This window comes from Collinsella sp. AF23-2 (assembly GCF_003459245.1).
Taxonomy (GTDB): domain Bacteria; phylum Actinomycetota; class Coriobacteriia; order Coriobacteriales; family Coriobacteriaceae; genus Collinsella.
This window is the reverse complement of sequence record NZ_QRVG01000001.1, coordinates 288,357-346,027: the sequence shown is the minus strand read 5'-3', so window position 1 is coordinate 346,027 and position 57,671 is coordinate 288,357. Positions and strand designations below refer to the sequence as shown.

The 57,671-nt window shown below is 60.4% G+C and carries 48 protein-coding genes, 4 tRNA genes and 1 pseudogene (1 of these 53 only partly in view); 25 read left to right on the top strand and 28 right to left on the bottom strand.

Annotated elements, in window-relative coordinates; all coding sequences use genetic code 11:
* The 4 genes from DWY03_RS01520 to DWY03_RS01505 all read right to left on the bottom strand — a co-directional run.
* Positions 1–272, bottom strand: the start of a protein-coding gene (locus DWY03_RS01520; RefSeq protein WP_117839757.1) for a glycosyltransferase family 2 protein. 796 nt of this gene lie to the left of the window's left edge; the window shows 272 of its 1,068 coding nt (coding positions 1–272); its start codon is at positions 270–272; its stop codon lies beyond the left edge, outside the window.
* Between the two features lie 12 nt (positions 273–284).
* Entirely contained in the window at positions 285–1,403 is a 1,119-nt protein-coding gene (locus tag DWY03_RS01515) for a glycosyltransferase family 2 protein (protein ID WP_158558594.1), read from the bottom strand.
* Positions 1,404–1,477: 74 nt separating this feature from the next.
* A complete protein-coding gene (locus tag DWY03_RS01510) occupies positions 1,478–2,518 on the bottom strand; it encodes a glycosyltransferase (protein WP_117839755.1) in 1,041 nt (346 codons plus the stop codon).
* A gap of 6 nt (positions 2,519–2,524) precedes the next feature.
* A complete protein-coding gene (locus DWY03_RS01505; RefSeq protein WP_117758325.1) occupies positions 2,525–3,628 on the bottom strand; it encodes a glycosyltransferase in 1,104 nt (367 codons plus the stop codon).
* A gap of 256 nt (positions 3,629–3,884) precedes the next feature.
* Here DWY03_RS01505 and DWY03_RS01500 point away from each other — a divergent pair, with 256 nt between their 5' ends.
* Positions 3,885–4,904, top strand: a complete 1,020-nt coding sequence (locus DWY03_RS01500; protein WP_117655869.1) for a glycosyltransferase — start codon at positions 3,885–3,887, stop codon at positions 4,902–4,904.
* A 20-nt stretch (positions 4,905–4,924) separates the two neighbouring features.
* On the opposite strand, the gene DWY03_RS01495 is transcribed toward DWY03_RS01500, so the two are convergent.
* From DWY03_RS01495 to DWY03_RS01485, 3 genes are all read right to left on the bottom strand, one after another.
* Entirely contained in the window at positions 4,925–6,712 is a 1,788-nt protein-coding gene (locus DWY03_RS01495) for an AAA family ATPase (protein WP_255413476.1), read from the bottom strand.
* A gap of 214 nt (positions 6,713–6,926) precedes the next feature.
* Positions 6,927–8,741 (bottom strand): hypothetical protein, encoded by a 1,815-nt coding sequence (locus DWY03_RS10030; RefSeq protein ID WP_156058412.1) that lies wholly within the window; start codon positions 8,739–8,741, stop codon positions 6,927–6,929.
* Between the two features lie 139 nt (positions 8,742–8,880).
* Positions 8,881–9,312, bottom strand: coding sequence for an Rrf2 family transcriptional regulator (locus tag DWY03_RS01485; RefSeq protein WP_022094822.1), 432 nt, complete (start codon positions 9,310–9,312; stop codon positions 8,881–8,883).
* 223 nt (positions 9,313–9,535) lie between these two features.
* Here DWY03_RS01485 and sufC point away from each other — a divergent pair, with 223 nt between their 5' ends.
* The 5 genes from sufC to sufU are packed head-to-tail and all read left to right on the top strand — an operon-like array spanning position 9,536 to position 14,781.
* Positions 9,536–10,336, top strand: coding sequence for a Fe-S cluster assembly ATPase SufC (gene sufC / locus DWY03_RS01480; RefSeq protein WP_117839753.1), 801 nt, complete (start codon positions 9,536–9,538; stop codon positions 10,334–10,336).
* 12 nt (positions 10,337–10,348) lie between these two features.
* Positions 10,349–11,761 carry a Fe-S cluster assembly protein SufB gene (sufB, locus tag DWY03_RS01475; protein ID WP_117839752.1) on the top strand — a complete coding sequence of 471 codons (1,413 nt, stop codon included), beginning with the start codon at positions 10,349–10,351 and terminating at the stop codon, positions 11,759–11,761.
* Positions 11,761–13,032 (top strand): SufD family Fe-S cluster assembly protein, encoded by a 1,272-nt coding sequence (locus DWY03_RS01470; protein ID WP_117839751.1) that lies wholly within the window; start codon positions 11,761–11,763, stop codon positions 13,030–13,032. The genes sufB and DWY03_RS01470 overlap by 1 nt, the downstream gene beginning before the upstream one ends.
* Complete coding sequence (locus tag DWY03_RS01465; protein ID WP_197032756.1) at positions 13,029–14,354, top strand: aminotransferase class V-fold PLP-dependent enzyme; 1,326 nt, start codon at positions 13,029–13,031, stop codon at positions 14,352–14,354. The genes DWY03_RS01470 and DWY03_RS01465 overlap by 4 nt, the downstream gene beginning before the upstream one ends.
* Positions 14,347–14,781: a Fe-S cluster assembly sulfur transfer protein SufU gene (sufU, locus tag DWY03_RS01460; RefSeq protein ID WP_117583738.1), complete on the top strand. Its 435-nt coding sequence runs from the start codon at positions 14,347–14,349 to the stop codon at positions 14,779–14,781. The genes DWY03_RS01465 and sufU overlap by 8 nt, the downstream gene beginning before the upstream one ends.
* A gap of 65 nt (positions 14,782–14,846) precedes the next feature.
* On the opposite strand, the gene DWY03_RS01455 is transcribed toward sufU, so the two are convergent.
* Positions 14,847–15,647: a transposase gene (locus tag DWY03_RS01455; RefSeq protein ID WP_117583739.1), complete on the bottom strand. Its 801-nt coding sequence runs from the start codon at positions 15,645–15,647 to the stop codon at positions 14,847–14,849.
* 403 nt (positions 15,648–16,050) lie between these two features.
* Here DWY03_RS01455 and DWY03_RS01450 point away from each other — a divergent pair, with 403 nt between their 5' ends.
* From DWY03_RS01450 to dinD, 4 genes are all read left to right on the top strand, one after another.
* Complete coding sequence (locus tag DWY03_RS01450) at positions 16,051–16,785, top strand: iron-sulfur cluster assembly scaffold protein (protein ID WP_006235554.1); 735 nt, start codon at positions 16,051–16,053, stop codon at positions 16,783–16,785.
* 18 nt (positions 16,786–16,803) lie between these two features.
* Positions 16,804–17,808 (top strand): GGGtGRT protein, encoded by a 1,005-nt coding sequence (locus DWY03_RS01445; protein WP_055252290.1) that lies wholly within the window; start codon positions 16,804–16,806, stop codon positions 17,806–17,808.
* A gap of 256 nt (positions 17,809–18,064) precedes the next feature.
* Complete coding sequence (locus DWY03_RS01440; RefSeq protein ID WP_117583740.1) at positions 18,065–19,591, top strand: FAD-dependent oxidoreductase; 1,527 nt, start codon at positions 18,065–18,067, stop codon at positions 19,589–19,591.
* A gap of 161 nt (positions 19,592–19,752) precedes the next feature.
* Positions 19,753–20,613: a DNA damage-inducible protein D gene (gene dinD / locus DWY03_RS01435; RefSeq protein WP_117583741.1), complete on the top strand. Its 861-nt coding sequence runs from the start codon at positions 19,753–19,755 to the stop codon at positions 20,611–20,613.
* Between the two features lie 83 nt (positions 20,614–20,696).
* On the opposite strand, the gene DWY03_RS01430 is transcribed toward dinD, so the two are convergent.
* The 3 genes from DWY03_RS01430 to DWY03_RS01420 form a co-directional block, all read right to left on the bottom strand.
* Positions 20,697–20,772 (bottom strand) — tRNA-Lys (locus tag DWY03_RS01430).
* Positions 20,773–20,815: 43 nt separating this feature from the next.
* Positions 20,816–20,891: transfer RNA gene (locus DWY03_RS01425), tRNA-Lys, on the bottom strand.
* Between the two features lie 22 nt (positions 20,892–20,913).
* A tRNA-His gene (locus DWY03_RS01420) sits at positions 20,914–20,990 on the bottom strand.
* Between the two features lie 166 nt (positions 20,991–21,156).
* On the opposite strand from DWY03_RS01420, the gene DWY03_RS01415 reads away from it, so the two are divergent.
* Together DWY03_RS01415 and DWY03_RS01410 are read left to right on the top strand one after the other, a co-directional pair.
* Complete coding sequence (locus tag DWY03_RS01415) at positions 21,157–22,338, top strand: pyridoxal phosphate-dependent aminotransferase (protein ID WP_055252293.1); 1,182 nt, start codon at positions 21,157–21,159, stop codon at positions 22,336–22,338.
* A 136-nt stretch (positions 22,339–22,474) separates the two neighbouring features.
* A complete protein-coding gene (locus tag DWY03_RS01410) occupies positions 22,475–23,365 on the top strand; it encodes an ROK family protein (protein WP_055252294.1) in 891 nt (296 codons plus the stop codon).
* 114 nt (positions 23,366–23,479) lie between these two features.
* Here the strand turns inward: DWY03_RS01410 and DWY03_RS01405 are convergent, their stop codons facing one another.
* The 4 genes from DWY03_RS01405 to argS all read right to left on the bottom strand — a co-directional run bounded on the left by DWY03_RS01405 (position 23,480) and on the right by argS (position 30,606).
* On the bottom strand, positions 23,480–23,929 hold the full coding sequence (locus DWY03_RS01405) for a VanZ family protein (RefSeq protein WP_117839750.1): 450 nt from the start codon (positions 23,927–23,929) through the stop codon (positions 23,480–23,482).
* A gap of 7 nt (positions 23,930–23,936) precedes the next feature.
* Positions 23,937–25,337 carry a hypothetical protein gene (locus DWY03_RS01400; RefSeq protein ID WP_117839749.1) on the bottom strand — a complete coding sequence of 467 codons (1,401 nt, stop codon included), beginning with the start codon at positions 25,335–25,337 and terminating at the stop codon, positions 23,937–23,939.
* A 313-nt stretch (positions 25,338–25,650) separates the two neighbouring features.
* Complete coding sequence (gene rho / locus DWY03_RS01395; protein ID WP_370446033.1) at positions 25,651–28,224, bottom strand: transcription termination factor Rho; 2,574 nt, start codon at positions 28,222–28,224, stop codon at positions 25,651–25,653.
* A 528-nt stretch (positions 28,225–28,752) separates the two neighbouring features.
* Entirely contained in the window at positions 28,753–30,606 is a 1,854-nt protein-coding gene (gene argS / locus DWY03_RS01390; RefSeq protein WP_117839747.1) for an arginine--tRNA ligase, read from the bottom strand.
* A 342-nt stretch (positions 30,607–30,948) separates the two neighbouring features.
* Between argS and DWY03_RS01385 the strand changes: the two genes are divergently transcribed.
* Positions 30,949–31,434, top strand: coding sequence for a CarD family transcriptional regulator (locus tag DWY03_RS01385; RefSeq protein WP_089572030.1), 486 nt, complete (start codon positions 30,949–30,951; stop codon positions 31,432–31,434).
* Between the two features lie 117 nt (positions 31,435–31,551).
* Entirely contained in the window at positions 31,552–32,151 is a 600-nt protein-coding gene (locus DWY03_RS01380; RefSeq protein WP_089572031.1) for an HD domain-containing protein, read from the top strand.
* A gap of 70 nt (positions 32,152–32,221) precedes the next feature.
* Here DWY03_RS01380 and DWY03_RS01375 read toward each other — a convergent pair whose 3' ends face one another.
* Positions 32,222–33,508 (bottom strand): glutamate-5-semialdehyde dehydrogenase, encoded by a 1,287-nt coding sequence (locus DWY03_RS01375; protein ID WP_117583748.1) that lies wholly within the window; start codon positions 33,506–33,508, stop codon positions 32,222–32,224.
* Between the two features lie 112 nt (positions 33,509–33,620).
* On the opposite strand from DWY03_RS01375, the gene DWY03_RS01370 reads away from it, so the two are divergent.
* Positions 33,621–35,039, top strand: coding sequence for an alpha/beta fold hydrolase (locus DWY03_RS01370; RefSeq protein WP_117583749.1), 1,419 nt, complete (start codon positions 33,621–33,623; stop codon positions 35,037–35,039).
* 101 nt (positions 35,040–35,140) lie between these two features.
* On the opposite strand, the gene proB is transcribed toward DWY03_RS01370, so the two are convergent.
* The 5 genes from proB to DWY03_RS01345 all read right to left on the bottom strand — a co-directional run bounded on the left by proB (position 35,141) and on the right by DWY03_RS01345 (position 39,663).
* Positions 35,141–36,268: a glutamate 5-kinase gene (gene proB, locus DWY03_RS01365; protein ID WP_117583750.1), complete on the bottom strand. Its 1,128-nt coding sequence runs from the start codon at positions 36,266–36,268 to the stop codon at positions 35,141–35,143.
* Between the two features lie 79 nt (positions 36,269–36,347).
* Complete coding sequence (locus DWY03_RS01360) at positions 36,348–37,853, bottom strand: nicotinate phosphoribosyltransferase (protein ID WP_117583751.1); 1,506 nt, start codon at positions 37,851–37,853, stop codon at positions 36,348–36,350.
* Between the two features lie 81 nt (positions 37,854–37,934).
* Positions 37,935–38,393: a hypothetical protein gene (locus DWY03_RS01355; RefSeq protein ID WP_055252324.1), complete on the bottom strand. Its 459-nt coding sequence runs from the start codon at positions 38,391–38,393 to the stop codon at positions 37,935–37,937.
* A 64-nt stretch (positions 38,394–38,457) separates the two neighbouring features.
* Positions 38,458–38,530: transfer RNA gene (locus DWY03_RS01350), tRNA-Ala, on the bottom strand.
* A gap of 194 nt (positions 38,531–38,724) precedes the next feature.
* Entirely contained in the window at positions 38,725–39,663 is a 939-nt protein-coding gene (locus tag DWY03_RS01345; RefSeq protein WP_117583752.1) for a radical SAM protein, read from the bottom strand.
* Between the two features lie 524 nt (positions 39,664–40,187).
* Between DWY03_RS01345 and DWY03_RS01340 the strand changes: the two genes are divergently transcribed.
* Both DWY03_RS01340 and trpS read left to right on the top strand, forming a co-directional pair.
* Complete coding sequence (locus tag DWY03_RS01340) at positions 40,188–41,387, top strand: MraY family glycosyltransferase (protein WP_117583753.1); 1,200 nt, start codon at positions 40,188–40,190, stop codon at positions 41,385–41,387.
* A 159-nt stretch (positions 41,388–41,546) separates the two neighbouring features.
* On the top strand, positions 41,547–42,596 hold the full coding sequence (gene trpS, locus DWY03_RS01335) for a tryptophan--tRNA ligase (protein ID WP_089572045.1): 1,050 nt from the start codon (positions 41,547–41,549) through the stop codon (positions 42,594–42,596).
* Positions 42,597–42,927: 331 nt separating this feature from the next.
* Here trpS and DWY03_RS01330 read toward each other — a convergent pair whose 3' ends face one another.
* From DWY03_RS01330 to pckA, 5 genes are all read right to left on the bottom strand, one after another.
* Positions 42,928–43,248, bottom strand: coding sequence for an MGMT family protein (locus DWY03_RS01330; RefSeq protein ID WP_117583754.1), 321 nt, complete (start codon positions 43,246–43,248; stop codon positions 42,928–42,930).
* Between the two features lie 79 nt (positions 43,249–43,327).
* A complete protein-coding gene (locus DWY03_RS01325) occupies positions 43,328–44,182 on the bottom strand; it encodes a DegV family protein (protein WP_117583755.1) in 855 nt (284 codons plus the stop codon).
* Between the two features lie 119 nt (positions 44,183–44,301).
* Positions 44,302–44,751, bottom strand: coding sequence for a MarR family winged helix-turn-helix transcriptional regulator (locus DWY03_RS01320; protein WP_022093866.1), 450 nt, complete (start codon positions 44,749–44,751; stop codon positions 44,302–44,304).
* A 173-nt stretch (positions 44,752–44,924) separates the two neighbouring features.
* Positions 44,925–45,644: a B3/4 domain-containing protein gene (locus DWY03_RS01315; protein ID WP_117583756.1), complete on the bottom strand. Its 720-nt coding sequence runs from the start codon at positions 45,642–45,644 to the stop codon at positions 44,925–44,927.
* A gap of 227 nt (positions 45,645–45,871) precedes the next feature.
* Complete coding sequence (gene pckA / locus DWY03_RS01310) at positions 45,872–47,542, bottom strand: phosphoenolpyruvate carboxykinase (ATP) (RefSeq protein WP_192934527.1); 1,671 nt, start codon at positions 47,540–47,542, stop codon at positions 45,872–45,874.
* A 352-nt stretch (positions 47,543–47,894) separates the two neighbouring features.
* Between pckA and DWY03_RS10180 the strand changes: the two genes are divergently transcribed.
* Both DWY03_RS10180 and DWY03_RS10175 read left to right on the top strand, forming a co-directional pair.
* Positions 47,895–48,800, top strand: coding sequence for a lipopolysaccharide biosynthesis protein (locus tag DWY03_RS10180; RefSeq protein ID WP_231500722.1), 906 nt, complete (start codon positions 47,895–47,897; stop codon positions 48,798–48,800).
* A gap of 6 nt (positions 48,801–48,806) precedes the next feature.
* The gene (locus DWY03_RS10175) at positions 48,807–49,469 is read left to right on the top strand and encodes a lipopolysaccharide biosynthesis protein (protein WP_231500723.1); all 663 of its coding nucleotides are present in this window, start codon (positions 48,807–48,809) and stop codon (positions 49,467–49,469) included.
* A 317-nt stretch (positions 49,470–49,786) separates the two neighbouring features.
* Here the strand turns inward: DWY03_RS10175 and DWY03_RS01300 are convergent, their stop codons facing one another.
* Positions 49,787–50,626: a metallophosphoesterase family protein gene (locus DWY03_RS01300; RefSeq protein ID WP_055252016.1), complete on the bottom strand. Its 840-nt coding sequence runs from the start codon at positions 50,624–50,626 to the stop codon at positions 49,787–49,789.
* Between the two features lie 253 nt (positions 50,627–50,879).
* On the opposite strand from DWY03_RS01300, the gene DWY03_RS01295 reads away from it, so the two are divergent.
* A complete protein-coding gene (locus tag DWY03_RS01295) occupies positions 50,880–52,481 on the top strand; it encodes a potassium/proton antiporter (protein ID WP_117563970.1) in 1,602 nt (533 codons plus the stop codon).
* A 21-nt stretch (positions 52,482–52,502) separates the two neighbouring features.
* Here DWY03_RS01295 and DWY03_RS01290 read toward each other — a convergent pair whose 3' ends face one another.
* Positions 52,503–52,694, bottom strand: coding sequence for a hypothetical protein (locus DWY03_RS01290; protein WP_117563971.1), 192 nt, complete (start codon positions 52,692–52,694; stop codon positions 52,503–52,505).
* A 115-nt stretch (positions 52,695–52,809) separates the two neighbouring features.
* Between DWY03_RS01290 and DWY03_RS01285 the strand changes: the two genes are divergently transcribed.
* The 5 genes and pseudogenes from DWY03_RS01285 (at position 52,810) to DWY03_RS01260 (ending at position 57,401) form a co-directional block, all read left to right on the top strand.
* On the top strand, positions 52,810–53,166 hold the full coding sequence (locus tag DWY03_RS01285) for a nucleotide pyrophosphohydrolase (protein ID WP_197032115.1): 357 nt from the start codon (positions 52,810–52,812) through the stop codon (positions 53,164–53,166).
* Positions 53,159–53,515, top strand: coding sequence for a GIY-YIG nuclease family protein (locus DWY03_RS01280; protein ID WP_117839746.1), 357 nt, complete (start codon positions 53,159–53,161; stop codon positions 53,513–53,515). The genes DWY03_RS01285 and DWY03_RS01280 overlap by 8 nt, the downstream gene beginning before the upstream one ends.
* A gap of 84 nt (positions 53,516–53,599) precedes the next feature.
* Positions 53,600–54,901: pseudogene (locus DWY03_RS10170) on the top strand (DNA/RNA helicase domain-containing protein).
* 142 nt (positions 54,902–55,043) lie between these two features.
* On the top strand, positions 55,044–56,168 hold the full coding sequence (gene serC, locus DWY03_RS01265) for a 3-phosphoserine/phosphohydroxythreonine transaminase (protein ID WP_117772992.1): 1,125 nt from the start codon (positions 55,044–55,046) through the stop codon (positions 56,166–56,168).
* 69 nt (positions 56,169–56,237) lie between these two features.
* A complete protein-coding gene (locus tag DWY03_RS01260; protein ID WP_117839744.1) occupies positions 56,238–57,401 on the top strand; it encodes a phosphoglycerate dehydrogenase in 1,164 nt (387 codons plus the stop codon).
* Positions 57,402–57,671: the final 270 nt, after the last annotated feature.

The following is a 57,671-nucleotide window of genomic DNA, read 5'->3' as shown; positions in this document are numbered from 1 at the left end:
TCCAAAAAAGCAACAATAGGCGCCGTGGACGCAGCGATACCCGCATTGCGGGCGCTCGACAGGCCGCCGTTGGGCTTATCGACCAGCGTAAAGCGCGCGTCCTTTTCGCAATAGGCAGCCGCAATATCGCGCGAACCGTCCGGCGAGCCATCGTTGACCAGCACGCCTTCCCAATCGGGCATGTCCTGCGCAAGCAGGGAGTCCAGGCACCAGGCCAGGCACTCCTCCACGTTATAGATAGGAACGACAACGGAAATCTTGGGGGTAGCCATAGTCAAGTGCTCCTACTGTGCGACCGGAACGTCATCGGGGTGCGGGTTGTCGCCGTAGGCGCGCTGATACGTCAGCACGCGCCAGACCAGCGGCAGGCCGCCGATCTTAAAGTAGTGTTTAAACGTATTGAGCTTGCCCGGCTTCTTAAAATCAAAGCGCGAATCGATATAGGCGCGGGGCGACTTGACCATCAGTCGCAAGTCGGTCTCGCCACGCGGGTCGAAGAGAGACAGGTCAAAGCGACCGGCATCCCAATCGGCCTTGAGCTCGGGAGATGCCTTCTCCCAAAACTGCTCGCGCAATTCATCGACCAGGCGCTCATCATTCCAACGGTACGTATCGACCTTCATGCGCATTAAAATGCCCTGGAGCTGAGCCTTAAGCTCGGGGCGTTCATCCAAAAAGCGCTGCATCTCGGTATATTCGTCGCACACGCAAAACACCTTGTTAGGAGAATTAACGGAGCTCTTCTCGTTATCTTGGCGATAGCACAAAATGGGGTCCGCGATAAACGCAGCACGCTCGGCGCATGCCCAGACCTTAAAGTTAAAACCCGCATCCTGATACGAAGCACCTGGCGTGGGAAGAAACCGAATCTGATTGTCGTTGAGGAACTCGCGCCGGTAGATAGCCGACCAAATGGAAGGTTTGCGGTAGAAGATGCCCGGGCGATCGACGGGGCGATACGCGGCGCCCGTCATATGCTCGTCGATGATCCCAAACAGCTCACGGCGCTCGCTGGGCGTGGACCAATACAGGTAAAAGTCGCCCTTTACCACATCGGCATGCTCAGCATCGGCCTTGGCGACCAGCTTTTGGAGCGAATCCTCAAACATAAAGTCGTCGGACTCAAGGATGCCCACGTACTCACCGCGCGCCATCTCCAGGCCGCGGTTCATCGAGTCGCCGTAGCCGCTGTTGGCTTTATCGATCATCTTCACACGGGGGTCTCGCTCCATGTACTCGCGGATGATGTCTGGCGAGCTATCGGTGGAGCCGTCGTTGATACAGATGATCTCGATATCCTTGAGCGTCTGCGCCACGGCGGAATCGAGGCACTCGCGCAGGTAGCGTTCGACATTGCAAATGGGGACAAGCAGAGAAACTTTAGGGGTATCAGAGTTCTGCAAGAGAACCTCCTGTTGGATAGCGTGTAACAGGGTTATTTTAGCAGCCGAGTTGCGGCGGGCGGCAGCGCTTGGAATTAGATAAAGCGCTCCAGGCAGGCTTTGAGACCGCGAGTCGAAAGATAGAACAGCGTGGCGTCTGCCATCGAAACGCCCGAGGTCGCCGCAACGAGCTTGTGGGCAACACGGCAAACGGCGCCCTTAGCAGGCATATCCGCCCACTCCGTTCCCAAAAACGTCGTGAGGTCCATGTTGACGCGAGCCGCCACGCGATGGAAGTCATCGGCATCCAAGCGCGCCAGGTCGAACACAATGAGGTCTAAAAACCAAGTTATCAGCTCGCCGGGGCACAGGTCCAAAAGACCGTAGGCCGCCCAGCCCTCCAAGACCTCCTCGAGCATCCTCATGTGGGCGTCAAGCTTTTTGACGCGAGCCTCGGCACTGTTGAACTCATGCGTCGCCGATTCGCTCTCCATCACGTAGTGGTAGAACTTGTCCGGCATGACAACGGCCTTGCGGGCAAGCGCATAAGCCGCAAATTGGAAGACAACGTCCTCGCCCAAAGCCAAACCGGGGGCGAAGCGAATGCCTTCGCGATTGAGCAGCTCGCGCGAAAAAGCCGCACGGCAGGCGTAGGGCTGCGCATTCGCATGGAACAGCAACTGGGGATCACGGGCGCCGAAGGTACCGGCTTTGGGGCTCATGAGTTGTTGGACGCGTTTGGGGGCAGCATCGGCTGGTTCACAGACGCCGCCAAAAACGGAGACCTCGGCATCTGCAGGCTCCATGGCATGCAGCACGCGCTCGACCGTCTGGACATCGATGTAATCGTCGGCGTCCACAAAAAAGACGGTCTCGCCCTCGGCGGCATCGATACCGGCATTTCGAGCGCACGAGACGCCCGCGTTTTCCTGGTCAATAACCAGTACGCGATCGTCGGCCAGCTCGATCTGGCGCAACACGTTCAACGAATCATCGGTCGAACCGTCGTTGACGCAGACAACCTGAATCGAGCGCTCGGACTGGGCCAACAGCGAATCGACGCATCGCTGAATGGAGCGCGCAGAGTTGTAAACGGGGACGACAATGGTAGCTTTAGGACACGAGGCCTCTCCCATGCCGACCTACCCCCTCAGCGATTCGATGAGGAAGGCGGCGACCACGCCTGGGCCTCCAACCGAGGCGTAATACTTAGCACGCCCCAAGGCACCATCCGTCGCAAAACTCGGATGCTCGTCAACCCAGCCCTCAGGATCTTTGAGGATGGCAGCGAGATTTGCGCGCTTCCACGGCTTGAGATCGTCAAGCGAAAACTCCCCCGCGTCCAAGGCCGCTTGGAACTCCTTGGCCATCTGAACCAGGAACTCCTTATAGAACTTAGGCGCTAGACGCACGTAGTTCCACATGTACGAATCGTACTTAATGAGCTGATTGAACTTGAGCATGCGCGCGACGTCATCACTTGCGTGGTCGCGGGCATAATCCTCTCGAATCCAACGCTCAATCTCGGCATACTCGGTATTGACGCAAAAGACCTTAGCCGAAGAATTGACCGAGGAATTCTCGTTGTCCTGGCGATACGACAGCACGGCATCGTGCAGGTAAACAGCCTTATCGGCGCACGCGATCACCTTAAAGGCGAATGACGTGTCCTGAAAGGATGCCCCCGGAGTCGGCAGGAACGTAATGCCGTTGCGCTCAAGAAAATCGCGACGGTACACGGCCGACCAAATCGACGGCTTTTGCTTAAAGAACTGCGTCGTATCGCTCGGGTGCACCGGCTTGCCACAGTCCTTGGCTTTAAACATCTCGTGCAGCGAACGGCGCTCCTCGGGCTTAGACCAGTAGAAATCAAAGTTCGCCTTCGCGAAGTCGGCATTATTGCTATCGGCGGCCGAGACAAGCTTTTCGAGTGCGTCGGACGCCATAAAGTCATCGGACTCCAAGATGCCCACGTACTTGCCGCGCGCCATCTCCAGACCGTGGTTCATCGAGTCGCCGTAGCCGCTGTTGGCCTTGTCGATCATCTTGACGCGCCTATCGTGCTCCATATACTCGCGAATAATCGCCGGCGAGTTGTCGGTCGACCCGTCGTTAATGCAGATGATCTCAATATCCTTGAGCGTCTGTGCCAGGGCGGAATCGAGACACTCGCGCAGGTAGCGCTGAACATTGTAAATGGGAATAAGCAGCGACAGAACAGGGCTGCCAGAGACGTTAGTAGACAAATGTGCTCCTTAGGAAATACCTGTCGTTTCATGGTATCAAAGGGTCAGCGCGCCAGCGGGCGTTTATATAATCTATGGAGCCTCTTGCGGGCAAAGTAGCCGCACGTCATGCGGCGGGCCCGTGGCAGGTTCCTGCGTTTTATTCAAAGCTTGCCGTCAAGGTGCGCCGAGCCTTTACAATAGGACAGTCCCAAGGACGTATTCGATAGCTTCCGCGCAGCGCTCGCCCGCCGCGCGTGAAAGGATATATTGCCCCATGCCTTCAACCCTTCCCGCTCCCATCGATAAGCTCGCCATCGTTGTCGTTACGTACAAGCGCCAGGAACTCCTGGCCAACCTGTTCGACTCCATGACCGAGCTCACGGCAACGCCCTGGCGCATCGTGATTGTCGATAACGAGAATTCGCGCGAGACCGAGGCCATGTGCACCGCATTCAACGAGCGCCTGGCCAGCCTGTGGGGCATCGACACCGAGCAGCCCGACGCGCAGGGCGGCACCGACCGTGTCATCTACGCCCCGCAGCTCGAAAACGGCGGCGGTGCGGGCGGCTTCTCCGCTGGCACTAAATGCGCCTACGATCTGGGGGCCCAGTGGTTCTGGGTGATGGACGACGACGTGCTCGTCATCCCCGAAGGCATCGAGCGTCTTGCCAAGTGGACCGACCGCTACGATGTCATCCAGGGTTCGCGCCTGGACTTTGACGGCGGCGCTTTCTTTTGGCAGTACCAGCTCATCCTTTCGCTCGGCATCCCTAACCCCATCGCCAAGTGGGACTTGGGGCCCGAGGGCTACCGCACCATGAACCAACTGTGCTTTGAGGGCGGCATGTTCTCGCGCCGCGTGGTCGACAAGATTGGCCTGCCCGACGCGCGCTTCTTTATCTACGGCGACGATGCCTGCTACGGCTACGTGGCCAGCCAGCACTTCCCCGCCGCCGTGGTTGCCGACGTGGTGCTCAAGCGCGCCCGCGCCGTCTCCAACTGGGATATCGCCGGCAAACGACAGCTCAACTCCACGAGCGACACCAACCGCTACTACATCATGCGCAACCGAGGCTTCCTCGCTCGCTATATGCAGATCTACGGTGACTACCACCCCATGCTGTTCCGTCTGGGCAATGCCGCGACCTTCTGCAAGGAGTTCATTCGTCTGGCAGCAGTCGACAAATGCTTTAAGACCGGCATTCCGGCGCTGCGCCGCGGCATGAAGGACGCCCGCAAGATCGTTAAGGATCCCAACTGGAAGCCCATGCCGCCCCTGAAGGACGCCGAGTAGTAAAGGGCTTTCGCCCGCCGCTACAGTCGTTGGCACACCACGGACACACGCTGACCGTCAAAGCCAAAACCCCAACGCATGCGCCCGACGGCGGGGCGCGGCACGCGGATATCATCGATGCCGTCGCGCTCTATGTCGAGCAGCGCCTGAACCGCCAACAGTTCCAGGCCCAGGGCATCGACGCCAGGGTCGTACAACATGTTGACCGTAATGAGCGGTCGCTCATCGAGCATGCCGAGCGTGTCGGCCACGTCAAACACCCGACCGGTGGGAATCACCTGGATATCCCAGCGATCCGAGACGCCACTTCGCTTGGAGCTGGGATTGCAATAGCCGGGCAGTCCAAAGCAGAGCCCCTGAAGCGCCAGATGATAGGCTGTCCGCATATCTGATTGGCCCACATCGATGCCCAGATCGCCGATAGCACAGCTCAAAGCTTGCTTTACAGTGTCCTCGTCTCCTCGACACAGCCCGTCATGGAACGAGTCGATAACTCCAACGTCCTCAACGGCGCACTCAAACCATTCCAGAATTACAAGACGGAGCGCCTGACGCACTTCGTTATTAGGCAGACGCAGGGAACGAAGGCACGCGCCGTCCTCCGAATGCCCCGTCATATCCGTCGTAAGGAATCCAGACAGATACAGCGCAGTCCAGATATCTTCGGGCTTGGCGGCATCGACCTCCTCGGCATGCATATGCACTGGCGCCTCAATAAACCCATGCGGCTCAACCAAATCGAACAATGTGGACAGGCGAATGAGATTCCAGTCGCCGACGCATGCGCCCAGACGGTCGGCGTAACAATACAGATCCGCCCGAACGGGCGCGACGCAATCGCGATGTGCGTAGTCCACCACGCGCTCCGGGCTCGAGCAATAAAAACCACCAAACAGATAGCCCTCGAGCCACTCACGCGCGTCATCCAGACAGCCGTTGCGACCGATGCAATCCAACAGCACTTGGACTTCGTCGTCCGAAAAACCGAACCATCGATCACACCAACTCGACAACGCTGTCGCCGACCGATAGGAAACCCCACGTTGGGACAACGCAAGCTCGGCAGGACCGGGGCGCTCGCCCATAAGACACGTCAATCGCAACGAGTCGCCGGCGTCGGCAATGGTGTCGAACAGCATTCGGCTGAGCGACTCTAGGGAATCCACGCTACCGTCGTCCTTAGCGTCCAAACGCTTTGGACATACCGCGTCGTAGTCGTCTATCAGAAGAACAACCTGCTCATCGAAAGCTGCCTGGAGCAGCTTGATAAGCACGCCAAGCGCCGCATCGATCTCCTTATCGCTGGCCACCCCACGCGCCGCCCTCTCGATAAGACGAACCTCACGTCTTGACAGATCAGGCGCGGCAAGCAGCGGCAGTAATCGGGCGCACTCGCGCACGACAGCCCCGCGAATTGCTGCCGCAGCACCAGCACCATGCCTCGAAGCGGCAGCTGTAAAGTCGAGCATGATGACCGGATAACTCGCGTACTCATCACGATAGCGACCGCCGCCCGCCTGCCAAATCTGGGTACCAGCGAACAGGCTTCGATCCGGCAGCCGGCGATCAGGTCGTTCCAAATAGCACTTGAGCATCGATAAATTCATGCTCTTGCCAAAACCCTTGGGCCGACAGCAAAGCGCAACAGGTGCTTCACTGTCCAATATATCGGCAATAAACATAGTCTTATCGACGAGTAAACACCGATTGATTGCATCGGAAAAGTCGCGTGCATCAACCGGTAGAGCTGCGCTATCCGCATGATTGAGCAACCGTGCACCAAACGCATGAGTAAAACCACAATTCACCTGTTCAGACACCGTAAACTCTCCTTCTAACGCAGCACGATGCCCATTGTAGCGAGCGGGTAGAGCGCAACAATATCGACATGCAAACGTTTCGGGCAGCGGTAGCAACAGACCCCCGAGGGGGCATAACAAATCGTTGCACAACAAAAAAAGGGGGGCCGATGCCGCCGCACCGGACCCCGTCCCAAACTCTTATAGAAAACGATCTGGAAGATTACTCCTCCAAGCCGTCCTCCCCAGAAGCCTTCTTCTGCTGATCGAGCTTATGCTTACCACTTACGATAGACGTAGCGCCCAGTGTGGCCAAGCTTGCACTGGCAAGGCTCGCCATCACAATCAGATCGCCCGTCTTGGGCATGTTGCCGCCCGAGGACTTGGTAGTTGTAGTCGTCGTGGTCGTGGTGGTCACCGTTTTGGAGTCATTTTGCTCTTGGACCTGGTTGTCAGCACCGCTCTTGTCGTCGTCTTCGGACTGTTTCTTTTCGCCCTCGGCCTTGCTCTTGTCCTTCTCCTCAGATTCAGACTTCTTATCCTCGTCCTTCTTCTGTTCGGACTTGTCGCTCTTCTCCTCAGAGCTAGAACCCTTATCGGATTCGGTCTTCTCGGAAGCCTTGTCCTTGGAGTCGCCCTTTGCGGCTTCGATCTTTTCCGTGGAAACCTGATCAGAGTTGCCCTTGTTCTGGGTCGAGCCGTTATTGACGCCAGCCATCAGCGAAGAGCCCAGCGTAGAACCAAGCTGCTCGGAGAAAGAAGGCTTCTTGTCCGGCGAAGCAACGGGAACGTCCGGCGCCTTATTCGAGTCATCCTTGGAAGCATCGGAACCAGGGGTTGCGTCAGAGCCGGAGCCGTTGTTAGAGCCGGTGCCAACGGACGAATCGCTCGAGCCGGTGGATGAGTTAGAGGTGCCAGCGCCGGTCGAACCAGAAGCGTCGCTGTCCGTATTGCCTGCAGAGCTTGAAGACGAATCGCCCGCAGCAGAGCCGTTCGAAACGGAGCCGTTCGAGGTAGAGCCGTTGTTGGTAGTGCCACCAGCAGAGCCATCACCGTCAGCATCGGTCGAGGGCGAATCCATCCTGTCATCGTTGGCATCGTCGCTCGAGTCGTCATTCGAATCAGGCGTCGGCGAGGGCGCCGGCGAGGGCTCGGGCTGCACGGGCGTCGCAGCGGCAGCGGCCTCGTCCTCGGCGATATAAACCAAGCAGTCCTTCAGCTCGTTGCGGTAGCGGTTCTTCCAGCCCTCATGATACTGGGGCTGGCTCGAATACTTGGTCGCCACGTTATTGACCACACTGTTGGAAAGCGCCGTCACAAACTCGCGATCAGTCATACTGTTAGAAAGGTTTGCCCAACGGAAGAAGTCCCTGCAGCCACCGGTGCCGCACATGTTGGTGATGCTCCACACCATGCCCTTAACGCAATCGGCACGGCCCGAAATATCAATGCCCAGGCCGCTCTTGAGCCACGCCTCGGTCACCGCATAGTACGAGTTGTACGCATACGCATCCTGCAGAGCCGAGAACTCAACAGGGTCGGTGTTATAAGCACCTTGGAAAGCCTCCTGCGCAATACGGCCCAACTCGGTGAGCTGGCCGTTCTCGTACATGGCATTGCTCGTGTTGGAAATCTCGCTGCCGCGATCAATCGCATCCTTGAGCATGCTGTATTTTTCGGGGTTGTAGTTGTAGGCCTGCTTCATAAACGGAATGAGCGACCATCGACGGTCGAACTGGTAATAACCCAGCGCGTTATAGCCGTCGCCATACGAAAAGCCCTGGTTATAGTTGCCATGGCTCTCGTACTTGGTAAAGTACTTCATCTCGGGGGTAACGTTAACAAACGAAACGCCCTGGACCGACCTCAGCACGCCCGAGAAGGACTGCTGGGTATAGAGACCCTTATCGATATCGGTGGCACCCGAGGCAACGCCCGGCGTGGGCTCCTCGGCAGCGGCGGGTGCCGGCGCGGAAACGGCGCCAAACGAAAGCGCCAGCGTCAGGCCCGCGACAATAGCAGAATGCTTGCGCTGCATAAGATCCTCCCTGCATTGGTGTAGTTAAAGTGCAGTTTGCAAAGATAAGAGTAAGTATTGCAGCTCGCCCGTTGTTGCACAACAACCCCTCGGTAAACGGCAACAACCCTCCGCGAAATCTTAAGGAATTGCGCTCAACCTACAGCTTAATGTCAAAGTTAATCTCGGGGACGGCGGCCAGGTCGGCCAACGTCACGCCGTCAACATAGTTCTCGATGACCTCGTCCAGGCCGCGCCAGAACTTGACGGTGGAACACAGGTCGCTGCGGGCGCAGCTGTTGTCGATGCCATCGCACGCCACCGGAGCCGTGCTGCCTTCGACGGCACGCAGGATGTCGCCGGCACGCACCTCGGCGGGGTCCTTGGCCATCATGTAGCCACCGCCCTTGCCGCGCACGCTCTTAAGCAGACCCGCCTTCATAAGCGGACGAACCAGCTGCTCCAAATACTTTTGTGAGATATGCTCGCGGTCGGCAACCTCGCGCAGGGCAATCTTGCCCTCGGCGTCACCGAGCGCCGCGATATAGATCATTAACCGGAGGGCATAGCGGCCCTTGGAAGAAATGAGCATATCTACCCTCCCGTTGTTCCTGGGACAAAATACCAGGCTTGTTTGTCCCAAATCTTATGCGCGCGGGGCAAACAATCCTGATTAATTATGTCACGCATCTAAAAAGTCGAGTGGATTAGTCGGGTTTTCCCTTGACTAACGCCGAACCCATAGTAACTTTATTCCGAGAAGATTCCTAGGGTTTAGTACACCTATGAGTACACCATATACAGAGAGGGACAGCATGAGCGCAAATCCGCTGCTTTCCATCGAAGGTCTGACCGCCTCCGTGGACGAGAAGACCATCCTCCACAACGTCAACCTCAACGTCGCCGCCGGCGAGACCCATGTGCTGATGGGACCCAACGGCGCCGGCAAATCCACCCTGGGCCACCTGGTCATGGGCGACCCCGTCTACACGGTCAACGACGGCCGTATCGTCTTTGACCGCCAGGACATCACCGAGCTCACCACCGACAAGCGTTCGCGCGCCGGCCTGTTCCTGAGCTTCCAGGCCCCGGTCGAGATTCCGGGCGTGCCGCTGTCGAGCTTTTTGCGTGCCAGCATCGCCGGCCGTCCCGGCCTGGAGATGAAGGGCAAGGAATTCCGCCGTCGCGTCAAGGAGCTCGCGGCCGAGCTCAACATGGATACCGCCTACCTCAACCGCGAGTTGGGCGTAGGCTTCTCGGGCGGCGAGAAGAAGAAGGTCGAGATGCTCCAGCTTCTGCTGCTGCAGCCCAAACTCGCCATCCTGGACGAAACCGACTCCGGCCTGGACGTCGACGCCCTGTCCACCGTCAGCCACGGCATGGACGCGTACCGCAAGAGCTGCGACGGCTCCATGCTCATCATCACGCACAACACGCGCATCCTGGAACACCTGGATGTCGACCGCGTCCACGTTATGGTCAAGGGCCACATCGTACGCGAGGACGACGCCTCGCTCATTCCCTGGATCGACAAGAACGGTTTTGAGACCTTCGAGCGCGAGGCCGCCGAGCAGCGCGCCCAGGCCGAAGCCGCCGCTGCCGAGCAGCAGGCGTAAAGGGGCGACGCAATGACCAAGAACCGCACCGAGGTCGCGGACATCGACCGCAGCCTCTACGACTTCACCTATGGCGAGAAGGGATTCGAGCGCCTCGACGCCGGCATCACGCCCGACATCGTGCGCGAGATCAGCGCCAAGAAGGACGAGCCACAGTGGATGCTCGACCTGCGCCTCAAGTCCCTCGAGATTTTCAACCGCTTCCCGGATCCGACGTGGGGCCCCTCCATCGAGGGCTTGGACATGGACAACATCGTCACCTACGTCAAGCCCAACACCGACCAAAAACACGACTGGGAGTCGGTGCCCGACGACATCAAGAACACCTTTGAGCGCCTGGGCATCCCCGAGGCCGAGCGCAGCTACCTGGCAGGCGTCGGCGCGCAGTACGACTCCGAGCTGGTCTACCACAACATGCAGGACACCGCGTCCAAGATGGGCATCGTCTACTCCGGCATCGAGGAGGCCCTGCACGACCCGCAGTGGGAACCGCTCATCCACGAGAAGTTTATGACGCTCATCCCGCCCACCGACCACAAGTTTGCGGCCCTGCACGGCGCCGTATGGTCGGGCGGCTCGTTTGTCTACGTGCCCAAGGGCACCAAGCTCGACTTCCCGCTGCAGAGCTACTTCCGTCTTAACGCCAAGGGCGCCGGCCAGTTTGAGCACACGCTCATCATCGTCGAGGACGACGCCGACCTGCACTTTATCGAGGGTTGCTCCGCGCCCAAGTACAACGTAGCCAACCTCCACGCCGGCGCCGTCGAGCTCTTTGTGGGCAAACGCGCACACCTGCGCTACTCGACCATCGAGAACTGGTCCAAGAACATGTACAACCTCAACACCAAGCGTGCGCGCGTGGACGAGGACGGCGACATCGAGTGGATCAGTGGCTCCTTCGGCAGCCACGTGGGCTACCTCTATCCCATGAGCGTGCTCAACGGCCGCCGCGCCCGTTCGAGCTTTACCGGCATCACCTTTGCCGGCGCCGGCCAGAACCTCGATACCGGCTGCAAGGTCGTACTCAACGCGCCCGAGACCTCGGCGACCGTCGAGACCAAGGGCATCTCCAAGAGCGGCGGCATCCAGACCTTCCGCAGCTCTATCGTGGCCACGCCCAAGGCCGAGGGCTCCAAGGCAACCGTGAGCTGCCAGTCGCTGATGCTCGACGACCAGAGCCGCTCCGACACTATTCCGGCCATGGACATCCGCGCCAAGAACGTCGACATCGGCCACGAGGCCACCATCGGTCGTATCGGCGACGACAAGGTGTTCTACCTGATGAGCCGCGGCATCTCGGAGGAAGAGGCCCGCACCATGATCGTCAACGGCTTTGCCAACCCGGTCTCCAAGGAGTTGCCGCTGGAGTACGCCGTCGAGATGAACAACCTGATCAAGCTCGAGATGGAAGGAGCGATCGGATAATGAAACAGGAAACCAACACCGCTGCTACCACGCTCGAGCAGGTCAACGCGATGCCCGCAGCAACCTGGGGCTGGTTGAAAATGAATCAGACCAAGCTCGAGCTCTCTGACGAGCTTGCCGCCGCTCCCGCGGAGGCCGTTGAGGTCGAAGGCTTGGGCGAGCAGTTTTCCGGCGCTGCCGACGCGTTTGGCACCGCCATGAACGCCATGGCCGAGCGCTTCCCCGAGCGCCGCGCCTCCGCCCCCGGTGATGCCGCCGACCGCGCCCGCATCACGCCCGAGACCGAGCTCGACGTGCCCGCCACCTCCGTCTACCAGGCCGGCGCCATCAAGCTCGAGGAGGAGCTCTCCCCTGCTGAAGCCTTCGAAACCGGCATGGGCGAGGCTGCCTACGCCTACTTGGCCGAGCACGCTACCAAGCGCATCGTCATCGATGTGCCCGCATACCAGCACGCCACGGTTACCGTGCGTGTGAGCGGTGTCGATGCCGCCGCGGCCATCGCCGCCATCGACATCGTCGCTCGCCCGCAGGCAACGCTCGACCTGCATATTGCCCTAGACTCTCCTGTTACCGGCGAGGGTGTCGTGGGCTCCGTGCTACGCGTGTGCGCCCACGAGTACGCCACCGTCAACGTGACCTGCACGCAGACACTCGACGACAGCTGGATCGCACTCGACGACACCGGCCTGTTCCTGGACGAGGGCGCGCGCGTCAACGTGCAGCACACCGTCCTGGGCGCCGGCGCCAGCGCCACCGGCCTTGCCGGCGACCTGCTGGGCGACACCGCCAAGGTGACCATCGATACCGATTACCTGGGCGCCCGCGAGCAGGTGCGCGACTTTAACTACGAGCTGCGCCACCGCGGTCGCAAGACCGAGTGCGAGATCGACGCCAACGGCGTGCTGACCGGCACGTCCAAGAAGGTCTACCGTGGCACCATCGACCTCGTGCACGGCTGCAAGGGTGCAACCGGCACCGAACGCGAGACGGTGCTTTTGGCCAACAAGGGCGTCGACAACAAGACCGTTCCCGTCATTCTCTGTGACGAGGACGACGTCGCCGGCAACCACGGCGCCACCATCGGTCACGTCCGCGACGAGCAGCTGTTCTACCTCGCCTGCCGTGGCCTTGACCAAAACGCCGCCGAGGACCTGTTCATCCGCGCCAAGCTGGAGGACGCCGCGCTTTCCGCCACCGACGAGCGCACCCGCGCCGCCGTCGTCCGCCTAGGCAACAACCTGATCGACAACTTTGAAGAGGAGCTCGCATGATCGACACCGAGCACGTTAAATGCGACACCTGTACTGCCCCCGAGCCCATGGAGCTCGACGCCAGCGACGAGGCTTCGCGCGGCTGGCCCACCGTGGACATCGAGACCAACCCCTACAAGGGCCAGTTCCCGCTGTTCCAGCAGCACCCCGAGATCGCTTTCCTCGATAGCGCCGCCACCGCGCAGCGCCCTGCCCGTGTGCTCGACGCCGAACGCGACTTCTACCAGCGCATGAACGCCAACCCCCTGCGCGGCCTGTACTCGCTGTCCGTCGAGGCCACCGACGCCATCGCGAAGGTCCGCCAGCAGATCGCTGACCTCATCGGCGCCTCACAGGCCAACGAGGTCGTCTTCACCCGCAACACGAGCGAGTCGCTCAACCTGGTCGCTAAGAGCTTTGCGCCCACAGTGCTCGAACCGGGCGACGAGGTCGTCATCACCATCATGGAGCACCACTCCAACCTGATTCCGTGGCAGCAGGTCTGCCGCGAGACCGGCGCCAAGCTCGTCTACCTCTACCCCACCAAGACCGGCCAGCTCACCACCGAGGAGGTTCTTGCCAAGGTGGGTCCCAAGACCAAGATCCTAGCCGTGGGACAGGTCTCCAACGTGCTGGGCGTCGAGAACCCGGTCAAGAACCTCGGCAAACTCGTGCACAAGTACGGCGGCTACCTGGTCGTCGACGGCGCGCAGTCGCTGCCGCACATGCCGGTCGATGTGGCCGACCTGGGCGCCGACTTCTTTGCCTTTAGTGCGCACAAGGCCATGGGCCCCATGGGCATCGGCGTGCTGTGGGGCAAGATGGACCTGCTCAACGCCATGCCGCCCATGCTTACCGGCGGCGAGATGATCGATTCGGTCACCGAGCAGAACGCTGTCTGGGCTCCCGTCCCCGAGAAGTTCGAGGCCGGCACGCAGGACGCCGCCGGCATCTTCGCCACGGGCGCCGCACTCGATTACCTGGTCAACACGGTGGGTTACGAGAACATCCAGGCCCGCGAGCAGGCACTCGTCCACTATCTGATGGGCGAACTCATGCAGCTCGACTTTGTCCAGATCATCGGCTCCATCTATTGGGACAACCACCACGGCGTCGTGAGCTTTAACGTCAAGGGCATCCACCCGCACGACGTAGCGAGCATCATGGACATGGACGGCGTCTGCATTCGCGCCGGCCACCACTGTGCGCAGCCGCTGCTCACCTGGCTGGGCGTCGAGAACCTTGCCTGCTGCCGCGCCAGCGTGGCCTTCTACAACGACAAGGCCGATATCGACAAGTTCATCGCCGGCCTGCATCACGTTTGGAGCACGTTCAATGGGTAATCTGTACACCTCCACCACGTTTATGGAGCACAACTCGCACCCCGACTACAAGTACGAGATGGACGCCCCCACGCACGAGCACGACGGCATCAACCCCAGCTGCGGAGACGAGCTCACCTTGCAGCTACGTGTCGAGAACAACGTGATCGAGGAGGCCTCCTTTACCGGCCACGGCTGCGCCATCAGCCAGGCAAGCGCCGACATCATGGCCGACCTCATCACCGGCGAGACCGTCGAGGAAGCTCGCCGCTTGGCAGAGCTCTTCCTCGCCATGATCCGCGGCGAGCAGCTCTCCGAGGAGGACTTGGAAGACCTGGACGAGGCCGCCCAGCTCCAGGACATCTCGCACATGCCCGCCCGCGTCAAATGCGCCGAGCTCGCCTGGCGCACCCTCGACGGCATGCTCACGGGACAAAATAATCAGTAGTATTTGTCCCAAATCTTAAGAATTTTGTTGGCCGAATCGCTTGACAAGAGTGGTTCGGCCATTTTCTATTCCGAGCCCTCAGCCTGAGCATTCACCCGAACATAAGCGCGCACGATACGAGAGACGGTACTCTTGCTGATTCCCGTATATCGTTCGATCTCGCGCACCGTGTAGCCGACATCGTGCAGGGCGAAAATGATTCCATCTCGCCGCGAGGGCGCTACGGTCTTGAGTTCGTTGAGCGGCACGCCCAGGCGCTTCGCCATCTTGTCGGCAAACGCACGCCGCTCCCACTCTGTCTCATCCATATCGTGAATCACCGGATCGGAACCATCGGGCATCGACAGAGAATAATCCAGAAACCCCTTGGCAGACTCAAAGAGCTCAAGCACACAAGAAGGGTCCGAAAATCCCCTCGTCGTATCGTTGTCATACGCTCTCAGATACTCGGCAAAGCTGCTCCAGGGATAACGCTCGATCAGGGCGATACCCGCCTCCTGCGGATTAGCGTGAACATAGCGAATGGCAGCCATTAGATAACGGTCGGTATCGAGCGAGCGCCGGTCAAAACGGTTCTGGAACAGATGACCCGTGCGCCCCGTGCGCTTATTGAACCGCCGCGCGTACGTCAAAAGCAGCCGGTGCATCGCCGCGCTCATCGCGTCCTCGTAATCTGCAAGCACCAGATGCACGTGATTGCCCATAAGGCACCAGGCGATAACCGTCACGCCCGCCTCGCGGCAGCACTCGCGCATCAGCTCCAAAAACTCCCACCGGTCTTCATCGCCCTCAAAGATGAGCTGCTTGCCCACACCGCGGGCACAGACATGGTAAAAGCCGGTAACCGTTCTCCAAACGCGCTGCATGGCGCTCCCTTCGCCGGGATCTGATTGCCATCCAATACAGCACGATTGAAGCGTGCCATCAAAACATTCACGCAAAACAATACACTCGCGCGGCCAAAGGCAGTAAACGGGCGGCGAACGGCACCGTTGCAACAGGTCAACCCCTGCAACGCTTACAAGAGCTGACCAAAAGCTTGCCCAAGACGAACCCCCTCTACGGAAGTTCGCGACCACAGAACATATAGTTAAACCGTTTCAATTAAAACTTCCGGACTTCTCGCTACGAAAACTGAGCCGTTCGCCGAATATTCCGTGCATTTCGCGGTATTATAGGGGCTGCATGTCATGTCCCTTTCGAAGGGTCGCCCGGCAATCGCCAGCCACGACCCCCAGACGGGACGCCAACACGATAGAGAGGAGAGGCATGCAGTACTCACAGGAAGTGGAGAACATGTGCCCCGTTGCCAAGGGTGCATACCACGGCCCCGCACCCATCCCCGAGGAGGGCAAGTGGGTCCAGGCTAAGGAGATTTCCGACATCTCCGGTCTTACGCACGGTGTGGGTTGGTGCGCACCTCAGCAGGGCGCCTGCAAGCTCACGCTGAACGTCAAGGACGGCATCATCGAGGAGGCCCTCGTTGAGACCATCGGCTGCTCGGGCATGACCCACTCTGCTGCCATGGCTTCCGAGATCCTTCCCGGTAAGACCATCCTCGAGGCCCTCAACACCGACCTCGTCTGCGACGCCATCAACGTTGCTATGCGCGAGATCTTCCTGCAGATCGTTTACGGCCGCAGCCAGACCGCGTTCTCCGAGGGCGGCCTGCCCGTGGGCGCCTCCCTCGACGACCTCGGCAAGGGCCTTCGCTCTCAGGTCGGCACCATGTTCGGCACCAAGGCCAAGGGCGCTCGTTACCTTGAGCTCGCTCAGGGCTACGTCACCCGCATGGCTCTCAACGACAAGAACGAGATCATCGCATTCGAGTTCCTGAACCTCGGCAAGTTCACCGACGCCGTCAAGGCCGGCAAGACCCCCGAGGAGGCCATCGCTGGCGCTATGGGCCACTATGGTCAGTGGGAGAACGCTGCCAAGTACATCGACCCGCGCACCGACGAGGAGACTCACTCCGTCGCCAGCGTGTTCCCGGTTCACGAGTAGAAAGGGAGGGAAATAACTATGACTGTTACGTTCGAAGGTTACGAGCGCCGCGCTGACAAGATCAACAAGTGCCTCGCCGACAACGGCATCGCCTCCCTCGAGGAAGCTCTGCAGATCTGCACCGACAAGGGCTTCAACCCGCGTGAGATCGTCAACAACACCCAGTCCATCGCCTTCCAGAACGCCGAGTGGGCCTACACCCTCGGTTGCGCTCTCGCTGTCAAGCGTGGCGCCAAGACCGCTTCTGAGGCTGCCGCCATCATCGGCGAGGGCATCCAGGCCTTCACCGTTCCCGGCTCCGTCGCCGAGGACCGCAAGGTCGGTCTGGGCCACGGCAACCTGGGCGCTATGCTGCTCTCCGACGACACCGAGTGCTTCGCCTTCCTGGCTGGCCACGAGTCCTTCGCTGCCGCTGAGGGTGCTATCGGCCTGGCTCTGAACGCCAACAAGGCTCGCAAGAAGCCGCTGCGCGTCATCCTCAACGGTCTGGGCAAGGACGCTGCTCAGATCATCGCCCGCATCAACGGCTTCACCTACGTGAAGACCCAGTTCGACTACTACACGGGCGAGCTCAAGGTCGTCGAGACCATCCCCTACTCCGATGGTCCCCGCGCTGCCGTTAACTGCTACGGCTCCGACGACGTCCGCGAGGGCGTTGCCATCATGTGGCACGAGAACGTCGACATCTCGATCACCGGTAACTCCACCAACCCCACGCGCTTCCAGCACCCCGTCGCTGGCACCTACAAGAAGGAGCGCCTCGAGGCTGGCAAGAAGTACTTCTCCGTCGCTTCTGGTGGCGGCACTGGCCGTACCCTGCACCCGGACAACATGGGCGCCGGCCCCGCCTCTTACGGCATGACCGACACCATGGGCCGTATGCACTCCGACGCCCAGTTCGCTGGTTCTTCCTCCGTGCCTGCGCACGTCGACATGATGGGTCTCATCGGCATGGGCAACAACCCCATGGTCGGTGCCACCGTCGCTTGCGCTGTCGCCGTCGAGGAGGCCCTCAAGGCCTAATCGCGCCCGCGCGATGCTCATATAGTTGAGCTTTAGAGCCGCTACCTTTTAAGGTGGCGGCTCTTTTTGTTTGCACTGTCGCAGGGTAGCTAATGCCGATATATCAGTTGGGGCGATATACGAGATGTGATGAGATGGAGCATCAGAACGCCCATGACGCCCACCTGCCATATGTGCCCTTTACCGATTTGCCGAGTCTTTGCGGCCCCATTGCCGATCACCCGTGCGACAATGCGCCGGACGAGAAAGGAATCCGATGGAATCGACTGATGTACTGGTAATTGGATCTGGCATTGCGGGCCTTTGCGCCGCCATCGAAGCGGCGCGCGCGGGCGTGACCGTCACTGTGGCAAGCGCCGGCAAGACTATGAGTGGATCAAGCTTCTTCCCCGGAACCTGGGGCTTGGGGCTTATCGGACCCGTTAACGAAGACGACGAACAAGACCTTATCGATACCATCCAGACCGTTGGTGGCGGCGTCGCCGACCCCGATCTTGTCCAGACGTTTGTCCACAGCATTCCCCAGGCAATTGAATGGCTCGAGCAAGACCTGGGTGTTGAGCTCCAGCGTCCGCAAAGCGCTGAAAGCGCTCAGCAAAAGCAATTTATCCCCTGCTTTGACCACAAGACGCGCATGTGGCGCGGCCTCACCCGCAAGCCCCTTGAGGACGCTCTGACGACCCGGATCGAGTCGCTCGGCATTCGCCTGCTCCCCCGCCATGAGCTTATCGACCTTGTTGAGGACACGAACGGCAGAATAACCGGAACCATGCTCTACGACCTCACCGAAAATCGAATCGTGCCCTTTGCTGCCAAGGCCACGATCATCGCAACCGGTGGCACAGGCGGCCTGTTCGAGCGCAGCCTTACGTCGGCTGATGTGCTCAGCTCCTCGCAGGCCATCGCGCTGGCGCACGGCGCAACACTTACTAATATAGAGTTCATGCAGATGATGCCCGGCTTCATCGAGCCCAAGCGCAACCTGGTCTTCAACGAGAAAACCTGGCGCTACGTACATGTAGACCAGCCGGTAGATATTGCCGACGACAAGCTGGACGACCTGCTCGAGCAGCGCTCTGGATATGGTCCCTTCACGTCACGCTTGGCCTCCCGCGCTATCGATCTCGTCATCGATCAGGCAGGTGTCGAAGGCCTGGCACTCCACTACGACTTTCCCCGCGAGGATGTCCCAGAGTTTGTGCAGACCTTTGCCACCTGGCTGCAAGACGAGCACGGCATCGCCCCGACTGACGAGATGCGCGTTGCGATGTATGCCCACGCCGCTAACGGCGGCATCAAGATCGATAAGACCGCGCAAACGGGCGTTGAGGGCCTCTACGCTTGCGGTGAGGCGACAGGCGGCATGCACGGCGCCGACCGCATTGGTGGCTTGTCAAGCGCCAACGGCATCGTGTTCGGGCGCATCGCGGGCGCATCGGCAGCCCAAGCAGCACAGAAAGAGCCCGAGACAGCCCTGAAGGCGGATATCGCCCTCCCCCAGTACGGCATAGCCGCAACAGATGCCGAACGCCTGACACACAGCCTAAGGCACACGATGAGCACCTATTGCATGATCAACAGGACCGAAACAGGCCTATCCGAGGCACTACACGAGCTTGAGGGCTTGAAGACGGAGGCAACGACCTTGAGCACACAGAAAGCCCAGGACAGCGAAGTCGCAGCCCTCGCCCGCCTGCAATCGCAGATTCAACTAGCACAGGAAATGATCAAAGCCATGCGTAAGCGAACCGAAAGTCTCGGATCGCACTATCGAGCAGACTAATTCGAACACCCATCTAAAGCAGAACACAACTAATCGATATCTATGGGCCCCGTGAGCTCGAAGTGGCACGGGGCCCATTCGTGTCCGTACGGCAGCGTATCCTTATTCTGAATACGGAGCGGGCAAAGCCCGCATAGACAATAGGCCAGCGAGGAGGAGATATGGACAGTAGAGATATCGAGAAGTGGCGTGTCGAACTTGATAGCTACGCCAATGTAGAAGACGGCGTTGAGTATTGGCTCGCACGCGATTTAATGGAACCCATGGGGTACACTCGATGGGAGAACTTTGCCGAAGTTGTTAAGAGGGCAAAAGTCTCGTGCGAAACAAACAAAACTCCAGTTGATTCCCATTTTCGTGACACCACGAAAATGGTAACTGCCGGTGTCGCCGCTCGCGCGGTTAAAGACTACAAACTTACGCGCTATGCATGCTATTTAATCGCCCAGAACGGAGATTCAAACAAGCAAGAAATCGCGCTCGCACAGGCGTACTTCGCCGTGCAGACGCGCCGCCAAGAGCTCATAGAGCAGCGCTTCGCAGAGATTCAGCGCTTGCAGGCGCGCCACTCGCTATCTGATTCAGAGAAACAGCTCTCGGGTATTGCGTTCAAACGCGGCGTGGACTCCAAAGGATTCGCGATCATCAAGTCGAAGGGCGATGAAGCGTTATTCGGCGGCAGAAGCACGGCGGAAATGAAACAACAGCTCGGCGTATCCAAGAGCTCGGCATTGGCGGACAGGCTAGCCGATGTTCTCATCAAAGCAAAGGACCTTACGAACTCGATGACGGCCTTCAACGCCGAGGAACACGACCTGTACGGTCTGGACCAGATCAAGCAAGAGCACGTCGAGAACAACACAAGCGTGCGTGGCAGCCTCATCGACCGCGGAATTGTACCTGAGAACCTACCGCCTGCCGAAGATACAAAGAAGCTCGAACGTCGCGTGAAAGCAGACGAGAAAAAGCTCAAGGAGGGTACAGACGGATTCACCGACCCCCAGGGCAGGCTCGACTTGTAAAGCGTCTGTGCCCTTACGGGTTCGGCCCCATGCGAGGTTAATAAAAAAGACGGCCAACCGAAGTTGACCGTCTTAACAATCTTTGGTGGGCCGTCAGGGGGTCGAACCCTGGACCTTGGGATTAAGAGTCCCCTGCTCTACCAACTGAGCTAACGACCCAAAGCTAAAGTCCGTTGTGGCGGACTTTAGAGGAGATATCGTGTGGTGGGCCGTCAGGGGGTCGAACCCTGGACCTTGGGATTAAGAGTCCCCTGCTCTACCAACTGAGCTAACGACCCGATATCAACACGAAGCAAGAACTGGGGTGGGTAAAGGGACTCGAACCCTCGACCTACGGGACCACAACCCGTCGCTCTAGCCAACTGAGCTACACCCACCGTGTCCTGTGCGCTTCGCGCTCGACTATTATTGCAAGGAACGCCACGCGATGCAAGCCCCAATTTTCAAGAATTTTGAAAAGAGTTTTTCGAGACCATTTCGAGCAATTCCCACCGGTTTCATAGGAGTAAACTTGCCCCACTGCAAATGCTCGAAAGGACAAGCATGAAAGAACTCTCCAACCGTACGGCAACGTTTACCGATTCGGTCATCCGCCGCATGACGCGCATCTCCAATAAGTATGGCGCCGTCAACCTGTCGCAGGGCTTCCCCGACTTCGATCCCCCGGCGCAGCTGCTCAACAGCCTGAGCGCCATCGCCAGCGACCCCAAGCCGCTCTATCACCAGTACTCCATCACCTGGGGCTCCCAGGCCATGCGTGAGGCGCTTGCCGCCAAGCAGGAGCACTTTATGGGCATGCCGATCAACCCCAACGAGAACATCGTGGTCACCTGCGGCTCCACCGAGGCCATGATGGCCGCCATGATGACGGTCACAAACCCCGGCGACAAGGTCGTCATCTTCTCGCCATTCTACGAGAACTACGGCGCCGACACGATCCTCTCGGGTGCCGAGCCCATCTACGTGCCGCTTAACCCACCTGCGTTCGACTTTGACCGCGAGACACTCGAGGCGGCCTTCCGCGACAACGATCCCAAGGCCATCGTCCTGTGCAACCCTTCCAACCCCTGCGGCAAGGTCTTTACGCGCGAGGAGCTCACCTTAATCGCCGACCTCTGCAAAAAGTACGACGCCTACTGCATTACCGACGAGGTATACGAGCACATCGTCTACGCGCCCCACGAGCACGTCTATATGGCCACGCTGCCCGGCATGTTCGATCGAACCATCAGCTGCAGTTCGCTGTCTAAGACGTACTCCATCACCGGCTGGCGTCTGGGCTACACCATCGCCCCGGCCCAGATCACCGAGCGCATTAAAAAGGTCCACGACTTCCTCACCGTGGGTGCTGCCGCTCCCCTGCAGGAAGCTGTCGTCACCGCCCTCAAATTCGACGACAGCTATTACCAGGAGGTCCTCGACCTCTACACCGCCAAGCGCGACCTATTCTGTCAGGGGCTCGATAGCATCGGTCTTGAGCACAACGTGCCGCAGGGCGCCTACTACGTGATGATGGATATCTCGGAGTTTGGCTATGACAGCGACCTCGACTTCTGCGAGGACCTGGCCTCCAAGGTGGGCGTGGGCGCTGTTCCCGGATCGAGCTTCTTCCGCGAGCCCGTCAACCATCTGATTCGTTTCCACTTTGCCAAGCGAGACGAGACGCTCAACGCTGCGCTTGAGAACCTCAAGTCGCTACGTGATAAAATCAACCCGCGCGGGTAAGGACGGTCAGTAACTAAAGGCACTAAAGAAACCTCGTGAACCCGTTGGGCCATGAGGTTTCTTTTTATAGCGACCTCATTTATTTTTTAGAGCGCTATACTTTAGTCACGGAGCAACTCGTCCAGAGAGGAATACTATGGCAGAGCAGCAGCTTATCGGAGCGCTCGAGGCCGGCGGCACCAAGATGGTCTGCGCCACGGGCTATGCAGACGGCACGGTCCTGGAACGCGAGCAGATTGCGACCACGACCCCGCAGGAGACCGTTGAGGCCGTCAACGCATGGTTTGCCGACAAGGACATCGCCGCGCTGGGCATCGGCGCCTTTGGCCCCACCGCAGTCAACCCTGCCTCGTCCCAATACGGCAAGATCCTGGAGACGCCCAAAACGGCATGGCGCTACTTTGACCTGCTGGGCACCATCCAAAACGAGCTCAATATTCCCTGCGGCTACGACACCGACGTCAACGTCGCCTGCCTGGGCGAGGTCACCTTTGGTTGCGCCCAGGGCCTCACTGACGTGGTGTATCTGACCATCGGTACCGGCGTGGGCGCCGGCGTGCTCTCGGGCGGTAAGCTCGTGCACGGCATGATGCATCCCGAGGCCGGCCACATCCTGGTCACGCGCGACCCGCGCGACACCATCGGCGAGCACAGCGGCTGCCCCTTCCACGACAACTGCCTCGAGGGCCTCATCGCCGGTCCCGGCGTCAAAAAGCGCTGGGGTGGCAAGAGCGCCGGAGAGATGGCCGATGACCCGGAGGCCATGGACCTGCTCGCCGGCTATCTGGCGCAGGCGCTCATGACCTACATCCTGTGCTACGCACCGCAAAAGATCGTCATCGGTGGCGGCGTGGCCGACCACACCCCCATCGTGCCGCTCGCGCGCAAGAAGTGCGCCGAGATGCTCAACGGCTACATCGTCACGCCCGAGATGGCCGACATTGATAGCTATATCGTCAACAACAGCCTCGAGGGCAAACAGGGCATTATGGGCTGCTTGGCCCTGGGCGCTCAGGCGCTTCAGTAGCAGACGCACCCACAGGGCGTGGCGCGCCCGGCAAATCCGACCTACGGAACGACGCCACCACGCCTCATATAAGCCCTCAAATAAAAAAGGCCGCCTAGGACCAAACAATACGTCCTAGGCGGCTTTTTTGGCGCGCATCAGCGGCCGTAAGAGATATCGGAGCACAACGCCCGTTGCCGCACCACAGCAGTCGATCATCACATCGGTGATCATGCCGGCGCGTCCCGGCACAAAGAGCTGAATCGTCTCGTCGATCGAGGGAATCAGCAGCAGGAACACCGCCGTGGGCAGCAGCACGTCAAAGGTGCGCCGGCCCTCAAAATCAAAGGCGTGCGTTGCCAAGATACCGAGCACCATATACTCGGTAAAATGCGCGCACTTGCGAACAACAAAGTTGGTCACCCATGCATATGGAAGTCCCACGCCGTGCAGGAAACCGCGGATAGCTTCCATGACTGTTAGGCTCAACGAGCCCGACCCCGAGCCGGGAACCAGCGAATTGCCCCAGATCAAGAGCGCCATCAGGCAGGTCGCGACCGCCCATTTTCGATTGATCTTAACCATGCAGAAGTTATGCCTCCGCGCGGAGCGGCGCGAAGCTGGCGGTACCGCCCTCGATAACGCTCAGATAGGCACGGCCCGTACGCTTGGCGGTAGAGGACTGCAGGCGCTCGATCTCTTCCTCGAGGATCTGATTGACGCGCTCGTGACGACGATTTTCCATAATGCCGGCGGCAATAGCCTCGGCTCGCTCGATGCTCTCACGCGAGATGCGGGCAGTATCCTCGGGGAACACAGCGCTGTGACGGCCAACATAGGCGGGGGCAGCAGGCTGAGGGGCAGTGACGGGAGCGGGGGCTGCAACAGGAGCAGGCTCGTCAATCTCATCCAGAATCGCGGTGGCGGCGGCCCACATGTCCTCGTGGCCTGAGTAATCGGCCATAGGGACATCAACCTCGAGCGAAGCGTCCGGAAGGTCGCCGGTGTCGATGCGATCTTGGGCATCAATCGATGCGGTGATGGCTGCAGGCTCATCGAGGTCATCGAGATCGATGTCCGCGACACCGGAGATGATAGGCATGCTGGCGAGGTTTGCGTTGTACGGCGCAGCCTCAGCCGCCTGCTGCTGGGCAGGAGCGCCCCAAAGCGAGCTTTCGGCGGCGCGGCGGGCGGCAACGGCCTCCTCGTCCGCGGTCATGGCTTCATCAACGTACGAATTATCGGCAGAAGCGTTCGCGTCCGCCGAGGTAGCGCTGTAGGCGTTATTGGCTGCCGCGTTGGCGACGAGTGCCACGAAAGCCGCCGTGCTGCCCGCAGGGGCGGCCTGGGAGCCAGACACGGCGCGTGCCGCGGCGGCGATGTCGTCGCGATTGAAGGAGCCGGACTGCCCGCCGTTGGTGAGCTCGTCGATGGCGACTTGATAGACGTCGCGCGAGTGTGCAGGGTCGCAGCTCACCGGCGAATCGTCGTCGAGCATACTGTCGATCATAGACCAAGCCTCGTCCTCGTCCATAGCATCTGCAGCTCGAGCGATGGTAGGGACACCATCATCGGCATGACGGCGCTGGAACGCACCAGTCAGGCCGGAAAGGAATGCCGAGGTAGACTGCTCCGACTGAGCCTGAGAAGCAGAAGTCGCAGCGTAAGGAGTCGCATCCTGCTGCTGAGCTGGAATCGAGGCGGTCTTGAACTCGCTTTGATGCTGATTGAGATTGGCGGCACCGCCCATGGCATCGGGCTGGAACAGACGCTCTTCACGCTGCGCACGATACTCGGAGATACCCAGCGAGGCGGCATAGATGCCCACGCCCGCCACCGCGCCCACGGCGAAGGGAACCGCACCCGCCACGACCGTCTCGTTCACCGACGAAAACGGCAGCGTCGCGGCATACATAACCACGGGAGCGGCAAGGCCGATCCCGCACGAAAGTCCGGCAAGGACTGCTCGTTGTGTTGCATCAGAAGAAGCCATGAGCTCTCCCCATCTTCCAGCACCCAAATCGCATCATTCAGTTGGCTGCGCGAGAGAAGATGAAGCGGGGCTATGCCCCAAAGCAACGGTATATGGTTCGTTTCATCTGCGTTTTCCGTCGCGAAGCTTTAAAGCTATTATGCGAAACCGCCCTGTCGATTGCAAGCGACGATGTCGGATTGAAACGGGAAACCTGCTGCTCGTCGGTCTTACGGTCAAAAATAAGCGCGGAGCGGCGCTATGGAAAAGGGCCGAGGCTCAAAGCCCCGACCCTTTATCGCATTGATGACTATCGCTGCGCGTGGATGACAACCTAGAACGTCTGCTCGTAGTCGCTGTGTTTTTTGGCCGAACGCACCAGGAACTCCTGGTTGGTGTTGGTGCCCTTAAGACCCTTGATAAACGATGCGGCCGCGCGCTCGGTGTTGTTCATGCCTGCAAGAATGCGACGCAGACCAAAGACAAACGGACGCATCTGCTCGTCGACCAACAGGTCCTCGTTACGCGTACCGGAGGCAACGGGGTCGATAGCCGGGAAGATGCGGCGGTCGGCCAGGTCGCGGTCGAGCTTAAGCTCCATGTTGCCGGTGCCCTTGAACTCCTCGAAAATGACCTCGTCCATCTTGGAACCGGTGTCGATGAGGGCAGAGGCCAGGATGGTGAGCGAGCCGCCGTTCTCGATATTGCGGGCTGCACCCAGGAAGCGCTTGGGCGGATACAGTGCCGCCGAATCGACGCCGCCCGAAAGGATGCGGCCCGAGGCAGGCGCCGCCAAGTTGTAGGCGCGGGCGAGGCGCGTGATGGAGTCGAGCACCACCACGACGTCGCCACCCAGCTCTACGATGCGCTTGGCGCGCTCGATGACGAGCTCTGCCACGCGGGTGTGGTTGTCGGCAGGCATATCGAAGGTCGACGCCACAACCTCACCCTTGATGGAACGCTGCATATCGGTGACCTCTTCGGGGCGCTCGTCGACGAGCAGGCAGATGAGGTGCACCTCGGGGTTGTTAATCGAGATAGACTGGCAGATCTTCTTGAGGATCGTGGTCTTGCCGGCCTTGGGCGGGGACACGATCAGGCCGCGCTGGCCCTTGCCGATCGGTGACACGATGTCGATGGCGCGACCGGTAATAGAGTCCTTGCCGTGCTCCATGCGCAGCGGCTCGTTGGGATAGACCGGGGTGAGGTCGCCGAACTTGGGACGGTTGCGAATCTGCTCGGGGTCCAGACCGTTGACGGTCGTGATTTTGGCGAGGCCGGCGCGCTTGTCGCCGCCGCGCGAAGGACGCAGCGAGCCCTCGATGACGTCGCCCGTGCGCAGGCGCGCGGAGCGGATGAGGTAGGCGGGCACGAAGGCGTCGTCGTTGGACTTCATGTAGCCATGGGCGTGGATGATGCCGGAGCTGTCCGGGCGAATCTGCAGAATGCCCTTGATGTCGCGGAAGCCCTCGGCCTTCGCAGCGGTGACGTAGATTTCCTCGACGAGCTCGGCCTTCTTCTTGCCGGTCGTCTCGATCTCGAACTCCTTGGCCTTCTCGCGAAGTTCGGCGACCTTCATGGCAGCGAGCTCCTCGCGCGAAAGCGTGGGCTCGGTGGGAGCGGCATTACGCTCCTTGTTGCGTTGCTTGCGATCGCGCTGGCGGTTGCGACGGTCGTTGTTGCGCTCGTCCTTGCGCTCGTTGCGCTCCTCGTTGCGCTTGTGCTGGCGACGGTTGGGGCGAGCGCCGTCTTCGCCCTCGGCGGGGGCGGCACCATCGGTTGCGGTGGTGTCAACATTGGCCGCAGCGGCGTCATTGGCCTCGGCGCCGGAATCGACCTGCGCTTCGACATCAGCATGCTGCTCGGCGGCCTTGGCCTTAACGGACTTCTTGCGACCGCGCTTGGGCTTCTCGGATGCAGGCTGTTCGACGTCCTGGGGCTCGACGGCATCAGTCGATGCATCGGCGGTCGTCTCGGCGGAATCCTCGGACGCACCCTTCTTGGCAGCCTTAGCCTTGGACGTGCGCTTAGCAGCAGTGCGACGGCTGCGACCGGGACGGACGTCGGCGGGCTCGGCATCGGCAGAAACGGCCTCGGAAGTCGTGGCATCCTGGACGGGTGCAACGGCAGCAGTTGAGGACTTGGCAGTCGCCGCAGCATCCCGAGCGGCAGCGGCTGCGGCTGCGGCCTTCTCGGCCTCGACAAAGGCCTTGGGCTTGCGACCGCGACGGTGCGGGCGCAAAGCCGGATCGACAACGGGAACTTCGCTGGCCTCGACAGGCGCAGCGGGCTCAACAGGCGATGTGCCCTCCCCTGCCGCGGAACGGACCGAAGCCTCAGTGGGCTCGGGGGTTACCTGTTCAGCAACCTGCTCGGCCTTAGCGGCCGTGCGACGGCGTGTGCGCGGTGCCGGCTTCTCGGTCGGCTGGTCGGCGGCAAGAACCTCGGTGGCGGCAGGGGTCTCGAGTACAGACGGAGCTGCAAGCTCGGTCAGAGCCGCGGCCTCGCGCTCGGCAGCACGACGGCGGGCGCGCACCACCTGAGCCTCGCTAATCTGCGCCAACGCACGTGCCTGCGCGACCTCATCGGAAATCGGCGCCGAGGAGTCAGCTGCAACGGTGAGCTTGGCGCGCGTCGTGCGCGTGGTACGGCGCTTTGGCTTGGTGACCTCCTCGCCGTCAGCGGCAGGCTTGGCCGTGCGGCGCATGCGCTTGGGCTTTGCCGGAGCAGCCTCCTCACCAGTTGCAGGCACGGCCTTCTCAGCCGCTACAGGCATAGGCGTCGAAGCAGCCTTAGGCGTCTCAGGAGCCGAGGCTTGCGCGGGCGCCGCGACCTGGTCCGACGCAACCGGTGCAGCGGGAGCGGCCTGCGTCGTCGTTATTTCGTTTTCTTGCTGTTGATCAGACACAGTGTTTGCTCAACTTTCTTTTCAAGCCCTGTGATCACATGCTCCCTGCATAAACCTTCAGGGCGGCTAAACAGTCTAGTTCCGTTCAAAACGACGGACATCATTGATCTGTATCGAGATGATTGCGTCAACTACGCTGCGTTAGTGTAACACAACCGCCGCCACCTGCAACTTAGTCATTGGGGACGTTCTTAAACGACTAGTCAAAAGGGACACTCTTTGTTTGCCACCCACAAATCTGACTGCCTCCGCCAAAACTATGGCGGTTTACTACGATGAATCGCTCAACCGCGACCACTCCGAAACCGGTTGAACTAAAACCGCAGGTAGATGCCTTGCACTTTTTTGCGAAAAGCCAGCGTAGTTGGAATTCCTCAATTCATCGTAGTAAACCGGCATAGTTTCGTATTTCTAGCAGCTCCAAATTCATCAATACGTCGGCGTTTGCGAAAAAAGCCCGACCTCCGTAGGAGATCGGGCTTATAGGGCTCAGTTAAACCAAACCTACACGGTCAAATGACCCGCAGATTACATCTGCTCGGGCGCGGAAACGCCAACGAGGGTAAGCACCAGGGCGAGCGTCACGCGGACAGCGTCACAAGCTGCCAGACGGGCGCGCGAAAGCTCGGGGTCGACGGGACGGCCCTCGCTCGGCAGAACCTGGCAGGCAGCGTAGAAGCTGTGGAAGTCGCCGGCGAGCTCCTCGGCAAAGTGGGTCAGACGGAACGGAGCGCGATCGCGAGCACAGCTGGCGATCAGGTCGGTGAGCTCGTTGAGCTTGCGCGAAAGGGCGAGCTCGGTCGGGTCGGTCAGCAGCGAGTAATCGACGTTCTCACCGATGGCCTTGGCGGCAACGGCCTTCATGCCCATCTCGTCGGCCTGCTCGGCGGTAACGTCGGCGGCACGGCGCAGGATGGAGCACACGCGGGCGTGAGCATACTGCACGTAATAGACCGGGTTGGAGTTGTCGCGCTTCTTAACGGCCTCGATGTCGAAGTCGACCATCTGGTTGGAGCTCTTGGAGATGAGCGTGTAGCGAGCGGCATCGGAGCCGACCTCGTCGACGAGCTCCTGCAGGGTCACCATGGTGCCCTTGCGCTTGGACATGCGGACGGGCTTGCCGTTACGCAGCAGGTTGACGAGCTGGCCCAGCAGAACCTCAAACTTGCCGGGGTAACCCAGAGCGTCGCAGACGCAGCGTACGCGCTCGATGTAACCGTGGTGGTCGGCGCCCCAGATGTCGATGACGTGATCGACGCGCTGGAACTTATCCCAGTGATAGGCGACGTCGGAGGCGAAGTAGGTGTACTCGCCGTCGGACTTGATCAGGACGCGGTCCTTGTCGTCGCCCAGATCGGTGGAGCGGAACCACAGGGCGCCGTCCTTGGTGTAGAGGTAGCCCATCTTGTCGAGCTTCTCAAAAGCGCGGTCGACGGCGGAGGTGCCGGCGGTCTCGCCCTCGGTGTCCTTCACATACAGCGAGCGCTCGGAGTACCAACGATCGAAGTCGCAGTTGACGGCGTGGCAGAGGTCGCGCATGTTATCGACCATCTTTACATAGCCGCGCTCGCGGAAGCTCTCCATGCGCTCCTGCGGATCGGCGTTGACCCACTTATCGCCGTCGGTGCGCCAGAACTCGGCGGCCTCGTCGATGATGTAGTCGCCGCCGTAGGAGTCCTTGCCCAGAGTCTCGGCAAAGTTGTCCTGATACGGATGGGTCTCGGGGTGCTCGTCGTTCTCGTCGGCAACAAAGGCGTCACGGTCGGTGATCAGCAGCTTGTGAGCCTCCTCGATATCAACGCCCTGCTTGGCGATGATGTCGGCAAGCTGCATATAGCGCGTGCTGATGGAGTTGCCGAAGGTGTTCATCTGAGAGCCGTGGTCGTTGATGTAGAACTCACGCTGGATGTCGTAACCGGCGTGGTCCATAACACGGCAGAGCGAGTCGCCCAGCGCGGCCCAGCGGCCGTGGCCGATGTGCATGGGGCCGACGGGGTTGGCGGAAACAAACTCGACCTGGGTCTTCAGGCCACCACCGACGTTGGACTTAGCGAAGTCCATGCCCTTCTCGCGAGCCTCGCCAAAGATGGCATTCTTGACGGCAACGGAGAGGTAGAAGTTGATGAAACCGGGGCCTGCGATTTCGACCTTCTCAATCGCGGGGTCCTCGGGCATATGGGCAACGATGGCCTCGGCGATCTTGCGCGGGGCGCAGTGAGCCAGCTTGGCGGACTTCAGGGCCATGGTGGAGGTCCACTCGCCATGAGAAGTGTCAGCCGGTCGCTCGATAGCGCAATCGTCAAGTTCAAATGCGGAAAGGTCGCCGGCCTCCTGGGCCGCAGCAAGCGCAGCGCGTACCAGCTCTTCAATCTTCTCGGGCATAGATCCTCCTTGTGTTAAAGCCCCCGAGCTCTTGGTCACTCGTAGGGCAAAAGCCAGAGTTTGTAGCACTCTATCACAAGCGAGGGACACTGTCGCAGGGTAAAGCCAATCGAAATTGCATATGCACAAAATTGACTACAGCTTGCATGGACTCACTCAAAGATGCCGGTCTGCCTGCAGATTATGCACGCGTTGAAAATGCATAAAGGTGTGAATGAGCTGTGTCTTTTATCGAATACTCTTACCTATCAGAGTTGTGTGCTTTTCCTGCATAAAGTGAGGATTTGCGCACGTCAGCGTGTTATTCTAGACATACGTAAATTCGTATAAGTTGGAGGTAGCATGTTCTCAATCGGTCAACACGTCATTCATCCGGGTCAGGGAGTCTGCACCGTCGTCGGTTTTAGGGACGACACGCCGCAGCCCATGCTGTTGCTCGAGGCCAAGCAGGGGCATGCGCAGACGATCCTTATGTACCCCGTGGCGCAGGCCGACCGTCTGCATGCCGCCATCTCTCAGCAAGATGCCGAGCATCTGCTGAGCCACTATGACGAGCTGGAGTGCGACACCTTTACCGAGCGCAACAGCTCGCTTGAAGAGACACACTTTAAGCAGCAGCTCAAGCTGGGCGCGCCCGAGACGGTCCGCGTGGCAAAGACCATGATGCACCGCATTCGCCAGGCCGAGGAAGCCGATAAAAAGCCCAGCTCTTACTATATGCGTGTACTCAAGGAAGCCAAGCGCCGCTCCATCGAGGAGTTCGCCGTGGCATTGGGCGTCACCGAGGAGGCCGCCGAAGCCCGCCTAGCCCAAGCCGCCCTCAACTAACCCATCCGCGCCAAAAACCACCACAAAGGGGACAGGCACCTTTGTGGTGGTTTTTTCGTTCTAGTCGTTCTAGTAGTATTCATTCTTATTGATACCCACGAGCACAAGGAGTCTCTTATGGCAGAGCCGCTTACCGCCGGAATCACCCGCGACCGCGCGTTCGAACTGCTCAACGAACACAACAAGGACCCGTTCCACATCACCCATGGCGAGACGGTCGAGGGCACTATGCGCTACTTTGCGCGCGAGTTCGACCCCGAGAACGAGGAGTTTTGGGGCATCGTCGGTCTGCTGCACGACCTGGATTGGGAGGAGCATGAGGACGACCCCATGAACCACACCATCTATGCTGCCGAGATTCTTGAGGGCGAAGGTGCGTCTCCCGAGCTCATTCGCGCCATCCAGACGCACACGTCGGACTTCAACACCTCGCTGCCCAAACCCGAGCTGCAGATGGAAAAGATCCTGTTTGCCTGCGATGAGCTCACCGGCCTGATCGGCGCTGCAGTCATCATGCGCCCGAGCAAGAGCGTTATGGACTTTACGACCAAGTCGCTCAAGAAGAAGTTCAAGGACAAGCGCTTTGCCGCCGGCTGCTCGCGCGACGTGATTTCGCAGGGCGCCGAGATGTTGGGCTGGGAGCTCCCCGAGCTCTTTGACCGCACCATCGCGGCCATGCAGTCCTTCGCCCCCGACCGCGATACCTTCCAGGCCTAACCGCCCACGCCACCTAAAACCGCCACAAAGGGGACAGGCACCTTTGTGGTGGTTTTTGTTTGCGCGGGCGTTAGGGGCGGACCTGGCCGGTGCCTCGGAGCTTGTATTTGTAGGTGGTGAGGGCCTCGGCGGCAAAGGGGCCACGGGCGTGGAGCTTTTGGGTCGAGATGCCGATCTCGGCGCCCAGGCCAAACTCGCCGCCGTCGGTAAAGCGCGTGCTGGCGTTGGCGTACACGGCCGAGGCATCGACCGCGTCCAGGAAGCGCTCGCAAGCATCCGTATCCTCGGCAACGATGGCCTCGGAGTGCATCGTGCCGTAGCGATTGATGTGTGCGATGGCCTCGTCCTCGTTTGCCACGACCTTCACGCTCATCTCGAGCGCCAGGTACTCGCGACCCCAGTCCTCCTCAGTCGCGGCGACGTAGTCATCGCCCTCCACAAAGCCGGCATCGGCGCACGCGGCACACGTGGCCTCGTCGCCGTGAATGAGCACGCCGTGGTCGTGCAGCACGGCAACGACCGCGGGCAAAAACACATTGGCCACAGCATGGTCGACCAGCAGCGACTCGGCGGCATTGCACACGCCTACACGCTGGGTCTTGGCATTAACGATAATATTGAGCGCTTTATCGAAGTCGGCGGATTCATGCACGTAGATGTGGCAGTTACCCGTGCCCGTCTCGATCACCGGAACGAGCGACTCGCGCACGCAGCGCTGGATCAGGCCCGCACCGCCACGCGGAATGAGCACATCGACGACGCCGCGGAGCTTCATGAGCTCGCCGGTGGCCTCGCGGTCGGTAGACTCGATCATCGACACGGCCTCGCGCGGGAAGCCCTTGGCCTCGAGCGCATCGGCCAGCAGCTCAGAAATCATGGCACACGAGTGATAGGCCAGCGAGCCGCCGCGCAGAATGCAGGCGTTGCCGGTGCGGATGCAGATGCCCGCGGCGTCGGCCGTCACGTTGGGGCGCGCCTCGTACACCATGGCGACCAGGCCCAACGGCACGCTCACGCGGGTGAGGTCCACGCCGCTTGCGAGCACGCGGTGGTCGAGCACGCGGCCGACAGGATCGGGCAGCTCGGCGAGCTTCTCCAGGCCGGCGGCCATACCCTCGACGCGCTCGGGCGTCAGCAGCAGACGGTCGAGGAGCCCCGCCGAGGTCCCCGCATCGCGCGCGGCGGACATATCGAGCTCGTTGGCGGCGACGATGGAGTCGACACCGTTGCGCAGTGCTGCGGCCATGGCGCGCACGGCCTCCTGGCGCTGCTCGTCGCTCGCCGTGGCAAGCGAGGCCGACGCTGCCTTAGCGGCAACGGCAAGATCGTGGACATACGTGGCCATATCGACCGACATGGGCGGCCCTTTCTCCTAGAAGTTTGCAACCATGGTAGCCGATTTGCGCATGGCCTCGCCCGCGGCGGTAGAATTGGTCAACCCGAAACACCGCAACGAACGGAAGACTCACATGGCCCTCATCACTTCGTACCACGTCCCCGGCCTGTATGTCGAGGACCACAGCATCGACGTCCCCCTCGACTGGCGCGGCCTGGAGCCGATGCTCCTGGCCGTCGGCAGCACCATGCGCCGCGGCGCTATACCGACACCCATCGCCGGCGCGCCCGAGAGCATCAAGCTCTTCTACCGTGTGGTTTGCGCACCCGACCGCATCAACGACGACCTGCCGCTCCTTCTCTTTTTGCAGGGTGGCCCCGGTGGCGAGAGCCCGCGTCCGCTGTCGCCCACAAGCGATGGCTGGATCGAAGAGGCCGTCAAGCATTTCCGCGTCGTGCTGCCCGACCAGCGCGGTACCGGGCGCAGCAGCTGTGTAGACGGGCGCACGATTGCCGCACTGGGCGAGCGCGCCGAGGCGGCAGGCTCCGATGCGGCCCGCTCGCAGGCGGACTTCCTCAAGCGTCACCTCGCCAGCTCCATCGTGCGCGATTTTGAGTACCTGCGCCTGGTGGGCTTTGGCGGCAAGCCCTGGGTCACACTCGGGCAGAGCTACGGCGGCTTTTTGACGTTGAGCTATCTGTCGCTCTTCCCCGAGGGCGTGGCGGCAAGCTTTACCTGCGGCGGCATTCCGCACGTGCCGGCGAGCGCCAGCGAGGTCTACGCGCACACCTTCCCGCGCATGGCCGCCAAGACGCAGCAGTATTACGACCGTTACCCCGCCGATGTCGAGCGCGTGGCAGCCCTGGCCGATGCGCTCGAGGCTCAGAAGCCCGTACTGCCCGACGGCTCGCCAATGACGGTCGAGCGCCTACAGCTCATGGGCAGCGACTTTGGCATGAAGCCGAGCTTTGAGCGCATGCATTGGATTATCGATCACGCGTTTGTTACAGGCGACGGTACGCTGAGCTGCGGCTCCTCGGTATCCGACAGCTTTTTGATGCGCGCCTTCGAGCGCACCAACACGCGCACGAATCCGCTGTACTGGACGCTGCAGGAGTTCATATACGCCGACGGTGACACTATGCCCATTGGCTGGGCCGCAGCTGAAGAGAAGGCACACCACGCCGAGTTCGACACCCTCGCGCGCCCGCTCATGTTTACCGGCGAGGCCATGTTCCCGTGGATGTTCGAGCAGATGCCCGAGCTCAAGCCCTTCAAGCCCGCCATGGACCTGCTGATGGAAGACACCAGCTGGGACAAGATCTATGACCCGCAGCGCCTGGCCTGCAACGAGGTGCCGCTCCAGGCCGCGGTGTACTTCGATGACATGTACGTCGATTCGAGTCTGCAGCTCGACACGCTCAGCCGCGTGGGCAACTCGCACGCCTGGGTAACCAACGAGTTCGAGCACGACGGCCTGCACGGCAGTGTGGTATTCAAGCACCTCTTCGACGAGTCCCTCAACCGCGGAGACCTGCGCCGAATCTTCTAGCAAAGGAGTGTCCCCACCTGCCGGCACAATAGAAACGTCCCCAAGTGCCGGAAAAGGAGAGGCAGCACTGCTGGCAAAACGAGCCGCAGCGCTGCCTCTCTTTATGCAAACACTATCAAGTTGTCCCTATGGATTGCGGGCTTCTCGGCTAGGTCTGCCAGTAGACGGTTGCCGGCAATCTGGTCCTGGCGGCGGCCGGCGGCAAGCTCCAGCACGTCCGAATCGGCCTCGGCGATACCGCGGGCGACAACCATGCCGCTCGGGTCGCACACGTCGAGCACATCGCCCTCGGCAAACTGGCCATCGACCTCGCGAATACCCACCGCGAGCAGCGACGATCCGCGGCTGACCAGCGCCTTCGCGGCGCCGTCATCGACCGTCACCGAGCCGTGTGCCTTGTCGCCCAGTGCAATCCACAACTTGCGCGGCGCAATGTCCAGGCGCTCCGCCGGCGGATCGAACAGCGTACCCACGCTCTCGCCGCGGGCCAGACGCACGAGCGCATCGGGCTCCTCGCCCGAGCAAATCACGCTTTGAATGCCCGCCGTCATGAGAATGCGGCTCGCGCGAATCTTGGTGATCATGCCGCCCGTACCCACCGATGTGGAAGAATCGCCCGCCGAGGCGATAATCTTGGCATCGATCTTATGCACGACCGGGATAAACTCGGCCGTCGGATCCTCATGCGGATTGGCGGTGTAGAGGCCATCGATGTCCGAGAGCGTCACGCACAGATCGGCAGAAACCAGGCAGCTCACAAGCGCCGCCAGCGTGTCGTTGTCGCCAAACTTGATCTCATCGACGGTGACGGTATCGTTCTCGTTGACGACCGGCACCACGCCGAGCTCCACCAGGCGAAGCAGGGCGTCGCGCGCGTGCAGGTAGGACGTGCGGCGCGCCGTGTCGTGACGCGTGAGCAGCACGAGCGAGGTGAGCAGGTCGCGCGCATGGAACTCCTCGTCGTAGGCCGACGAGATGATGCACTGACCGGCCGAGGCGCAGGCCTGCAGGCTCGGCAGGTCGCCGACCGGCTTACGGTCGAAGCCCAGCACGGGATAGCCGCAGGCAATGGCGCCCGAGCTCACCACGATCAGGCGCCAGCCAAGCTCGCGCAGCGCTGCGGCCTGGTCGGCAAGCCCGCCGATAAAGGCGCGGTTGACCTTGCCGTCGGCGCCCACCACCGTGGACGAACCGATCTTTACCACCATCGTTTTATAAGAAGTCGTCATACGTCAAACCAATCAACTGTTCAGCGAACGGCCGAGCCGGCGGCCAGGGAAGCGTGACTCGCCCCTACCGCCCAAGGAATTAGTGAGCCCAGGGAAAGGCAGAGGCCGCGGCCATGTTCTTACGCACGAGCTCGTCGCGCACCTGAGCCAGGCCCTGCTCCATACCCACCACATAGGTCTGCGGGTACAGGAAGCGCTTGAAAGCTGCGTCCAGATGGTCGAGCGCCCAAGCACAGCGCTCGCGCGCGTCCTGGATGCTCTCACGCGGAGCCACCGCACTGCCATCGCGCACGATCGGCACCAGCAGCTCGCGATACTCGAGTTCGGACACGTCGGTCACCAGGGCGGCATCGTTCACGGCCACAAGGGTATTGCCGCGCGCGGCGCCCTCCCCTGCCAGATGGTCCTCGTCATAAATCATGTCGCAGACCGGGCCGCCAAAGCCGTCGTAATAACGGCGCACGCGTTGCACACCCGGGATCGTGCGCTTGTATGGCTGCTCAGAGAGCTTGACCACCGGCGTCCATGGATCTGCCTCGCTCGCACGGCGGGCGGAAAGCTTGTACACGCCGCCCAGCGCCGGCTGGTCATAGCAGGTCGCGAGTTTGGTGCCCACGCCAAAGCTGTCGATGGGCGCGCCCTGGTCGAGCAGGGACTGAATCGTGTACTCATCCAAATCGTTAGAAACCGAGATCCCCACATAGGGCAGGCCCTCGGCATCAAAACGGCCGCGCACATACTTTGAGAGCTTGGCGAGGTCGCCGGAGTCGATGCGAATGGCCGACAGGCGCTCGCCCACCGCTTCCATCTCCTTGGCAACCGTAATGGCATGTTCACAGCCCTCGCGCACGTCATAGGTGTCGATGAGCAGCGTGCAGTTCTTGGGGCTCGACTTGGCAAAGGCGCGGAAGGCCTCGAGCTCGGAATCGAAGCTCATCACCCAGCTGTGCGCATGCGTGCCAAAGACGGGAATACCGTAGCGGCGGCCGGCGAGCACATTGGACGTAGAGGAGCAGCCGGCAACGTAGCTCGCGCGCGCGACGGCCAAGCCGCCATCGGGACCCTGAGCGCGGCGCAGGCCAAACTCGGCAACGGGACGGCCGTCCGCCGCCAGCACCACGCGCGCCGTCTTGGTGGCGACAAGCGTCTGGAACCCAACGATGTTGAGCAGCGCCGTCTCGAGCAGCTGGCACTCCAGCGCGGGGCCGGTGACGCGAACCATGGGCTCGCGCGGAAAGACGAGCTCGCCCTCGGGCACGGCGTCGATGTTTACATGCGCACGAAAATCGCGCAGGTAGTCGAGGAATCCAGGCTTGAACATCGCGCCGCCGGCCGGGGCCTGGAGCGAGGCGAGGTAGTCGATATCCTCGGGCGTAAAGCGCAGATTCTCGACAAGCTCGGGCAGCTCGGCGGTGCCGCACATGACGGCATACGCGCTGCCGAAGGGATGGTCGCGGTAAAACGCCGTAAAGCAACCCTGCTCATTGGCCTTGCCGCTCTCCCACAGGCCCTGGGCCATAGTGAGTTCGTACAGATCAGTGAGCATTGCAATGTCGGTGGGATGCGAGATGTCGGTCAAAGCCATGGGGCGACCTTTCGGATGCGTTGTGCAGAGGTTGAGGGTTGGCGAGGCGGGCGTGCGGGCATGGAGCCCAGCGCGAACAGGCTAAAGCAGGCCCATGCTGGTCAGGATCGTGTAGCCCATAAAGATGACAAACGCGATGAGGGCAAGGACAATGATGATTTTTTGAGCCGGCGCCATACCGGGGATCTCGTTCTCACCCGCAGGCTCCTTGGAGGTAACCATGCGCTGGGCAAAGCTCATCTCGTCACGGCTCGGCTTGGGATCGACGGACTTGGGACGAGCGGCCTTTTTAGGCTGAGGTTTGGGCGCGGCAGGTGCAGGCTTCGCAGCAGCGGGCTTGGGTGCGGGCGCGGGCTTGGGCTCGGATGCAACCTTCGCAGCGGCCTCCTCGGCCTTCTCGCGCTCGGCACGCAGGGCGGCCAACTCCTCACGCTCGCGGCGTGCCTCTTCCTGGGCCTCGCGACGAGCTTTCTCGGCGCGGAGCTCTTCCAACTCGGCGCGTTCCTCGGCAGACAGTGGTTGGGACTCAAGCTCGGCCATGGTACAGCCCTTTCTTTTAAAAAAAGCCGCCGACACAATGTCAGCGGCTTATCAAACCCAAGGGTGGAGACGAAGGGAGTCGAACCCTCGGCCTCTGCCATGCGACGGCAGCGCTCTCCCAACTGAGCTACGTCCCCAGGACAAGTCGATATTTTACCTACGGCTCGCCAACTGTCAACGCCCAATAATCAGTCTTTTTGGGGCGCGGCTATTTTGACAACTTTTCGAGCAGGCGATCCTCTCGATGATTTTTCTGGGACGGGGATTAAAAAAACATTGTGTACCGAATGATTTTATAATCCCCGTCCCAGAAAAATCATCGGCGAACGCGCTACTTTGCGCTGGTGAGGACGCCGGTGGTGTCGAACGCCGGGGTAAAGCTCTCGTCTACCGCGCCGCCTTCTTGCCAAAACATCGTCGTAAAGCCCAGGTCGTCGGCATGGTCGAGCACCTGCTCGTACTCCTCGCGCGTCACGGCGCGCGCCAGGTCGCCGCCTTGTTCGCGCATGAGGGCATTGGGCGTGTACTGGTTCATGACCGAGATCGGCACGTCGCCCACCGTCTGCCACACCAGGTCCAACACGCGGCACGAATCGTCCGCATGCCCCGGCAGCACCAGATGACGCACGATTATGCCGCGCCTCATGAGCCCGTCCTCGTCTACCAGCTCTCCCCCGCGGCGCTCAATCTCGCGCGCCATCTGGGCCAGACCCGACACGGCCACGCGCGGGTAGTCCTTAATATGAGAAAGCGACTGCGCAAGCCCGGCATCGGCATATTTAAAGTCCGTAAGCCACACGTCGACCAAATCGCCGAGCGCCGCCACGGCACTCGCACGCTCATAACCGCTCGTGTTGTAGACGATTGGAATGACCAGTCCGCGCTCCCGAGCTGCGGCAATCGCGGCCGGCAGCAGGTGAGCATAATGCGTCGCCGTCACCAGATTGATGTTATTGGCACCTTGGTCCTGCAGCTCCAGCATAATCTCGACCAGGCGCTCGGGCGAAATCTCAAGCCCAAAATTGCCCGTCGAGATCTCGTGGTTCTGGCAATAGATACATTTGAGCGAGCAGCCGCTAAAGAAGATCGTGCCCGAACCGGCCTCGCCCGAGATAGGCGGCTCCTCCCACATATGAAGCGCCGCGCGGGCCACCTTGAGCGTGTCATCGGCACCGCATACGCCGTGCGCACCCTCGTCGCGCACCGCACCGCAACGGCGCGGACACAAATGGCAGGCGGGCGAAAAAAGTTCGGTCAACGGCGTCGGCATAAAAACATGCTCCAAAACAACGATTCAGCAGCTCAAACGTAAAGGGACCAACCGCACAGACGGCTCGAGCCCAAGGCGCCGTAATCGTCCGACACGATTTTTGTAATGTCAAGACTGGAATCGATAAAGTGCCGCTTTATGATGTAGGTATTCCGCCCCCCGCGGAGCAACTGGGTGAACCGTCGCGTTTATTTAGGGAGCCCACACAGTCGTACCTAGTACAGGTATCCTTCGTTGTTAAGGACGCTGGAACAGTCGATGAGGGCACCCACCTGTTTTAGGTGGGTTCATTTTCGTAACGTGGGGGGTGGTTTTTATTTGCCGAAAACCACCATTACAGCCCATATGGATCCCCGCCGGTATCCCGACAATCCATCGACAACATCCCAATATCTGGTAAGCGCGTGATTATCGCTGCGTGCAATTCCATGCACCCCCCTTGGTCGAGTATCATGGTTCGGCTATGCCCTTTGCGCTTAGCAACCTTTGACCTTTTCCTTCGACGCTTGGCGGTTTTTAGATTCATGGCTTCATCCCCGAGCTACATACCGTACCTATGCGTGGCAGCGGCGGCCTTTATCACGACCTTCCTCATGGTGCCCCTGGTCAAGCGCTTGGCAATTAAGCTCGACGCCGTCGACTATCCTTCCAAGCGCCGCATCAACACCAAGCCCATCCCGCGTTTGGGCGGAACGGCGGTGTTTTTGGGCCTGGTCGTTGCCTGTATTGTGCAAATCCTAGGCACCTGGTACCTGGGTTGGCCGCCCGTTTTGGTGCCCCACCCCCGTCTGCACATCAGCTACCCCATACTTGCGCTTTCTTTTACCGTCATCTTTGCGACCGGCGCTATCGACGACGTCTTCCAGCTCAAGCCCAAGCAAAAGCTGGCCGGACAGGTCCTCGCTGCGCTCATCGCCTGCGTGGGTGGCCTGCGCATCGGCGTCATCGTCAACCCGTTTGCCCCCGGCGAAATCATGCTCGGATGGCTCGCCTACCCCATCACCGTGATCTATCTGGTGGCATTCACCAACATCATTAACCTCATCGACGGCCTCGACGGCTTAGCCACGGGCATCTGCGGCATCGCGTCGTTCACCATGTTTTCGATGGCCGTTCTCTCGGGCCGCATCGACGCCGCCGCGCTCTCCATTGCGCTCTTTGGCGCCTGTCTGGCCTTTTTGCGCTACAACTTCAACCCCGCAAGCATCTTCTTGGGCGACTCGGGGTCGCTGCTTCTGGGCTTTGCGCTGGGCTCCATCTCGCTACTCAACGTGAGCCGCACCGCCGCGCTCACCTCGCTTATCATCCCGCTCATCGTTGCCGGCGTGCCCATCATCGACACGTTTAGCGCCATCGTGCGCCGCAAGCGCGCCCACATTAGCATCGGGCAGGCCGACAAGGGCCACATCCACCACCGCCTGATCCAAGAGGGCTACAACCAAAAGCAGGCTGTGCTGCTCATCTATGCCTGGTGCATTATGCTTTCGGCCGGCGCCGCCGCGATCAACCAGGTCGAGGTGCCCATGCGCGTGCTCATCTTTACCGTGCTCGCCATTGGCTCGGCGGCCTTTGCCAAGCATCTACATCTGTTTGAGCCCGTGCTGCGCCACCATTACAACAAGCGCACGCACGAGGATGAGCTCGTCACCCCCGACGACCCCGCCTTTAAGCAGGAGGAGCAGGCAGCCGAGGAACGTAAGGAAGAGCGCCACCACAAGCTCTAGGGTAAGCTGCCGAGAATGTGTCAAGGCATCGCTGACCAAGTGCAACTACATCGCATCAATCGCGTAAGCCACCCCTTGCCAGCCCCTCGCCTACTTACGCCCCGCCCCTCCAATAAACGCGTTATCATCTTGACCCATGAACATACGTTAGGAGCAATCATGCCAAACGAGAACAGCTACGAAGTCGCGCTGCAAAAGAGCAACGCCATTCGCGAGGGCCTGGCCAAAACGCCCGAGAAGTTCACCATGCTCACCGGCGACCGCCCCACCGGCCGTCTGCACCTGGGTCACTACTTCGGCACCCTCAAGGGCCGTGTTGAGCTGCAGAACATGGGCGCCAAGACCAACGTGCTCATCGCCGACTACCAAGTCATCACTGACCGCGACACGACCGAGCACATCCAGGACAACGTGTACAACATGGTCATGGACTACCTTGCCTGCGGCATCGACCCCGACAAGACCATGATCTACGCGCACTCCGCCGTGCCCGCCGCCAACCAGCTCATGCTGCCGTTCCTGTCGCTGGTCTCAGAGGCCGAGCTGGCGCGCAACCCCACGGTAAAGGCCGAGATGGAGGCCTCGGGCCACGAGCTCACCGGCCTTCTGCTCACCTACCCGGTGCACCAGGCCTGCGACATCCTGTTCTGCAAGGGCAACGTGGTGCCCGTCGGTCGCGACCAGCTGCCGCACATCGAGCTCACCCGCACCATCGCCCGCCGCTTTAACAACCGCTACGGCAAGGTGTTCCCCGAGGTCGACGCACTGCTGTCCGAGACCCCGCTGCTGCCGGGCCTGGACGGTCGCAAGATGAGCAAGAGCTACGGTAACGCCATCAACATCTCGATGACCGCCGAGGAGACGGCCAAGCGCATCAAGAAGAGCCAGACCGACTCCGAGCGCATGATCACGTTCGATCCCGAGAACCGCCCCGGCGTGTCCGGCCTGCTTTCAACCGCCGCCATCTGCACCGGCCGTTCCGAGGTCGAAATTGCCGAGGAGATTGGCATGGGCGGCTCCGGCCAGCTCAAGAAGTACGTGACCGAGGCCGTCAACGAGTACTTCGCGCCGATCCGCGAGCGTCGTCAGCGCTATGAGAACGATCTGGACTATGTGAAGGACGTGCTGCACGAGGGCAACCGTCGCGCCAACGAGATTGCCGAGCAGACCCTGGCCGAGGTTCAGGACGCCATGGGCATGGTGTACTAGGCAAAGCGCCTTCGCACAACATAGACGGTGAGGCTGAATCCTCACCGAAACAGGAACAGGCCCGCTGGCAGATAGTTGCCAGCGGGCCTGTTCCCGAAGTACACCGTTGAATCGCACAGAGGGGAGGAATGCGAATCAAACTCAACAGGGCAGGCTTTTTCATCGCCTATTGCCTGCTCCGTTGCTGAAAACAATATAGTTCACCGTGGTTTACTTTGCTGCGACAAACCGCGCCGCCATACCTTCTCCATAAGTTAACCTCGGTAAACCTGCCAAAACCACCACAAAGGGGATAGGCACCTTTGTGGTGGTTTAAGCCACGGCAGAGCCGCTAGAGCCCTGCAGGCCAGCGACAGGCGGCCAAGTCGACGTGCATGTCGTCCTTAAACGCCACACCCTCCCCTAGCAAAAGCTCACGTTGAGCATCGGGACCGCCAAAAGCAAAACCATCGCATATGCGGCCATCGGCAAACACCACGCGGTGACAGGGACTCTCGCCGGGGCGCGGATTGCCATGCAGGGCATACCCCACGTACCGCGCACTTCGTGGACGTCCAGCAAGCAGCGCCACCTGACCATACGTGGCGACCATCCCCTCGGGAATCTGCTCGACCACCTCGTACACCCGCTCAAAAAAGCCCTCAGACGCCATTGCTCGCTCCCTTCCACCCGGAATAGCATAAACCACCACAAAGGTGCCTGTCCCCTTTGTGGTGGTTTTGGCAGGTGGGCTAGTTAACGGGCTGGAAGAAGGCCACGGCTACGGCGCCGGGGCCTACATGGGTGCCGATGGTGGCACCGATGGTGTGAACGGGCAGTTCGCCCTCGGTGTGGCCAGCCCACAGTGCCGCGCTGTCCTCGATATACTTCTTGAGCACCGCATCCGAAAGGCCCGTATAGCCGAGCGCCAGCGGCATGGAAAAGTCGATGCCGCCTGCCTTTTCGACCTTCTGGTTGAGCAGGTTACGTCCGTTCTTGGAACCGCGCGCCTTGCCCAGCTGCACGATCAGACCGTCCTCGGCAGCCACAACAGGCTTTACGTTGAGCAGCGTACCCACGGCACCGGCAGCAGCAGACAGGCGACCGCCGCGCACCAGGTACTCCAGCGTCTCGAGCAGACCAATAACCACCACGCGGTCACGGACGGCCTCGACAGCCGCCGCGATCTGGGCCGCGCCCTGGCCCTCGTCCACTAGGCGCAGGGCATACTCGACCAGCACGCGCTCACCCAGGGTAACGTTATTGCTATCAACCACATACACGTCGCCGCCCGGCGCCTCGGCAAGTGCGGTACGGGCGCTCTGATTGGTCCCCGAAAGTTTGGCACCCACGGTAATAATCACCGCCTCGTCGCCGGCCTCACGTGCTTCGGCAATCGCCTGCGAAAAGGCGTACGGGTTGACCTGACCGGTCTTGGGCAGCTCGTCGCGCTCCACGAGCATCTCGTAAAAGCGCTGGTGATCGATATCGACGCCATCCATATACACATCGGTGCCAAAGGTAACGGACAGCGGCAAGACGGACAGCGCCGGGTGCTCCGCCGGCGACATATCGCTGGCGGAATCGGTAATAATGCGGACGGACATAGCGAATCCTTTCTTGCGCAGGTCTCGCGCAGGGAATTTTGACAGCAATGTCCCGGCACGGCATACGCGCTCAAACGGGACGATGCAGTTTTTAATGGGAAGCAAATGCCTTGGCGGCCTTAGATCTCACGCAGGGTGTTGAGAATCGTACGCAGCGACGCATACATCTGCTCGCGCTGCTCCACACCCATAGCCTTACCGGTGGTGTCGAGCACCTCGCGAATGATGCGGTCCGCCTCGCTCATGCTCTCGCCGCCCAGAGCGGTCAGGCGCACCGGGGCACGATACTTAACGGCCGCATCACCCGAGTCGTCGACCTCGACGTAGCCGCCCTCCTCCAGATGCGCGAGCGTGCGCGAGACGGCGGCACGGGTCACGCCTGCCATGCGAGCCAGGTCAGCGCCAGTCAGGCCGTCCTTGCTGCGCTCAAGATAGTACAGGCACATAACGTCGGAGCCCTTGAGGCCCAGCCTTGCGCCCTCGGATGTCTTAATGCGCTGGATCTCCTTGTAGAGCCCGCTGATCAGTCCGACAAAGTCCTCAAAACGTGTCTCGTCGTTCTGCTGCATGGGAGACGACCGCCTTTCGCTTACATGATGCTAACGGGTAAACATCTTAGCCGCACGAGGCAACACCCATACCCAAATATCCCATTTGTTAACCCATCAACATAAAAACCACCACAAAGGGGACAGGCACCTTTGTAGTGGTTTTGACCGGCGAACATGATCCGCAGGCGTCGCTACAGTTCCACGCAGGGATTGTCGCGGGTCACAAGCGTCTTAACGACAACCGTCGCTCCCAGATAGCGCTCGAGCAACTCGGCGAGACGATCAACGGCAGCCTGGCAATCCCCCATCCGCTCGGGCTCCACGCACTCAATCGCCAGGAATGCATCGGCCGAATCGTCGGACAGCGCCGTGCGAACGCCATCGCGCCAGTTCCAGCAGCGGCATACGGCGCCCGCATCATCGATGTAGGCGAGCTCGCCGGGCAGCGTCGGGTCATCCGTTTCCTCGCCAAGTGGCAGGAACGCATCGCCGCCGTCAGTCACCTTCAAGCGAAGATCCCCCTCAATCGCATGCAGGTCCTCGCCGCCAACGGGCAGCGCGTAGGTCAGCGACACCGTGTTGTAGATGTCCACCGCGGGCGTAATGTGGCCCACCGGTTTGCCCTTGAGCACGCGCTTGAGCAGGCTCTCAATTGAGCAACGCGCGCCCTTTTTGGTCTTGAACAGCCGATAAGCCTCGCGCCATGCCTTGACCGGTGCGTTCTCGCTGATAGTATCGCTGGTCAGATGACGCTCCGCATCGATATTGGCGCGGTCGAGCAACGCCGCAATCGCGTCCACGTCCTCTTGAGGAATCTGAGCCGCGGGCTTCATGCCCTTTACGACCACAACACCGACAGCCGCCTGCGGAAACAGCTCCCAAAACGAATCCTCGGCAATAAAGCTCTTCATGTGCTCTCCCTTCATAGCATGCGCCCGAGCCCGGGTGCCTAAACAAAAAGCGCCCTTACGACGGCCACCTTCAAAGTCCTACGGTGCCGCCACAAGAGCGCTTACGCTGCCCCCATCCGGAGAAGGGAGCGATATGTCAGGCGTATTGTAACCCGAGTCATCCGCGCGAGTAAAACCACCACAAAGGTGCCTGTCCCCTTTATGGTGGTTTTGGGTCTGAGGCGACGCTAGTGGCGAAGTCCCAGCAGGCCGTGGCCGCGATGACGGGCGTCGGCGTGCACCTGAGCATGCGGACCGGCGGCCTTGACGGATTCGGGCAGGTGCGAGTACTTCTTCTCGAAGTTCTCCTCGAACATCACGGCCAAGTTGTGCGCGGCCTCGTCGTAGCGAGCGGTGCTCTGCCAATACTGGCGCGGCACCAGGATGCCGTCGGGTACGCCGTGGCACGTGGTGGGAATGTCGACGTTAAAGATGTCGTCGTGCACGAACTCGCTGTCCTCGATGGTACCGTCGAGGGCGCGGGCCACCAGGGCGCGCGTGTAGGCAAGCTCGATGCGATGACCCACGCCGTAGCCGCCGCCGATCCAGCCGGTGTTGACCAGGTACACACGCGTGCGGCCGTCGGCGATGCGCTCACCGAGCATCTTGGCATAGACCATGGGGTCGAGCGGCATAAACGGCTCGCCAAACAGCGAAGAGAACGTGGGCGTGGGCTCGGTGACGCCGACCTCGGTGCCGGGGATCTTGGCCGTAAAGCCCGTCACAAAGTGATACATGGCGGAGTCGGCCGTCAGGCGCGAGATGGGCGGCAGCACGCCAAAGGCATCGCAGGTCAGGAAGAGCACGACGCTTGGAGTGGTGCCCATGCCCTTGGTCCACGCGTTGGGAATGTGCTCCACAGGGTAGGCCACGCGCGTGTTGTGCGTGACCGAGACGTCATCGTAGTTGGGCTTGCGGCTCTCGTCGAGCACCACGTTTTCGCAGATCGCGCCAAAGCGGACGGCGTTGAAGATCTCAGGCTCGTGGAACGCGTCCAGGCCCTCGCATTTGGCGTAGCAGCCACCCTCGATGTTGAAGATGCCCATGTCGGACCAACCGTGCTCGTCGTCGCCGATCAGTAGGCGCGTGGGGTTGGCCGAAAGCGTGGTCTTGCCGGTGCCGGACAGGCCAAAGAACACGGCGGTCTCGTGCGTGACAGGATCCATGCTGGCCGAGCAGTGCATGGGCAGCACGTCGTCCTCGACGGGCAGCAGGTAATTCATGACGCTAAAGATCGACTTTTTAATCTCGCCGGAGTAGCCGGTGCCGGCGACCAGAATCACGCGTTCCTGGAAGTTGATGACCACGGCGGCGCTGGAGTTGAGGCCCTTGATGGCAGGGTCGCACTGGTAACCGGGCGCTGCGAGTACGCAGAAGTCGGGCTCGCCGGTGCGCGCGATTTCGCGGGCAAGCGGGCGGGCGAGCATCTGTTTAATGAAGAGTGCCTGGCTGGCGCGCTCGCAGGCGACGAGCAGTCGGCGCGTGTGGTTGCGGTCGGCGCCGGCCATGCCGCGGGTGACGAACACGTCGCGCTCGTTGAGGTAGTCGACGATGCCGGCCTTGATGGTCTCGTAGCTCTCGATCGAAAGCGGTCGGTTGACGGCGCCCCAGGCGATCTTGTCGTGCACGTCGGGCGTGTCAACGATAAAGCGGTCATTGGGGGAACGGCCAGTGCGCTCCCCCGTCTCGATCACCAGCGCGCCGTTGGATGCCATGTGGCCTTCTTCGCGGCGGATAGCGTGCTCGACGAGCTCCGCGGCGGGTAGATCGACCAGCAGACGGGGCTGATTCTCGGCGGGATCTTCGACCAGCGTAATGCCAAAGTTGGACAGAACTTCTGCAGGGGTAACACCTGGCATGGGGCCTCCTTTAAAAGCGCGACACGTGGACGAGGCGCGCACTTTACTCACGTAAAGCCCGTTGTACCCGATATGCAAAAACGTTTTTGCGGCAAGGGCGAAGCGCCCGCCCAACGGTCAAAAATCGCAGGCAAGCGGCCTAGTCGTTAGGGACACTCTTGAACAGGCAACAACCAAGGAGCGACCCCGGATGCCGGCACTTAGGGACGTTCCCAAAGTGCCGGCACATAAGGAACGTCCCCAAATGCCGTCTACTGAATGGCGCCGCCGAAATTATCGAACAACCTGTTCAAAAACACGAACGAACACCGTCGCGTCTATACTAGAGCGTAGCAATAGAAAGGACTCCGCTTTGAGCATCACGCCCATCGATAGCATTCGCCGCGCCATCGCCCGCCGCAATGGCGTCGCCGACCCCACCGTATCGGACGGGGCGCACGGGCAGGGCGGACGCATCGAGAACGGCCTGTTCCCCGCATCGCACACCGCCGAGGAGCTCGCACGAATCCAAGAGCTAAGCCAGCGTAACGCCGGCGGTCCCGACAGCAGCCAGGCCACACGCCGTCGCCGCGAGCGCGATCGCCAGCCCGGCCCCATCCACCGCATGGTCAATGCCTGGTGGAACCGCCTGCTCGGAGCCGTCTACGGCGGCGGCTTCTCCACGCAAGAAGCCGAGTACGAAGATCACGCCACCCGTCGCGACTACCTTTGGAATACCCTGGGCACCGCCGTGTGGGGCATGGTGTTTCCGTTGCTCACCATCGTGTCCACACAGCTCGTGGGCGCCGAGGAGGCTGGCAAATTCTCCATCGCCTTTGTCACCGGCACGCTCATCATGATCGCGTGCAACTACGGCGTGCGCAATTTCCAGGTCTCGGACATCGACGAAAAGACGTCCTTTGCCTCTTACCAGCTCAACCGCTGGATCTGCGGAGCGCTCGCGCTGGCATGCGGCCTGGTATACAGCAGCGCCCGCGGCTACGATGCGCAGATGGCCACAATCGGCCTGGGCGTCTACCTGTATAAGGTGATCGACGGCATTGCCGACGTGTACGAGGGACGCCTGCAGCAGGCCGACAAACTCTACCTGGCCGGCATGAGCCAAACGCTACGATCCGTCGGCGTCATCGCGGTCTTTAGCGTGGCACTGTTCCTCACGCGCAGCATGCCCATCGCCGCCATGGCCATGGGTGTTACCGCGATTGCCTCGCTCGTGCTGGTCACCGCCCCGCTCGCCCTGCTCGAAACCGAAAAATAACGCCGTATGAGTCTGCGCGAGGCTGGTCACCTGTTTATCCAGTGCGCCCCGCTCTTTGGTGCGCTGTTCCTGTTCAACCTCATCGAGAGCATGCCCAAGTTCGTGATGGAAGGCACACTGGCCTACAAATACCAGCTGTACTTTAATGCACTGTTCTTTCCAGCGCAGGCTATTTTGTTGAGCATTGGATTTATCTATAAACCGCAGCTCCTACGTCTGTCGAGCATTTGGGCGAATCCGCGCAAGCGTCGCCGCTTTGACTTGATTATTGTTGCCGTTATGGCACTGATCGTGGTCATTACCGGAGCGTGCGCCGCATTTATGGCAGGCCCCGGCATCCCCATCATGAGCTTTATGTACGGCCTCAACTTTGAGCGCTACCGCACGCTGGCACTGCTAATGGTTGTCGCCGGCGGCGTCACCGCGGCAATCGACTTTATCTACGCCATCATCACGGTGTTGCGCCACGCCGGCGATGTCACCAAGATCTACCTGATCTGCTTCGCCGTAAGCGTGGTGCTGCCGGTGATCCTGATTAAGCTGCTGGGTCTGATGGGCGCCGTGGTGAGCTACCTAGCCATCATGGCCCTACTCCTGGTGCTGCTGATAATCGAGTACGCCCACATCCGCCAGCGCATCGAGCGCGACCGCAACCCCTACGGCGCCTAATTAGCTGCCCCGGTCACCGGAATTTGCGATGGAATCGCCCCGGCTGGGGTCTCGTTGAAGACAATATGCATTACGTAAAACTAAGTGAGTAGATTTTTACCGAATCCCTGACCACACCGACAGAGCACAAGTCTGTGACCTGCGGTTTTATTGAGGCAAATATGTTGGGTGCTCGGCATTTCCAAAAAAGTCTACTCACTTAGCCAGCGGGCAGCCAAATGATTATTTAATCCCCGTCCCAGAGAAATCAATTAGCGGGCAGAAGGGCAAGAGTAGTCAAAAAAGCCCCGTCCCAAATTAGCTACCACTTGCACCGATTATTCGCCCGGGTTGATGTTCGCGTAGAACTCCGCCCCATCATCGAGCCGCAGGATGCCCACGCGACCGAACTCGGAGCCGGTGGCGGCGGCGCAGTCGATGTCGATGCGATCGGGCACGCCGGCGGTATCCTCGCCACCCAGGCGCACAATCTGCCCGCGGCCCGACTCCTCATCGAGCCCCGCCAGGCCGCCAACCTCGCAATAGCGCCCAAGCGACACCGTGGGCGTGTGGCCGCTCACCACGACCGGGCCCTCGCCCTCGGCAGAAAGCAGTCCCGTCGGCGCATCCCAATAGCCGTGACGAATCCACAGCAGGTCATCGGACGACTGCACGGCGAGCATTTGCCGCAGCAGCTCGCTATCGGCATCGACCGCTCCCCTGCCGTCACCGCAATCGACACCATGCTCAAGCAAAAACGCGCGCGCCGCCTCGGTCTGGATGCCGGCATGCACCAGCAGGTACGGGCGCTCCTCGGTCTCGGCCACCGCGTAGAGCGGCAGCGCGGCCATCCATCGCACGAGCTCCTCGTATGCCTCAAATTCCATGTCGTTGAGCTGCTCGCTCGTCGTCCAGCCACCGTTGATATCCCAGGTCTCGGCATCGAGCGGGTCCTGGCCAATGATGGCATCGAGCATGATCTGCTCGTGATTGCCCTTGAGCACGTGGGCGTTGGGCAGCGAGCGCACGAGCTTAATAACGCCGACCGGATCGGGCCCGCGATCGATCATGTCGCCCAGCACGTACAGCGTGTCGTCGGACGTCAACGAGATCTTAGACAGGGCCTCGTCAAGCGCACGCACGTGCCCGTGAGCATCAGATGTCACATAGATCGCCATGGTACGCCTCTCCTTGCATTGCGGTCTAAGCCCGGCGCCGCAACTAAAACTTCAAGTTGAACTTAAACGTTACCCATTGTACTCCGTTGCAATAAAGCTGGAAAGGGTTTCCGAGCAGAGGCAAAGACGGCAGCCGTCTATGACGATATCGCGCACGCCCGTAATCCGCCCCCATAAACCCACCACCTTTGGGTACAAATAACCGCAGACAACTGACCGTGCCACGCCAACCACCCAGGAGCGGACACTATCCATGAACCAGATACTTCTCTTTATCGGCCTCGTCATCATTTTGTGCCTGACCATCAAACCCGTCGGCAAAAAACTCCCCTTCCCCACCCTCCTCATCTTTATTGCGCTCGGCATGCTGCTCGGCGTCAACGGTCCGGCGCACATCGACTTTAGCGACTACGCGCTCACCGAAACCGTCTGCAGCACGGCGCTGCTGTTCATCATGTTCTACGGCGGCTTTAACACCAACATCGACCGTGCCAAACCCGTCGCCGCGCCCGCTGTGCTGCTGAGCACGCTCGGCGTTATCGCCACCGCCGGCATCACTGGCGTGTTCGCACACTTCGCACTGGGCTTCGACTGGATCGGCGGCCTGCTGCTGGGCTCGGTCGTGGCGTCGACCGACGCGGCGAGCGTCTTTAGCGTGCTGCGCGAGCACAACCTGTCGCTAAAGGGCGGCACCGACTCGCTGCTCGAGGTCGAATCGGGCTCCAACGACCCCGTCGCCTACATGCTCACCGCGGTACTCGCCACCCTCGCGGCGGGTGGCAACATCGACATTCCCGTGCTGCTGGCCAAGCAGATCATCCTGGGCGTGGGGCTGGGCCTTGCCATCGGCTGGATATCCAGCCGCCTGATTGAGCGCGCACACGCAACGGCCGAGGGCGCGCAGACTATCTTTTTGTTCGCCGTGGCGATCGTCGCCTACGCACTGCCGAGCTACCTGGGCGGCAACGGCTTTTTGGCCGTATACCTGGCAGGCATTGTGCTGGGCGCGAGCGACATCACCGGCAAGGTCGAGATGGCGCACTTCTTTGACACCCTTACCGAGATGGCCGAGATGACGATCTTCTTCTTGCTCGGCCTGCTCGTCACGCCCGCGCGCCTGCCGCAAATGCTGCTACCCGGCCTGGCGCTCATGGCGTTTATGCTCTTTGCGAGCCGCCCCATCGCCGTCGGTCTGCTGCTGGCGCCCTTTAAGACGAGCCCTCGCCAGGTTGCGCTCGTAAGCTGGGCGGGCTTGCGCGGCGCGGCTTCGGTCGTCTTTAGCCTCTTTGCTGTGGTGGCCGGCGTTCCCGGCGGACACGACCTATTTGACCTGGTGTTTGTGATTGCCGTATCGAGCATTGTGGTGCAGGGTTCGCTACTGCCGGCGGTGGCGAAGAAACTCGATATGATCGATGCGGCCGGCGACGTGCGCCGCACCTTTAACGACTACCACGACGAGGACGGCATGTCGTTTGTAAAGCTCAAGGTGGGCGCTGGCCATCCGTTTGCCGGGCGCTCGCTCGCCGATATTGGCAGCGCGACGGACATGCTCGTGGTCTTGGTGCTGCGCGACGGGGCACACCCGGTACTGCCCAACGGCGATACCGTCATCGAGGAAGGCGACCTTCTGGTGATGGCAGCCCCAACGTTCGAAGAGCGTGCCGAGGTTACGCTGCGCGAGGTCACCGTGACGCCCCACGGTCGCCTGGCCGGTCAGCGCCTGCGCGACGTGCCGCAGGGCAAGCACCCGTTTATCGTGGTGATGCTCAAGCGCGACGGCCAAACCATCATCCCCGATGGCAACACCCTAATATACGCCGGCGACGAAGCCGTCATCGCCACGCTAGCTTCCTAGCAGCCCGTCCCTCTTCAGCTACTAGCTGTCACCCACAGCAAAGTCGCGGAGGTCGAGGCCTTCGCGTTCGGCTCGGGCTAGGAGCTCTTGGGGCGACTCGTCCTCGATATCCATCACGTCGAGCATGGCAGCGGGAAAGCCCACGCCAGCCGCGCTCCCCGCGTAGTCGAGCAAGCCCTCGCGCAGCTGGTCTACATCAACTTCAATCTTCACGGTGAATCCTCCTACCGGGCAATCGCGGCCGGACAAACCGCACGTCCCAACTGATGTGCAATAAACTCCAGATACGGCCATAATAAAATAATGAACATCAGGGAGGTTACGGATGATGGACAAGCTCACTGCCATGACAGAACAAGTCAGAGATTTTTGTGATGCGCGCGATTGGCGCAAATATCACACTCCAAAGGAACTTGCCATCGGCATAGCGACAGAGTCCTCCGAACTCCTTCAGCTTTTCCGCTTTATGAGCGACAAGCGCATTGCAGAAATGTTCGATAGCCCTGATCAGCGCCAAGCCATCGAAGACGAAGTTGCCGACACGCTCCTCTTTCTCCTACGTTTCGCCGATCTAAACGGAATCGACCTCCCAAAGGCGCTCTCGTCCAAACTCAAACGCAACGGCGAGCGCTATCCCGTCGACACCAGCTCCAGCGAATACAGAAAGGCGGCCCACCATGAGTAATGAGTTCGCCCTTCGACAATACACGCTTCCCCTCCCCCAACCCTTCGAGGCAAGCGAATCGCTGCAGGACTTTGGCACGCCAAAGCCCGGATTCCACCATGACGAGAGTTGGCCCGTTCTCTATATTCTGACCAACAGTAAAAACAAAACGGCGTACATCGGTCAAACGACCAATTATCGACGCCGCATGAAGCAACACGCCGCAAACGTGGACAAAGACTTCGACCGGACCCTCCTGATTGACAATCCAACCTTCAATCAGTCAGCAACATTTGAGTTTGAGAATCGACTTATCGAGCTGTTCTGCGCTGACGAAAAATACCAGGTAACCAACGCCAACAATGGCTAAGCCCAGTTCGATTATTTTGAGCGACCTCAGTATCGCCAGAAGTTCAGAGACCTCTGGACAAAGCTTCGCGAAGAGAACTATGCGATCCACCCCATCGAAGAGCTCGAGAATACCGACCTGTTCAAATTCTCGCCCTTCAAAACGCTCACGCCCGATCAATACGAAACGATTGAGGCGATTTACAGGCGGCTCGAGCAAGAGCATGAAGACATTAAACACGGCGGTCCCAAGAAAGAGCGCGTAACCGTCGTGAACGGCGCGCCGGGAACAGGCAAAACAATCCTCGCCATCAGTCTCATGTTCAAAATCAAAAATGAGCCGAACCTTTCCGGTCTGCGGGTCGGCTTCGTGACGCCCATGGAGTCTCTGAGCAAGACGCTCAAAAAACTCACGCACTTCCTCCCCGGGTTAAAGCCCGGCGATATCCTGAGCCCCAACGACGTCACAAAAAACGATCGGTATGACGTCTTGCTTGTCGACGAGGCGCACCGACTGGGAAACTACTTATCCGCCGGCGCCGGCATCGGAGCTTTCTACAACACATGTGAACGACTCAGCTTGCCGCGCACGAGCAGCCAGGTGGATTGGATTTTCAAATGCTGCGACAAGGCGTACCTGTTCTTTGACCCCAAACAGCAAGTCCGCGCATCGGGACTCAACCGAGATGGCCTTGAGCAGCGACTCAACCAACTCGAAGAAGCCGGCATCGAGACCGAAGAATTCAACTTGAGTACCCAAATGCGCGTGCGTGGCGGCGATGAGTACCTCGATTTTGTCTACGACCTGCTTGATAACAAAGCGTACATGCATGCCGGCATGAAGTTCAAAGCACTCTTTTCATAGGAGCCTTACGATTCGCGAGCCGGGGATCCGGACAGCGATATCCCCAGATACCAGTTTGGAATCGTCGACCGATTTGAGGACTTCTGCTCTCTGCAGCAAACCAAGGAAGAAGAAGTTGGTCTATCCCGCATGATGGCAGGCTTTGCGTGGAAGTGGGAAACGAAGAATAACAAAGATGCGTTCGATATCGTCATCGAGGGCATTCCCAAACGCTGGAACTCAACCCAGAAGGATTGGGTTAACTCCGCCAACGCCGTCAACGAAGTCGGATGCATTCATACGGTACAAGGCTACGACCTCAACTACGGATTCGTAATTCTGGGTCCCGACATTTACTACGATTCGAACAAAGATGCAGTCAACGTTAACAGGGCAAACTTCAAAGATGCCGTTGCCAAGAAAAAGGCAAGCGACGATGATCTGCAAAAGATCATCGTCAACGCCTACTACGTCCTCATGACGCGCGGCATGTTAGGAACGTATCTCTATGTGTGCGACCCCGCGCTCAAAGAGTACCTGTCACGGTATATCCCGGCGATATAGACCTTGCGACCGCCCTCCCCCATGTAACCATCCTGTAAATCATAGCGGCGCACTCGAGTTTTACCGTGATGCGGTCGCGCCTAGCGCTCCACTGTGCTAAAGTATCCCGAACGTTCAAACGACTACGAGGGGGAACTAGAAGATGGCACGTGTGCACAACTTCTCAGCTGGCCCGGCCGCACTGCCCACAAGCGTGCTCGCCGAGATCGCCGACGAGATGATGGACTACCGCGGTTGCGGCATGTCCGTGCTCGAGATGAGCCATCGATCTAGCATGTACCAGCAGATCATCGACGACGCCGAGGCAACCCTACGCCGCCTGCTGAGCATCCCCGACAATTACCGTGTCCTGTTTTTGCAGGGCGGCGCCACGCTGCAGTTTGCGGGCATCCCCATGAACCTCATGCGCCGCGGGCGCGCCGGCTACATCGTGACCGGCAACTTTGCCAACAAGGCGTACAAGGAGGCCGCCAAGTACGGCGAGGCCGTGCTGCTCGCGAGCTCCGAAGACACCAACTTCGACCGCATCCCCGACATGGCCGACATCAACGCGCGTATTGCCGCCGAGGCTGCGGGCGACGGGCTCGACTACGTCTACATCTGCCAGAACAACACCATCTTTGGCACCATGTACCGCGAGCTGCCTAACTGCGGCGATGTGCCGCTGGTCGCCGATGTTTCGAGCTGCTTTTTGTCGCAGCCACTCGACGTCGAGCGCTACGGACTCATCTACGCCGGCGCTCAGAAAAACGCCGGCGCCGCTGGCGTGACCGTGGTCATCGTGCGCGACGACCTGATCGCCGACGGCCCGGCCTTTGCGCAGACGCCGCAGTACATGAACCTTAAGACCCAGGCCGCCAAGGGCTCCATGCTCAACACGCCCAACACCTTTGGCATCTACGTGTGCGGCAAGGTGTTCCGTTGGGTTGAGCAGACCGGCGGACTTGCCGCCATGGCCGAGCGCAACTGGGCCAAGGCCAACCTGCTCTACGACCTGCTCGAGCACAGCGAGCTGTTCCATGGCACCGCGCAGGCCAACAGCCGCTCCATCGCCAACGTCACGTTCCGTACCGGCGACGCCGAACTCGACGCGGCCTTTGTTGCGGGCGCGGCAGAGCACCAGATCCAAAACGTCAAGGGCCATCGCCTCGTCGGCGGAATGCGCGCCAGCGTGTACAACGCCGTCACCATGGAGGACGTGCAGGCGCTGGCCACGTACGTGAAGGACTTCGAAGCGCAGCATAGTTTGAGCCCGCGATCTAACTAGCCCGCAACACGCGGGCCGACCAGCCACTTCAAACCACTTGTTATAAACAAATCCGCTAAGGAGTTTTTCATGCGCAAGATTAAAACCATCGACGACATTACCAAGGACGGCAAAGTCGAATTTGGCGAGGGCTACGAGTTTGTGGGCACCGCCGAGGAGGCCGACGCCATTCTGATGCGCTCCACCGACCTGCACGGCTACGAGCTGCCCGAGGGCATCCGCGCCATCGCCCGCTGCGGCGCCGGCGTCAACAACATCCCCGTCGAGGAGTACGCCAAGAAGGGCGTCGTCGTCTTTAACTCCCCCGGCGCCAACAGCAACGCCGTCAAGGAGCTCGTCCTGGGCATGTTGGTGCTCTCGAGCCGCGGCGTGGTGCAATCGATGAACTGGGTGCGTGACAACGCCGACGACCCCGAGATTCAGGTCGATGCCGAAAAGGCCAAGAAGGCCTTTGTGGGCCGCGAGCTCAAGGGCAAGCGCATCGGCGTCATCGGCCTGGGCAACGTGGGCTCCAAGGTCGCCAACGCCTGTGTCGATCTGGGCATGGACGTCTACGGCTACGACCCGTTCATTTCCGTCGAGCACGCATGGGTGCTGAGTCGCGAGGTGCAGCGCGTGGGCACGCTCGAGGACCTCTGCCGCGGCTGCGACTACCTCACCGTGCACGTGCCCAGCAAGGCCGATACCATCGGCATGATCAGCACCGAGCAGATCGACCTGCTGGCGCCCGACGCCGTGCTCATCAACTACGCGCGCGAAACCATCATTGACGAGGACGCCGTCGACGCTGCCCTGCGCGAGGGCAAGCTCAGCTGGTTTAGCTGCGACTTTGCCACGCCCAAGACCGTCAAGATGCCCAACACGTTTATCACCACGCATTCGGGCGCCGGCACCGGCGAGGCCGAGGCCAACTGCGCCGACATGGCCATCAGCGAGCTCAAGGATTACCTGGAAAACGGCAACATCGCGCACAGCGTCAACTACCCCGCCTGCAGCATGGGCAAGGCGCGCGCCGCAAGCCGCATTGCCTGCCTGCATGCCAACGTGCCCAACATGATCGGCCAGATCACGGCCATTCTCGCCAAGGACAACGCCAACGTGCAGCGCATGACCAACGAGTCCGCTGGCGAGAACGCCTACACCATGTTCGACACCGATGAGCACCTGGACGGCAGCACGATCGAGGCACTCAAGCATATTCCGTCGATGTATCGTGTGCGCGCGATTAAATAGCGCCGGCGCCAATCCTGCCAGACAGACCACGAAGCCCATTCGGCCCCCGTTTTCACGAAACGGGGGCCGATTTTGTTGCTCCGGACGACTTTAAAATGATACCCATAACAAGTTTTTTCAGATAATCGATAGTGAGGCTCAAGTCGCTAAGCACACCCGCTTTGATAAACAGCTTTATCAGGGACTTTAGTAGGTAAAAATCGATCTCTATGTGCCGAATGTAAGTTGACTGTCCATTTTCCGAAACAACTTATTCTAGATAGCATTTTT

What these genes read in the sequence shown, in the direction of transcription:
- trpS (WP_089572045.1), top strand. Translation starts at nt 41,547, where the DNA reads ATGCCAAACGAGAACAGCTACGAAGTCGCGCTGCAAAAGAGCAACGCC.
- argS (WP_117839747.1), bottom strand. Translation starts at nt 30,606, where the DNA reads ATGCCCGAGAAGATTGAAGAGCTGGTACGCGCTGCGCTTGCTGCGGCC.
- DWY03_RS01370 (WP_117583749.1), top strand. Translation starts at nt 33,621, where the DNA reads ATGGCCCTCATCACTTCGTACCACGTCCCCGGCCTGTATGTCGAGGAC.
- DWY03_RS01400 (WP_117839749.1), bottom strand. Translation starts at nt 25,337, where the DNA reads ATGGCTTCTTCTGATGCAACACAACGAGCAGTCCTTGCCGGACTTTCG.
- DWY03_RS01415 (WP_055252293.1), top strand. Translation starts at nt 21,157, where the DNA reads ATGAAAGAACTCTCCAACCGTACGGCAACGTTTACCGATTCGGTCATC.
- DWY03_RS10030 (WP_156058412.1), bottom strand. Translation starts at nt 8,741, where the DNA reads ATGCAGCGCAAGCATTCTGCTATTGTCGCGGGCCTGACGCTGGCGCTT.
- DWY03_RS01360 (WP_117583751.1), bottom strand. Translation starts at nt 37,853, where the DNA reads ATGGCTTTGACCGACATCTCGCATCCCACCGACATTGCAATGCTCACT.
- DWY03_RS01315 (WP_117583756.1), bottom strand. Translation starts at nt 45,644, where the DNA reads ATGAAGAGCTTTATTGCCGAGGATTCGTTTTGGGAGCTGTTTCCGCAG.
- DWY03_RS01280 (WP_117839746.1), top strand. Translation starts at nt 53,159, where the DNA reads ATGAGTAATGAGTTCGCCCTTCGACAATACACGCTTCCCCTCCCCCAA.
- DWY03_RS01345 (WP_117583752.1), bottom strand. Translation starts at nt 39,663, where the DNA reads ATGCCGACGCCGTTGACCGAACTTTTTTCGCCCGCCTGCCATTTGTGT.
- DWY03_RS01380 (WP_089572031.1), top strand. Translation starts at nt 31,552, where the DNA reads ATGGCAGAGCCGCTTACCGCCGGAATCACCCGCGACCGCGCGTTCGAA.
- DWY03_RS01445 (WP_055252290.1), top strand. Translation starts at nt 16,804, where the DNA reads ATGACTGTTACGTTCGAAGGTTACGAGCGCCGCGCTGACAAGATCAAC.
- DWY03_RS01470 (WP_117839751.1), top strand. Translation starts at nt 11,761, where the DNA reads ATGAAACAGGAAACCAACACCGCTGCTACCACGCTCGAGCAGGTCAAC.
- DWY03_RS01355 (WP_055252324.1), bottom strand. Translation starts at nt 38,393, where the DNA reads ATGGCCGAGCTTGAGTCCCAACCACTGTCTGCCGAGGAACGCGCCGAG.
- DWY03_RS01325 (WP_117583755.1), bottom strand. Translation starts at nt 44,182, where the DNA reads ATGTCCGTCCGCATTATTACCGATTCCGCCAGCGATATGTCGCCGGCG.
- serC (WP_117772992.1), top strand. Translation starts at nt 55,044, where the DNA reads ATGGCACGTGTGCACAACTTCTCAGCTGGCCCGGCCGCACTGCCCACA.
- dinD (WP_117583741.1), top strand. Translation starts at nt 19,753, where the DNA reads ATGGACAGTAGAGATATCGAGAAGTGGCGTGTCGAACTTGATAGCTAC.
- pckA (WP_192934527.1), bottom strand. Translation starts at nt 47,542, where the DNA reads ATGCCAGGTGTTACCCCTGCAGAAGTTCTGTCCAACTTTGGCATTACG.
- sufU (WP_117583738.1), top strand. Translation starts at nt 14,347, where the DNA reads ATGGGTAATCTGTACACCTCCACCACGTTTATGGAGCACAACTCGCAC.
- DWY03_RS01385 (WP_089572030.1), top strand. Translation starts at nt 30,949, where the DNA reads ATGTTCTCAATCGGTCAACACGTCATTCATCCGGGTCAGGGAGTCTGC.
- DWY03_RS01260 (WP_117839744.1), top strand. Translation starts at nt 56,238, where the DNA reads ATGCGCAAGATTAAAACCATCGACGACATTACCAAGGACGGCAAAGTC.
- DWY03_RS01410 (WP_055252294.1), top strand. Translation starts at nt 22,475, where the DNA reads ATGGCAGAGCAGCAGCTTATCGGAGCGCTCGAGGCCGGCGGCACCAAG.
- proB (WP_117583750.1), bottom strand. Translation starts at nt 36,268, where the DNA reads ATGACGACTTCTTATAAAACGATGGTGGTAAAGATCGGTTCGTCCACG.
- sufC (WP_117839753.1), top strand. Translation starts at nt 9,536, where the DNA reads ATGAGCGCAAATCCGCTGCTTTCCATCGAAGGTCTGACCGCCTCCGTG.
- DWY03_RS01455 (WP_117583739.1), bottom strand. Translation starts at nt 15,647, where the DNA reads ATGCAGCGCGTTTGGAGAACGGTTACCGGCTTTTACCATGTCTGTGCC.
- DWY03_RS01405 (WP_117839750.1), bottom strand. Translation starts at nt 23,929, where the DNA reads ATGGTTAAGATCAATCGAAAATGGGCGGTCGCGACCTGCCTGATGGCG.
- DWY03_RS01285 (WP_197032115.1), top strand. Translation starts at nt 52,810, where the DNA reads ATGGACAAGCTCACTGCCATGACAGAACAAGTCAGAGATTTTTGTGAT.
- DWY03_RS01440 (WP_117583740.1), top strand. Translation starts at nt 18,065, where the DNA reads ATGGAATCGACTGATGTACTGGTAATTGGATCTGGCATTGCGGGCCTT.
- DWY03_RS01330 (WP_117583754.1), bottom strand. Translation starts at nt 43,248, where the DNA reads ATGGCGTCTGAGGGCTTTTTTGAGCGGGTGTACGAGGTGGTCGAGCAG.
- DWY03_RS01485 (WP_022094822.1), bottom strand. Translation starts at nt 9,312, where the DNA reads ATGCTCATTTCTTCCAAGGGCCGCTATGCCCTCCGGTTAATGATCTAT.
- DWY03_RS01500 (WP_117655869.1), top strand. Translation starts at nt 3,885, where the DNA reads ATGCCTTCAACCCTTCCCGCTCCCATCGATAAGCTCGCCATCGTTGTC.
- sufB (WP_117839752.1), top strand. Translation starts at nt 10,349, where the DNA reads ATGACCAAGAACCGCACCGAGGTCGCGGACATCGACCGCAGCCTCTAC.
- DWY03_RS01510 (WP_117839755.1), bottom strand. Translation starts at nt 2,518, where the DNA reads ATGGGAGAGGCCTCGTGTCCTAAAGCTACCATTGTCGTCCCCGTTTAC.
- DWY03_RS01300 (WP_055252016.1), bottom strand. Translation starts at nt 50,626, where the DNA reads ATGGCGATCTATGTGACATCTGATGCTCACGGGCACGTGCGTGCGCTT.
- DWY03_RS01465 (WP_197032756.1), top strand. Translation starts at nt 13,029, where the DNA reads ATGATCGACACCGAGCACGTTAAATGCGACACCTGTACTGCCCCCGAG.
- DWY03_RS01375 (WP_117583748.1), bottom strand. Translation starts at nt 33,508, where the DNA reads ATGTCGGTCGATATGGCCACGTATGTCCACGATCTTGCCGTTGCCGCT.
- DWY03_RS01320 (WP_022093866.1), bottom strand. Translation starts at nt 44,751, where the DNA reads ATGCAGCAGAACGACGAGACACGTTTTGAGGACTTTGTCGGACTGATC.
- DWY03_RS10175 (WP_231500723.1), top strand. Translation starts at nt 48,807, where the DNA reads ATGAGTCTGCGCGAGGCTGGTCACCTGTTTATCCAGTGCGCCCCGCTC.
- DWY03_RS01340 (WP_117583753.1), top strand. Translation starts at nt 40,188, where the DNA reads ATGGCTTCATCCCCGAGCTACATACCGTACCTATGCGTGGCAGCGGCG.
- DWY03_RS01450 (WP_006235554.1), top strand. Translation starts at nt 16,051, where the DNA reads ATGCAGTACTCACAGGAAGTGGAGAACATGTGCCCCGTTGCCAAGGGT.
- DWY03_RS01295 (WP_117563970.1), top strand. Translation starts at nt 50,880, where the DNA reads ATGAACCAGATACTTCTCTTTATCGGCCTCGTCATCATTTTGTGCCTG.